At 70.5% G+C, this 56340-nt stretch carries 49 protein-coding genes, 1 tRNA gene and 3 pseudogenes (2 of these 53 cut by a window edge); 33 read left to right on the top strand and 20 right to left on the bottom strand.

The annotated features are described in order from the left end of the window. Nucleotides 1–3631 carry the 3' portion of a DUF5979 domain-containing protein gene (locus ACFP1Z_RS25765; RefSeq protein WP_390319870.1) on the top strand. 2555 nt of this gene lie to the left of the window's left edge, so 3631 of the gene's 6186 nt are visible here — the last part of the coding sequence; its start codon lies beyond the left edge, outside the window; the stop codon is at nt 3629–3631. Nucleotides 3632–3818: 187 nt separating this feature from the next. Next, complete coding sequence (locus ACFP1Z_RS25760; RefSeq protein WP_390319868.1) at nt 3819–4253, top strand: hypothetical protein; 435 nt, start codon at nt 3819–3821, stop codon at nt 4251–4253. A 70-nt stretch (nt 4254–4323) separates the two neighbouring features. Here ACFP1Z_RS25760 and ACFP1Z_RS25755 read toward each other — a convergent pair whose 3' ends face one another. Then, complete coding sequence (locus tag ACFP1Z_RS25755) at nt 4324–5157, bottom strand: NAD(P)H-dependent oxidoreductase (protein WP_390319867.1); 834 nt, start codon at nt 5155–5157, stop codon at nt 4324–4326. Nucleotides 5158–5254: 97 nt separating this feature from the next. Between ACFP1Z_RS25755 and ACFP1Z_RS25750 the strand changes: the two genes are divergently transcribed. Next, a complete protein-coding gene (locus tag ACFP1Z_RS25750) occupies nt 5255–6223 on the top strand; it encodes a helix-turn-helix domain-containing protein (protein ID WP_390319866.1) in 969 nt (322 codons plus the stop codon). On the opposite strand, the gene ACFP1Z_RS25745 is transcribed toward ACFP1Z_RS25750, so the two are convergent. Genes ACFP1Z_RS25745 through ACFP1Z_RS25735 form a run of 3 tightly spaced genes read right to left on the bottom strand, consistent with a single transcriptional unit; the run spans nt 6153 to nt 7112 of the window. Further along, a complete protein-coding gene (locus ACFP1Z_RS25745; protein WP_390319865.1) occupies nt 6153–6353 on the bottom strand; it encodes a DUF1737 domain-containing protein in 201 nt (66 codons plus the stop codon). The two genes, ACFP1Z_RS25750 and ACFP1Z_RS25745, sit on opposite strands and share 71 nt — an antisense overlap. Nucleotides 6354–6366: 13 nt before the next feature. Then, nucleotides 6367–6885: a DUF7848 domain-containing protein gene (locus tag ACFP1Z_RS25740; RefSeq protein WP_390319864.1), complete on the bottom strand. Its 519-nt coding sequence runs from the start codon at nt 6883–6885 to the stop codon at nt 6367–6369. Beyond that, the gene (locus tag ACFP1Z_RS25735; protein ID WP_390319863.1) at nt 6882–7112 is read right to left on the bottom strand and encodes a hypothetical protein; all 231 of its coding nucleotides are present in this window, start codon (nt 7110–7112) and stop codon (nt 6882–6884) included. Before ACFP1Z_RS25735 ends, ACFP1Z_RS25740 begins: the two co-directional genes overlap by 4 nt. 682 nt (nt 7113–7794) lie before the next feature. Between ACFP1Z_RS25735 and ACFP1Z_RS25730 the strand changes: the two genes are divergently transcribed. The 10 genes and pseudogenes from ACFP1Z_RS25730 (at nt 7795) to ACFP1Z_RS25685 (ending at nt 19030) form a co-directional block, all read left to right on the top strand. Then, nucleotides 7795–8553, top strand: coding sequence for a GntR family transcriptional regulator (locus ACFP1Z_RS25730; protein WP_390319861.1), 759 nt, complete (start codon nt 7795–7797; stop codon nt 8551–8553). A 641-nt stretch (nt 8554–9194) separates the two neighbouring features. Next, nucleotides 9195–9434: pseudogene (locus ACFP1Z_RS25725) on the top strand (DUF1156 domain-containing protein); the annotation flags it as partial. A gap of 672 nt (nt 9435–10106) precedes the next feature. After that, the gene (locus tag ACFP1Z_RS25720; protein WP_390319905.1) at nt 10107–11189 is read left to right on the top strand and encodes a hypothetical protein; all 1083 of its coding nucleotides are present in this window, start codon (nt 10107–10109) and stop codon (nt 11187–11189) included. Nucleotides 11190–11299: 110 nt separating this feature from the next. Further along, nucleotides 11300–12568, top strand: coding sequence for a hypothetical protein (locus ACFP1Z_RS25715; RefSeq protein ID WP_390319860.1), 1269 nt, complete (start codon nt 11300–11302; stop codon nt 12566–12568). Nucleotides 12569–12572: 4 nt separating this feature from the next. Next, nucleotides 12573–14540, top strand: a complete 1968-nt coding sequence (locus ACFP1Z_RS25710; RefSeq protein ID WP_390319858.1) for an SNF2-related protein — start codon at nt 12573–12575, stop codon at nt 14538–14540. Between the two features lie 143 nt (nt 14541–14683). Further along, nucleotides 14684–15484 (top strand): protein NO VEIN domain-containing protein, encoded by an 801-nt coding sequence (locus tag ACFP1Z_RS25705; RefSeq protein ID WP_390319856.1) that lies wholly within the window; start codon nt 14684–14686, stop codon nt 15482–15484. Nucleotides 15485–15529: 45 nt separating this feature from the next. Next, nucleotides 15530–16362: pseudogene (locus ACFP1Z_RS25700) on the top strand (IS5 family transposase). Nucleotides 16363–16450: 88 nt separating this feature from the next. Continuing rightward, nucleotides 16451–17152, top strand: a pseudogene (locus tag ACFP1Z_RS25695) (AAA family ATPase); the annotation flags it as partial. Beyond that, a complete protein-coding gene (locus tag ACFP1Z_RS25690; RefSeq protein WP_390319854.1) occupies nt 17149–17496 on the top strand; it encodes a helix-turn-helix domain-containing protein in 348 nt (115 codons plus the stop codon). The pseudogene ACFP1Z_RS25695 and the gene ACFP1Z_RS25690, both read left to right, overlap by 4 nt. A 16-nt stretch (nt 17497–17512) precedes the next feature. Then, nucleotides 17513–19030: a LacI family DNA-binding transcriptional regulator gene (locus tag ACFP1Z_RS25685; RefSeq protein WP_390319903.1), complete on the top strand. Its 1518-nt coding sequence runs from the start codon at nt 17513–17515 to the stop codon at nt 19028–19030. A gap of 118 nt (nt 19031–19148) precedes the next feature. Here ACFP1Z_RS25685 and ACFP1Z_RS25680 read toward each other — a convergent pair. From ACFP1Z_RS25680 to ACFP1Z_RS25670, 3 genes are all read right to left on the bottom strand, one after another. After that, nucleotides 19149–19222, bottom strand: a tRNA-Pro gene (locus tag ACFP1Z_RS25680). Nucleotides 19223–19265: 43 nt separating this feature from the next. Next, on the bottom strand, nt 19266–20024 hold the full coding sequence (locus tag ACFP1Z_RS25675; protein WP_390319852.1) for a Pr6Pr family membrane protein: 759 nt from the start codon (nt 20022–20024) through the stop codon (nt 19266–19268). A gap of 82 nt (nt 20025–20106) precedes the next feature. Further along, nucleotides 20107–21036: a metallophosphoesterase gene (locus ACFP1Z_RS25670; protein ID WP_390319851.1), complete on the bottom strand. Its 930-nt coding sequence runs from the start codon at nt 21034–21036 to the stop codon at nt 20107–20109. Nucleotides 21037–21199: 163 nt separating this feature from the next. Here ACFP1Z_RS25670 and ACFP1Z_RS25665 point away from each other — a divergent pair, with 163 nt between their 5' ends. Then, nucleotides 21200–21664, top strand: a complete 465-nt coding sequence (locus ACFP1Z_RS25665; protein WP_390319849.1) for a GatB/YqeY domain-containing protein — start codon at nt 21200–21202, stop codon at nt 21662–21664. Between the two features lie 103 nt (nt 21665–21767). On the opposite strand, the gene ACFP1Z_RS25660 is transcribed toward ACFP1Z_RS25665, so the two are convergent. Continuing rightward, nucleotides 21768–24029: a transglycosylase domain-containing protein gene (locus ACFP1Z_RS25660; RefSeq protein ID WP_390319848.1), complete on the bottom strand. Its 2262-nt coding sequence runs from the start codon at nt 24027–24029 to the stop codon at nt 21768–21770. Between the two features lie 384 nt (nt 24030–24413). Between ACFP1Z_RS25660 and ACFP1Z_RS25655 the strand changes: the two genes are divergently transcribed. Continuing rightward, nucleotides 24414–24749, top strand: a complete 336-nt coding sequence (locus tag ACFP1Z_RS25655) for a WhiB family transcriptional regulator (protein WP_390319846.1) — start codon at nt 24414–24416, stop codon at nt 24747–24749. Nucleotides 24750–24954: 205 nt separating this feature from the next. Here ACFP1Z_RS25655 and bagB read toward each other — a convergent pair whose 3' ends face one another. After that, nucleotides 24955–26463: an ATPase BagB gene (gene bagB / locus ACFP1Z_RS25650; RefSeq protein WP_390319844.1), complete on the bottom strand. Its 1509-nt coding sequence runs from the start codon at nt 26461–26463 to the stop codon at nt 24955–24957. 47 nt (nt 26464–26510) lie between these two features. Beyond that, nucleotides 26511–27500, bottom strand: a complete 990-nt coding sequence (gene bagA, locus ACFP1Z_RS25645; protein WP_390319843.1) for an ATPase BagA — start codon at nt 27498–27500, stop codon at nt 26511–26513. Between the two features lie 131 nt (nt 27501–27631). Between bagA and ACFP1Z_RS25640 the strand changes: the two genes are divergently transcribed. From ACFP1Z_RS25640 to ACFP1Z_RS25625, 4 genes are all read left to right on the top strand, one after another. Continuing rightward, on the top strand, nt 27632–27790 hold the full coding sequence (locus ACFP1Z_RS25640; protein ID WP_003991873.1) for a DUF4177 domain-containing protein: 159 nt from the start codon (nt 27632–27634) through the stop codon (nt 27788–27790). Continuing rightward, nucleotides 27787–28251, top strand: a complete 465-nt coding sequence (locus ACFP1Z_RS25635; protein ID WP_390319841.1) for a RidA family protein — start codon at nt 27787–27789, stop codon at nt 28249–28251. Before ACFP1Z_RS25640 ends, ACFP1Z_RS25635 begins: the two co-directional genes overlap by 4 nt. Before the next feature lie 133 nt (nt 28252–28384). Further along, nucleotides 28385–29263, top strand: coding sequence for an NUDIX hydrolase (locus ACFP1Z_RS25630; protein WP_390319839.1), 879 nt, complete (start codon nt 28385–28387; stop codon nt 29261–29263). Then, complete coding sequence (locus ACFP1Z_RS25625; protein ID WP_390319837.1) at nt 29260–30105, top strand: MBL fold metallo-hydrolase; 846 nt, start codon at nt 29260–29262, stop codon at nt 30103–30105. Before ACFP1Z_RS25630 ends, ACFP1Z_RS25625 begins: the two co-directional genes overlap by 4 nt. 92 nt (nt 30106–30197) lie before the next feature. Here ACFP1Z_RS25625 and ACFP1Z_RS25620 read toward each other — a convergent pair whose 3' ends face one another. Next, nucleotides 30198–30872 carry a Crp/Fnr family transcriptional regulator gene (locus tag ACFP1Z_RS25620; RefSeq protein WP_004939715.1) on the bottom strand — a complete coding sequence of 225 codons (675 nt, stop codon included), beginning with the start codon at nt 30870–30872 and terminating at the stop codon, nt 30198–30200. A gap of 972 nt (nt 30873–31844) precedes the next feature. On the opposite strand from ACFP1Z_RS25620, the gene nth reads away from it, so the two are divergent. From nth to ACFP1Z_RS25605, 3 genes are all read left to right on the top strand, one after another. After that, nucleotides 31845–32645, top strand: a complete 801-nt coding sequence (gene nth / locus ACFP1Z_RS25615) for an endonuclease III (RefSeq protein ID WP_390319836.1) — start codon at nt 31845–31847, stop codon at nt 32643–32645. 63 nt (nt 32646–32708) lie between these two features. Beyond that, nucleotides 32709–33392, top strand: a complete 684-nt coding sequence (locus tag ACFP1Z_RS25610; protein WP_390319834.1) for an NUDIX hydrolase — start codon at nt 32709–32711, stop codon at nt 33390–33392. Between the two features lie 165 nt (nt 33393–33557). Continuing rightward, entirely contained in the window at nt 33558–34757 is a 1200-nt protein-coding gene (locus tag ACFP1Z_RS25605) for a MarP family serine protease (RefSeq protein ID WP_390319832.1), read from the top strand. Nucleotides 34758–34819: 62 nt separating this feature from the next. Here ACFP1Z_RS25605 and ACFP1Z_RS25600 read toward each other — a convergent pair whose 3' ends face one another. The 7 genes from ACFP1Z_RS25600 to ACFP1Z_RS25570 all read right to left on the bottom strand — a co-directional run bounded on the left by ACFP1Z_RS25600 (nt 34820) and on the right by ACFP1Z_RS25570 (nt 44196). Further along, nucleotides 34820–35026, bottom strand: a complete 207-nt coding sequence (locus ACFP1Z_RS25600) for a hypothetical protein (RefSeq protein WP_390319830.1) — start codon at nt 35024–35026, stop codon at nt 34820–34822. A 150-nt stretch (nt 35027–35176) separates the two neighbouring features. Continuing rightward, complete coding sequence (locus ACFP1Z_RS25595; RefSeq protein WP_390319829.1) at nt 35177–36202, bottom strand: alpha/beta fold hydrolase; 1026 nt, start codon at nt 36200–36202, stop codon at nt 35177–35179. Beyond that, on the bottom strand, nt 36199–36666 hold the full coding sequence (locus tag ACFP1Z_RS25590) for a phage holin family protein (protein ID WP_390319827.1): 468 nt from the start codon (nt 36664–36666) through the stop codon (nt 36199–36201). The genes ACFP1Z_RS25595 and ACFP1Z_RS25590 overlap by 4 nt, the downstream gene beginning before the upstream one ends. Before the next feature lie 116 nt (nt 36667–36782). After that, nucleotides 36783–38180: a Na+/H+ antiporter NhaA gene (gene nhaA / locus ACFP1Z_RS25585; RefSeq protein ID WP_390319826.1), complete on the bottom strand. Its 1398-nt coding sequence runs from the start codon at nt 38178–38180 to the stop codon at nt 36783–36785. Nucleotides 38181–38392: 212 nt separating this feature from the next. Then, the gene (gene acs, locus ACFP1Z_RS25580; RefSeq protein ID WP_390319824.1) at nt 38393–40366 is read right to left on the bottom strand and encodes an acetate--CoA ligase; all 1974 of its coding nucleotides are present in this window, start codon (nt 40364–40366) and stop codon (nt 38393–38395) included. Between the two features lie 183 nt (nt 40367–40549). Continuing rightward, on the bottom strand, nt 40550–42832 hold the full coding sequence (locus ACFP1Z_RS25575) for a carbonic anhydrase (protein WP_390319822.1): 2283 nt from the start codon (nt 42830–42832) through the stop codon (nt 40550–40552). Between the two features lie 371 nt (nt 42833–43203). Beyond that, nucleotides 43204–44196 carry an ATP-binding protein gene (locus tag ACFP1Z_RS25570; protein ID WP_390319821.1) on the bottom strand — a complete coding sequence of 331 codons (993 nt, stop codon included), beginning with the start codon at nt 44194–44196 and terminating at the stop codon, nt 43204–43206. A gap of 101 nt (nt 44197–44297) precedes the next feature. On the opposite strand from ACFP1Z_RS25570, the gene ACFP1Z_RS25565 reads away from it, so the two are divergent. Then, nucleotides 44298–45119 (top strand): Fic family protein, encoded by an 822-nt coding sequence (locus tag ACFP1Z_RS25565; RefSeq protein WP_390319819.1) that lies wholly within the window; start codon nt 44298–44300, stop codon nt 45117–45119. A gap of 352 nt (nt 45120–45471) precedes the next feature. Here ACFP1Z_RS25565 and ACFP1Z_RS25560 read toward each other — a convergent pair whose 3' ends face one another. After that, entirely contained in the window at nt 45472–46314 is an 843-nt protein-coding gene (locus ACFP1Z_RS25560; protein ID WP_390319818.1) for an HAD family hydrolase, read from the bottom strand. Between the two features lie 452 nt (nt 46315–46766). Here ACFP1Z_RS25560 and ssd point away from each other — a divergent pair, with 452 nt between their 5' ends. The 7 genes from ssd to ACFP1Z_RS25525 all read left to right on the top strand — a co-directional run bounded on the left by ssd (nt 46767) and on the right by ACFP1Z_RS25525 (nt 52021). Further along, the gene (gene ssd, locus ACFP1Z_RS25555) at nt 46767–47897 is read left to right on the top strand and encodes a septum site-determining protein Ssd (RefSeq protein ID WP_390319817.1); all 1131 of its coding nucleotides are present in this window, start codon (nt 46767–46769) and stop codon (nt 47895–47897) included. Next, nucleotides 47894–49051, top strand: coding sequence for a TadA family conjugal transfer-associated ATPase (locus ACFP1Z_RS25550; RefSeq protein WP_390319815.1), 1158 nt, complete (start codon nt 47894–47896; stop codon nt 49049–49051). Before ssd ends, ACFP1Z_RS25550 begins: the two co-directional genes overlap by 4 nt. After that, nucleotides 49048–50043, top strand: coding sequence for a type II secretion system F family protein (locus ACFP1Z_RS25545; RefSeq protein WP_390319814.1), 996 nt, complete (start codon nt 49048–49050; stop codon nt 50041–50043). Before ACFP1Z_RS25550 ends, ACFP1Z_RS25545 begins: the two co-directional genes overlap by 4 nt. Next, nucleotides 50040–50846, top strand: a complete 807-nt coding sequence (locus ACFP1Z_RS25540) for a type II secretion system F family protein (RefSeq protein ID WP_390319813.1) — start codon at nt 50040–50042, stop codon at nt 50844–50846. Before ACFP1Z_RS25545 ends, ACFP1Z_RS25540 begins: the two co-directional genes overlap by 4 nt. 210 nt (nt 50847–51056) lie before the next feature. Beyond that, nucleotides 51057–51257 (top strand): DUF4244 domain-containing protein, encoded by a 201-nt coding sequence (locus tag ACFP1Z_RS25535; RefSeq protein WP_390319901.1) that lies wholly within the window; start codon nt 51057–51059, stop codon nt 51255–51257. Then, the gene (locus ACFP1Z_RS25530; protein ID WP_390319812.1) at nt 51244–51588 is read left to right on the top strand and encodes a TadE family type IV pilus minor pilin; all 345 of its coding nucleotides are present in this window, start codon (nt 51244–51246) and stop codon (nt 51586–51588) included. The genes ACFP1Z_RS25535 and ACFP1Z_RS25530 overlap by 14 nt, the downstream gene beginning before the upstream one ends. Nucleotides 51589–51613: 25 nt before the next feature. After that, nucleotides 51614–52021 (top strand): Rv3654c family TadE-like protein, encoded by a 408-nt coding sequence (locus tag ACFP1Z_RS25525; protein ID WP_390319810.1) that lies wholly within the window; start codon nt 51614–51616, stop codon nt 52019–52021. A gap of 177 nt (nt 52022–52198) precedes the next feature. On the opposite strand, the gene ACFP1Z_RS25520 is transcribed toward ACFP1Z_RS25525, so the two are convergent. Next, on the bottom strand, nt 52199–54655 hold the full coding sequence (locus ACFP1Z_RS25520; RefSeq protein ID WP_390319808.1) for a DEAD/DEAH box helicase: 2457 nt from the start codon (nt 54653–54655) through the stop codon (nt 52199–52201). Nucleotides 54656–54709: 54 nt separating this feature from the next. On the opposite strand from ACFP1Z_RS25520, the gene bldG reads away from it, so the two are divergent. The 3 genes from bldG to ACFP1Z_RS25505 form a co-directional block, all read left to right on the top strand. Next, complete coding sequence (bldG, locus tag ACFP1Z_RS25515) at nt 54710–55051, top strand: anti-sigma factor antagonist BldG (RefSeq protein WP_390319807.1); 342 nt, start codon at nt 54710–54712, stop codon at nt 55049–55051. Nucleotides 55052–55168: 117 nt separating this feature from the next. After that, nucleotides 55169–55615, top strand: a complete 447-nt coding sequence (locus ACFP1Z_RS25510) for an ATP-binding protein (RefSeq protein ID WP_390319805.1) — start codon at nt 55169–55171, stop codon at nt 55613–55615. 366 nt (nt 55616–55981) lie between these two features. Beyond that, nucleotides 55982–56340: the start of a sodium-translocating pyrophosphatase gene (locus ACFP1Z_RS25505; RefSeq protein WP_390319804.1), read on the top strand. 2029 nt of this gene lie beyond the right edge of the window; the window shows 359 of its 2388 coding nt (coding positions 1–359); its start codon is at nt 55982–55984; its stop codon lies off the right edge, out of view.

The raw sequence follows: 56340 nt of genomic DNA, 5'->3' as shown, positions 1-56340 counted from the left end.
GGGCGGCGGCCACGACCTCGTACCCGGCGAGGCCCCGCCGAGCACCGTCTGCCCCGCCACCGTCTGCTTCAAGGTCGCCGCCCGCGGCACCCCGCGCTCCGACCCCGACAAACAGATCCCCGGCCAGATCGAGAACACCGCGCAGGCCGCGGGCGAGTCCCCGCTGCAGGGCCCGGGCGAGCTGTTCGACATCGGCAGGAGCGAGGCGGCCCTGAAGGTGCAGAACGGCACCGCGCAGCTGGAGGTCGCCACCGCCCCCGACGCGCGCATCGGCCCGACGGAGGCCGCACCGTTCACCCTGACCGTGCGCAATACGGGCAACGGCCCCGTGCCGGGGCTCGTCGTCACCGACCCCGTGCCCGACCAGCTGCGCTTCGACCAGGGATACGTGGGCGACGGCGGACTGCCGTTCAAAGTGACGGCCAAGGTGCCGCCCGGCACGCCCGCGCCGCCCCCGCCCGTGTACGAGCCCGCGCGCGGGGACGACGGATCGGTGGCCAAGGCCGTGTGGCGCTGGCCGAGTTGGACCCTGTTGCCCGGAGCGGAGGTCAGGATCGCCTTCCAGGTGCGGCTGGCACCCGGCGTCCCGGCCGGTTCCGTGGCGCAGAACGCATCCGGCGCGGGCTCCGAGAGCCGCAACGACGTGAGCTGCCAGAGCCGTTCGGCAAGAGATGGCCAAGTCAGTGACGACAGCGAGAACTTCGGCCCCGGCCGCTACTGCACCTCCCGCGCCGAGGTCACCGCCCTGCCCGGCACCGGCTTCGAAGCCACCCAGTGGATCGCCGGGAACGACGCGCTGGGCTTCCACAACACCGCCACCCACCGCCACGAACCCCTGGACTCACCCGGCTGCCCCGTCCTCAAGCAGGACGGGCGCACGTACACCTCCTACCCCTGCACCGCTCTCGTGCAGCCCGGCGAGAAGTTCGACCATCTCGTCCGCGCCGTCAACACCGGTACCGACCCCGCCGTGCAACTGCGGCTGCTGAACGTGCTGCCCTACAAGGGCGATACGGGCGTCCTGCTCGGCAACCAGCAGCGCGGCACCGAGTGGGAACCCCGCCCCCGACTCGCCGGAGCTCCGCAACTGGCGGGACCCGGCACACTGGAGACCCGGTACGCCACCGTCACCAACCCCTGCTCCCCACTGCTCGACACCCCGCGCCGCGACTGCGGCCCCGCCGGATGGAACAGCGCCTACACCGAGGACGCCACCGGCGTCGCGATGACGGTCTCCTTCGGCACGCCCCTGCCGCCCGGAGGCCAGGTGTCGCTCCGGCTGCCCATGGCCGCCCCCGTGGACCTGGGCGTGCCCGGCGACCCGGCCGTCGCCTGGAGCTCCCTCGCGCACGCCGAGACCGTCGTGCGCGCCGGCAAGCCCTACGAACTGCCCGCCACCGAACCGCCCAAGGCGGGCGTCGGCATGCGCTTCGGCAACCTGCGCGTCGACAAGGTCGCCACCGACGCGCCGCCCGGCGTGAACCTCGGCCCCTATAAGGTCACTCACCGCTGCACCGTCACCCCCCAGGGCGGCACTGCGCAGATCGTCCGCGCGGGCACCTCCGACGCCACCCTGCACACCCCGGTCACCCTCACCGCCGTGCCCGCCGGAGCCACCTGTCTGGTGTGGGAGAGCGACGCGGCCGGCGCGCGCAGCAGCCACTTCGGCGAGGCGAACGCGCTGCGCGTCGTGATCACTCCGGCAGGGCCCGACGAGGAGGGCCAGCACGTCTCCATCACGGACACCTACCCCAGGGCCTCCCTGGTCGTCCGCAACCACATCACCGGGCCCGCCGCGCCCGAGGCCGCCAAGGGGCCGTTCGCCGTCCGCGTCGACTGCTCCGCGCAGGGGCAGTCGCTGCCCGGCTTTCCCAAGGACCTCACCTTCGAGCGCGCCTCCGAGCAGTCGCTGGACGGACTGCCGAACGGGGCCCGCTGCACGGCCGCCGAACCCCGTACGGGCGGAGCGAGCGCCGTCGCGGTGACCCCCACCGACTCCGCCGACCCGCACGCCGCGGTCATCGGCTCACTGCCCGGCAGAACCGCCGGGCTGACCGTCACCAACGACTTCGCCACCGGCGGCCTGCGCGTCGTCAAGAAGGTCCTGGGACCGGGCAGCCGCTACGCCGACCGCACGTTCCGCTTCCGGATCGCCTGTACGTTCAACGGGCGCCGCGACGCCGTCGTCCGTACGCTCGCCCTGCGCGCCCCGAACCTCACCGGCGAACTGCGCGACCTGCCCGCCGGGGCGGTCTGCACGGTCACCGAGACAGACCCCGGCGGCGCCGACCGCACCCCGCCGCCCGTCGGCCCCGTCACCGTCCGGCCCGGCCCTGCCGCGACCGTCAGCACGGACATCAGCAACGCGTTCTCCACCGGCCGCCTCACCCTGCGCAAGGCCGTCGACGGCGCCCCCGCCGATGCCCCCTACGTCCGCAACCTCGCCTTCGCGGTCTCCTGCGTCCGTGAGGCCGAGGGCCCTGATGGCACACCCGCCACCGCCTTCGTAGTCCGCGGGGACTACGCCCTTTCCGCCGCCAACACCCTCGAAATCCCCGCCCCGTTGCCCATCGGCACCCGCTGCTGGGCCGAACAGCGCGACACCGGCGGCGCCGCCTCCGCCACGACCGACCACGGCGACCTCGCCCACGCCGCCGTCGTCACCAAGGACACCCCCGACATCACCATCACCGCGAAGAACGGCTACCGCACCGGCACCCTGCGCCTCGGCAAGAAGATCAACGGCAACGGTGCCCGCTTCGCCGCCGGACGGAGCTACGCGCTGCTGCTGAACTGCACCCTGGAGACCGCGCCCGGCCGCACTCTCACCCTCGTCGACCGCCGCCGCTACACCTTCACCGGGACCGGCGAACACCCCGTCGACGACCTCGGCTTCCCCCTGCCGGCCGGCACCCGCTGCTGGGCCGTCGAGGCCGACACCGGCGGCGCCTCGGCCGCCACCGTCGACCACGGCGGCCCCGAACAGGCCGTGACGATCGAGGGAACGGACGACCGCACGGCCACCATCACCGCGACCAACACCTACACCCTGGGCAGGCTCACCGTCGCCAACAAGGTGACGGGCGAGGGCGACGGCGGCTATACCTTCACCGTCGACTGCGCCACGCCGCGCCCCGGCGGCGGCACCACCCCCGTCGGACTCTCCGCCGACGACAGCCGGTTCACGCTCGACGACGGCGAACGCCGCACGATCGACGCCCCGTTGGGATCCGTATGCGCGGTGCGCGAGATCGAACGGCCCAAGGGGGCGAGGACGGCGGTCGCGGACAGCGACCCGGGAACGGCGGGCAGCGCAGGCGTGGGCACGGGCCCCGACGGCCGGGGCGCGCCCGGCGCTCGCCTTCCGGGCGGCGTCGGCGGCGCGCGTACGGCGGACGACGCGCACGGTGCGGACGGCGCGCACGACGGCGTGGTGCGCATCGCCGCCAAGGCGGCCACGGTGACCGTCACCAACGCGTTCCGGGCGCCCGATCCCGTCGGCGGCCCGCAGGGGCACCCGCGTCGGCGCACGGGCGGTACCGACATGGATGTGTTCATGATGACGGGCGCGGGGCTGCTGGTGGCGGCGCTCGTGGCGGCGGGGGCGGCGGTGAGATTCCGCAGGTGGTAGGCGCGGCGGGGCGGGATCGGGCCTGTCGTGGGGAACTACGTCGTGGGGACTACGCGGAATGATGCCCCGGCCATCGATTCCGGAGTGGCCTTGACTGGAGACAACCCCGCAAAGGGGGCGAAACGCATCCAGCGTTCAGTGACCACACTCCGAAACGAACCCGCACCCGAGCGTGAGGTGAAGCGCTGTGAAGGCCATAGCCAGAACCCACCGCCTGAGGACCGCCACGATCACCGCCGCCGCCTGCACCGCGCTGCTGGCGGGCGGTGCCGCACCGGCGATCGCCGTGACCCCCGCGGCGACCGGGACCGTCGTGACGGCCGTCGGGCAGACGGTGAACGCCAAGACCGCCAAGGAGTCCATCACCGTCAAGGCGAGCGCCAAGTCCGTCAAGCACGGCGAGACGGTCACGCTCTCCGGCAAGGTCATGAACATCAAGGACGGCAGCAAGCTCACGGTCCAGCACAAGAAGGGCAACAAGTGGACCACGCTGCACGCCAGCACGACCGTCAAGCACGGCGCCTACTCGACCAAGGTCAAGCTCAACAACAAGGGCACCGAACACCTGCGGGTGGCCCACGGCAAGACCGTGTCGAAGGACGTGACGGTCAAGGTCACGTGAGGAGCCGTCGACCACGTCCCGGCCGACGGGGCGAGCCGGCCCGTACGGCCCGTCCCGTCACGCCCGGCCGTCACCGACCGGGACGGACGCGCGGTCGCACGTGCAGATCCAGCCCGCCGGTCCCCGGTGCCTCCACGCCCGGCAGCAGCCGCATGTCGCGTCCGTAGTCGCCGCCGACGAGCGAGCGGTACGGCACCGGCTCGTCCGTGAACAACCCGTCCAGCCGCCGCGCGAACTCCTCCCGGGCCGCCGCGAACCGCTCCTCCGGCAGGTCGTTGGAGCCGTACACCGCGAACGGCTCCAGCGGCGCCATCCCGGTGAACCAGAACAGGCCGTGCTGCAACGGGTGCAGGACGTCCGCCAGCCGCCCGTGGATGCCCCGTTCCGAGAACGCCGACTCCCGGGCGCCGAGCGTCACCGACACCAGCGCCCGCCGCCCCGCCAGGGCGCCCTCGCTGTACGGCGGCGGCACCGCCGGGCCGTAGCCGAACCCGGACGTGAACACCCGGTCGATCCAGCCCTTCAGAATGGCCGGCGCCGAGAACCACCACATCGGGAACTGCAGCACGACCGCGTCCGACCACCGCACCTTCTCCTGCTCCTGTGCGATGTCCGGCGCCAGTCTCCCCGCCAGAGTGGCCCGCTCCGAGGCGGACATCACCGTCAGCCGCCGGTCCGCAATGTGGTCCGGGAAGTCGTCGGCGTCCAGCGTCGCCTTCCACTTCATCGCGTACAGGTCGGACACCCGCACCTCGTGCCCTGCCGTGCGCAGGTGCTCGACCGCGAAGCTGGTGAGGGAGGCGTTGAGGGAACGGGGCTCGGGGTGGGCACTGACGACAAGGATCTTCTTCTGCGCGTGGTGCGTGCTCTGGACGTTCTGCAAGTTCTGCGTGCTCGCGGTCATGCCACCACGATCTCCGGGGCGAGCGGGCGCAGCCAGTACCCGGTACGGCCGGTGGACCGGCGGTCCTGGTACTGAGAGGGCCACCCATACTGGGTCCATGGAAGAGAACGAGCGCACTGCCGGCCGGATCGACGGAGTCGGGGACACCCGCCGGGCGCTCGGCGACTTCCTGCGCGCCCGCCGGGGACGCGTCGCGCCGGAACACGTCGGCATCGCCGCCGGAGCCCGCCGCCGGGTGCGCGGGCTGCGCCGCGAGGAACTGGCCCAACTGGCCGGAATCAGCGTGGACTACTACGTACGCCTCGAACAGGGCCGGGCCACCCAGCCGTCCCCCGAGGTCCTCGACGCCCTCGCCCGGGCACTCGGCCTCGACACGGCCGAACGCACCCACCTCGGCACCCTGGCCGGGACCCGACGCGGCGAGGCGCCCAGGACCCGGGTCAGCCCCGCCCTGCGCCGCATCCTGCGCTCCCTTACCGACTGCCCGGCCTTCGCCACCAACCACCGTCTCGACGTGCTCGCCTGGAACCCCCTGGCCGCCGAACTCCTCGGCGGCCTCGCCGACCCGCCCCGCCGCGACCGCAACCAGGCCAGATACCTCTTCCTCGACCCCGCCTCCCGCACTGTCTTCCCCGACTGGCAGACCCGCGCCACCGAATCCGTCGGCCAACTGCGCGTCTCCGCGGGCCGCTACCCCGACGACACGGAACTGACAGCCCTCATCAACGAACTCTCCGCGCACAGTGCCGAGTTCCGCCGCATCTGGTCCACCGGCGAAATCGTGATGTGCGCGGGAGGCCGCAAACCGATCCACCATCCGGCCACGGGCGTACTCACCCTGGACTACGAGACGTTGCACGTCCCGGCCGCACCCGGCGAGACGGGCGTGGTGCTGCACGTGCTCAGCGCCGACGAGGACAGCGAGGAGGCGGCGGCATTGGCCGGGCTGGGCGCGAACGAACCGGTATCCGGTCGTGGTCCGGTCGCGAGAATCGCTACTCCTGACGGTGCCGCGACAGCGTCCGCCAGACCAACGCCTGGGCGACGATCACGTTCTCACCGTTGAAGGTGACGGCGGGACCTCCGTGCAGTTCGTAGCCAAGACCGATCGCTTCGCTCACGCGTCGGCAGAACGTGGCGTCGTCAGGACCGGTGATGACTCGGTAGACAGGCAATCCGTTCGGCGGTGTGCTCATGCCGACAAGGATCTCAGCACGGGTGTGCGGGGCCCGCAGCGACCGTGAAGAACTGGTGAGTCAGCACCTCGAAACGCAGATGGTCGGTCTCCTGCGCGTGCCGCAGGAGCCACTCGTGCACTCTCTTCGGGCTTGACGTCATGGAGCACTGCTGCGCGCAGACGGTGCACTCGCCTGCGTACTGCGCGCTGACGGCACAGTCGGGCGACAGCAGCCAGTGAGAGCGCGTACCGGTAGCGGTGTGCGGGGTGATGTGCAGACGCGCACCCCGGCTGACGGCTACGCGAAGAACATCGCGCAGTGCGTTCACCAACGGCCTGACGAGGTAGTGCATTTCATCCGGCTCGGAACCGTCACGTGCGAGCAGTTCCTCGGTGTGCGCGAGAAGCCCGGAAGCCCGGTCGAGCTGGTCCTCCTCGGCACTGTCCGCCACCCGGTCGGACAAGCCGTCACTGTCTCGCGTGTTCAGGTAGCACGGAGCGCCGCCCGGACCGCTCCACGGGAGCAGCCGCGGGCTGTCTGCGTCGGTCATCGTGAGCCTCCGCCGGGTGGTTGGTGCAGACGCATGGCGAACAGCCGGGTACCGGTGCGCATGTGCAGGGATGCACCCGAGTCGGCACACAGGCGCTTCCCGCCGTCCGGGAGTTCGTGGACGTGGTCCACCGCGAACTGCTGGTCGCCGACCTCTATGAGGTCGCCATGGCGGACGGTGGCGGGGGAGACCTCGACGAGGGTGAGGGCGGCGTACGGGCTGGGCATCAGGTGCCCCTCACGACAGCCCAGTTGGGGTTGGCCGACCGGTGGCACGGGCAGCCGCATCGTTCGTAGGTGACGCCTGGCACCGGCCGAGAGATGGCGTGTTCTGCGGCAGTGCATTGCTTGTGCTCACCGGTGAGGCACGGGACGGACAGATGCGGGGTTGGTGGCGGCAGAGCCTGCTCCCGGGTAGGCGGGTTCGTACGACGGAGCGGGCGGAACATGCTGATCAGCTCCTCATGGTCGGGGGTCGCCCCCCAGAAGCGGTGTGATCCCCCCTGGGGACTGTTTGTTGACGGCGGCCCATACGACATGACCTCTTCTGCTGTCCCGGACGACTCCCCACCGGTCCGCAGCTGCGAGAGCTCGCAAGAGCTCTCGCAGCGGCCCGGGGAAGAGGGGCACTGGAACGTTGGCCTCGATGCGCACATGTGTCCCGTGATCGACCACCCACGGCGTGCATCCGGCACTCATGAGGTGGGCGGCGATGTGGTTGACGCGAGCGTGAGACGAGGGGCACAAACGCGTTCCTCCGTCGTTGTGCGGCACTGACTGCGGAGCGGCGCCCACGACGGTCCTGGGCGTTGGAGCCTCGCCTCGGGCAGCAGCGTAGCCCAGATTGAGAAGTTAGGCGTCTAGATTGGATAGGTCCCCCAGAAAGGTGTTACGGGCCTAGATTTGCCGCATGCGACAGCAGCCTCCGCCCTACCGCCGTTTCGCCGAGACGCTCCGGAAACGCATCGAGAGCGAGGAGTGGAAGCCCGGTGAGCGCCTGCCCTCCCGCGCCCGGCTGGCCGAGGAGTGCGGAGTGACCGACGCCGTCGTGCGCCGCGCGCAGGAGTGGCTCATTGCCGAAGGAGTCCTGACCGGACGCGCGGGATCAGGCACCTACGTGGCCGCCTGGCGCGACCGTGTGCGTGTGGTCCGTTCACCCGAACGAGAGCAGGCCGGTCAGGCGCCGTTCTACGCGGACATGGCGGCGCTGGGTAAGCGGGGGACGTCCGAGAGCCGGACGGACGGCATGGTGCCCGCGACGCCCGATATCGCCACGCGCCTCGGCATCGCGGAGGGCGACTACTGCGTACGTACCTCGTACGAATACTTGGCGGACGGGAAACCGGTTCAGCTCGTGACGAGTTGGGAGCCGTACAGCCTGACGGCCGGGTCCTTGGTCATCCTGCCCGAGACAGGACCGTTGGCCGGCGCCGGCGTGGTCCGTCGCATGGCGGAGATCGGCATCACGGTCGCGGAGGTAGAGGAGCGGCCGGAAGCCGGACACGCGCATGCCGAGGAGGCGAACCTCCTCGGCATCCAAACGGGCACCCTGGTCACGAGAGTTCGGCGCACGTACTACAGCGACGACGGTCGGGCGGTGGAGACCGCGGACATCGTCATGCCCGCCTCCCTGTGCGAGATCATCTACAGGTTCCCGGTCACGCGTTGACCGGGGCCGTCCAGGGAAGCGTCCGTCAACCGCCCTGGATCTGCTCCTGCGGCCCGGCCCGGAAGCTTTAGGTGGTTCATCCTCGGCGGAGGGCTGTGCCTCGCCTGGCCCCCAGGCGTCTCCCTTGCGGACGTCGCAGCCAGTGGGCGGCCGGCCTGGAGGTTCCCTGCCACGTGTTCGTCGGCCAGTGAGACTGGCTTGATGCGGGCGAGGGTGGCCGACCACGGGTCAGGCCAGTCGGCGGCCGGGCCGATTGCCCCGTAGCGCAACGGGCAGATCCACTGGTCGCGTCCGAATGCCCAGGGGCTTCCCCTGGGAAGCATCGGTGTTGAGGGCGCCGCAACCACGGATCAATCCCCTGGAACGGGCGGGAACCCATACACCACTTCCGTGGACGCGACCCGCGCCAGGCTGCGCAGACAGAGCCCGGCGACTTGCTCACTGTGCGTAACATAGTGGGTCGATTCGGTAGTCACGTCCGCCTCTCGTGGTGTCGCGCGCGCTCCGGACGGTCGGCACGACCGCTTTGCTCCCCTGGCAGATCTTTGAAGGGCTATCCTGCAAGAGGTTAGGACGCTGTGCGACTCGGAGCACCATGACGGCATCTGGAGTCTCCACCAGCTGGTAGTAGAAGATGGAGAATGATGACTCTGGATGTCGCCGCAGGTACGCAGCTCAGGTTCTCGGAGTACCTAACAGATCTTGCGAGCGTTCCCGAACCAGGTGCCTCCCTCATCGAGACCTGGTTCCCGGCCCGCGAACTCTCAGAGTTGATCGCGAAGGACCGGCGGGTGCGGGATCCTGCGTACGCTGCGCATCGTTGGTGGGCTCGTCGGCCGCCGGCTCTTCTGCGCGCACTCCTCCTTGCGACGGCCCTTCCTCCCAGCACGAGTGAGCAAGAGTTCTGGAGCAGGTACGCGTCCGAGGACCACCACCTAGCTGGTCTCACTGTCTATGATCCGTTCATGGGCGGAGGGTCGACGCTGGTAGAGGCCCAGAGGCTCGGGGCTTTCGTTATGGGGTCGGACGTCGACCCTATGTCTGTGCGCATCGTGCAATCGGAGCTCACGCCTGTTGACGGCAAGCAACTGCGAGCCTACGGAGACCAGCTTCTTCGTCACCTGCGCTCAAAGTTGTCCTGGCTCTACCCGTCGGAGCCTGATGTCCAGCCCCTTCATTACTTCTCGGTTGCCGAGGTACGATGCCCGTCGTGCAGCGAAACAGGTGCGCTATATCGCAATCTGGTCCTCGTCCGAGACCCGAAAAAGGTTGGTGCCGTAGTACGTGACCATGCGCTGACAGTTTTCTGCCCCATCTGTTGGACCCTTCATCACCTGGACTCAGCAGATCGAAAGGAGATCGTCTGCTGTGGCAAGCGGTCCCGAATTGGCTCTGGAACCTATAGGGCAGCCGCATATCACTGCCCGTCATGTGGCCAAACGTCGACCCACCGTGAGCTCAAGACCGGCGTAGCGCGACGGCGGATCGTTGCTGTGGAAGAGACTCAGGTAAACGGGCGTCGCAGGCTCCGTATGCCCGATGAAGCTGACGCTATGAGTGAGCTTGAAGCGGCGAGGCAATGGAAACTGCAGCGGAATATTCTTCCGCGCCCTCAGGGGGAGATCAGGGCGATCCGATCGGATGAGCGGCCGCGCAGTTTCGGAATCACCTCCTACGAGGAACTGTTCACTCCACGTCAGTTGCTTGTACTTGGGCATGCCTTCCAATGGATTCGCGAAAAGGTGCGTGAGGAGAGAATCCGGAGGGCGCTTGAACTTGCAATCTCTAACTCCCTCGCAACCAACAATAAGTTGTGCGGCTACGCTACGGACTACGGGCGGCTTTCTGCTCTCTTTTCAGTGCGTGGTTACTCAATTCCAGCGCTGATGGTAGAGCTGAATCCCCTGCACGACACTGCGGGGCGCGGGACCATTGCGGCATGTATAGAGCGTGTCGCCAAGTCGGACTCGAAGCAGGTGCGTCGCCACATCTGGGATTACCAAGCGAATCAGCCCGTCGCGAACACGTTCGCGTTCGAGCGCGCAGAGGGAGATAGTTGGGTCGGCCTTAAGAACGCCGCGTCTGCTTCCGGAATCGACTCAATAAAAAAGGTTGATGTAGCGGTATTTGATCCGCCATACTTTGACTTTATCGCCTACGATGAGCTGTCTGAATTCCATCGAGCATGGTTTGGAGAGTTGGAACTCGCGGGCGAACCTCTACTGCCAAAATCTGAAGACCCAGTACGGTCTTTCGGCTCCCAGCTGGGCAGATCCCTAAACGAGATGGTCAAGCGAGCACGAGGTAATAAGCCGTTCGCGTTTACTTATCATTCCTCGAATCCAGAAGCCTGGGAAGCCGTAGGGTTGTCCTTGGACTATGCACAGCTCGCAGTCACACAACTTTGGCCCGTGCGAAGTGACGGGCACATGGGGCATCACAGCAATCCGGGGAATTGCGAGTGGGACGTTGTTGTCGTCTGTAGGCCGCAGGCCGGAACAGCCAAGCTTCGGTTCGTGGATGACGTTGACTCGTGGATTTCACATATGAAGCCTCTACATGTTAACGAGGCGGACGTTCGAAATTTCCGCTTCGCGATTCAAATGGCGAAGTCACGCTTCGCTAAGGCTTTGTAGACGAGCGGGTACATACGACACCTGGGGGGCAAATGCGTAGTAACTCAGCTGAGCGGGCACACATCATTGCACGGGAGAAGTCTGCCACTAGCAACAAGGTGCGGCTCTGGGTGCAAGATGAGTGGCGCAGTTTCGATGTCTATCGCGTCCCTGTTGAGGGATTGCTGCTCAACGCGGATAATCGACGGTTCCGCGCCGAACGAATGTGGGCCGAAGAGCACCTCGGTCGCCCTCTTGACCCTGAGAATAATCCGACAGATGAGCTCTCGATCGAGTCTCTTCTGCTGGACGCGTCTCATAGGGTCGAAAGCGACCAAGTGGTTGGAAAGCCAACTGGTAGTGCAGAGTCCCTGAAGAACGATTGGCTCCGGCGGAAGCAAGAGTCACCGCTGTGGATTCGTCCCGATGGTACCGTTCGGAACGGTAACCGCCGCCTTTCTATGATTAAAAGGCTTCAGCGTGAAGGCGGGGCGACGGGACTGGGCTGGGTTGAAGCCATTATTCTGCCCGTCGGCGAGATTAACGAAGCAATACTGCTGGAGATGGAGCAGAGAGAGCAGCTCACCGAGAATTTCAAAGTTCGCTACAACGACATCGACTACCTGCTCGCACTGCGTGAGGCCGCGGAGAATCGCGAAATCGAATGGTTCGATCGAGATAGTGTCGAATCGGTGGCTGGGGCCCTTCAGACTATGGTCGAGAAGTCGAAGGGAGAGGTTCTGCGCGATCTTTATGCCGTAAAGTACATGGATATCTTTCTTGAGGACTCAGGACAAGTCGGTGAGTACCATAGGGTATTGAAGACGCTTGAGCGATTCCGGGATATTGGTCGCATGATGCTGCAGATTGAAGGTCAGTATCCCCTGGAGGAAGAGAAGATCCTTCAAACGCTTTTTGCTGCCGTCCGGTCCGGAAAGACGCATTTGGATATCCGTGAAATGCGGACAATGTTTAAGCAGGACAAACGTCGATTTGACCGGTTGGCGGAGACTGTAGCTGAAGCGGAATCTGGATGGGAGCTTTCGGCGGGACCGTCCCTTTCGAACCCGGGATCTTCCGTGCCGAGGAACCGAGACGCCGCTGACGACGAAATCGAAGAGGATTCCGATCAAGAAGGGCCTGGGCCGGAGGTCGTCGATTATCCAACGAGTCAAGTGGGTAGCGCAATCGATCTAGCCATCGACGGATTCGCGGCATCGCGACAAGACGATGTGGTACAAGTCTTGCACGAAGTGTGTAACCGCCTTGAGGTACTCGGGGATAAGGAGCGTCTAAGCGCTGCGCTCACGGGCGATGACGGAGCCATGGTCAAGAAAAGCCTGAAGCAGATAGTCGAGTGGGCGGACTGCAATAGGCACCTGACGACTACGGAGGCCTAACCACATGGAGCGCCTCGAAAAGGTCACCTTGCATTATGAGGATGGCGATCTACTCGTACTTAGCACGACGCTAACGGCTGATCGCAGAGCTCGCCTGTTCTTCCGAAGTGTTCTCGGAGCTAAATCGCTAGAAGAACAACGTGGTTACCGCTGTCCCCGGAGACGGCTAAGCCTCCCTGCTTTGACCCTTAGGGTTTATGATTGGCTTTCTGCCAACGGCTGGGAAGTGGCAGGTGCAGGTGATGTAAGTACCACAGTCAGCCTGGAGCTGGAACGCCGGCGCAGCTTCGTGCGAACTAAAAAGGCTGCTCTAAAACAAAAGATCGAGGGCTCCGAGTTTGACTTTTCACGGGTTGATGTGGCCTTGCAAAATTTTGGGTGGTCAGCCGATAGAACATTGCGGCCACATCAGCGAATCGGAGTAGCTCACGCACTGACAGCGATCAATGTCGGCAACTTTTCTGTCCCTGGTGCTGGAAAGACTACGACTACTCTTGCCGCCGCTGTAACGCACCTGCAAGCTGGGACAGTTGACGTTATTGTAGTGGTTGGTCCTCTGGCGTGCTTTGATCCCTGGGAGAAGGAAACTCGTGCTGCGATTGGGTCCTTGATCCGGACCCGCCGAGTGCGTGGTACCGCACGCCAGCGACAAGTCACTTATCAGCAGGTCAGGGCGAACGAGCTTCTACTGCTCAGTTATCCCACTGCGGCGGCTGACCAAATGTTGCTGCTGGATCTGTTCAACCATCATGACGTGATGCTAATCGTGGACGAGTCGCATCGCGTGAAGAGGTTTCGCGGGGGAGTCTGGGCTCCAGCACTGGTGGAGCTCTCCAAGAGGGCGAAAGTGCGCATAGTCCTTTCGGGAACACCCATGCCACAGTCAGGGAAAGACCTCTTTACCCAGCTTAGTATTTTGTGGCCCGATGGCCAGTTGACGGGTACGAGAGAAGCCTTTGCAAGCCGCGTTGAGAGCGATTTCGATGATATTGTCCGCGACGTCATGCCCTTCGTCTCGCGCACGCCTAAATCGGCGCTAGGACTCCCTCCCTACCGTATCCATCACCACCCTGTGGAGCTGTCGGGAATCCAAGCAGAGATCTATGAGCTGATCGAAAATCGTTTCCGGCAGAGGATTGCAGACGCAGTTACCTGGCAGGATAAAATTGAGAGCCTTCGACGGGGTCGCCCGATCCGTCTTTTGCAGGCTGCTGCGAATCCTTTGACCTTCTCTTCCAAGGACGCCTATTTCCGACTTCCGCAGATGGAGGATAGAGCGCCAACGCTCATGGAGCGTCTCGTTAGCTATGGCTTTTCAGACGAGATTCCGGCAAAGTCGGCGGCCGCAATTGAGTTGATTCGCTCGATAGTGAATAAGGGAGAAAAAGTTGTCTGCTGGAGTAACTTCGTCGTCAACCTGGATCACTTTCGAAGTCTTGTGACTCAGACTCTCGGAATTCCATGCTATCAGATCGACGGCCGGGTACCCGCAGGTCAAGATGCATTGCATTCTGGTTCAAATTCTACAATAGAGTCAGCTGAAGGCGACGATACTCGCGAATCTATAATTGAGAGGTTTCTGCGGGAAAGTGGGCCTGCGGTGTTGGTCACCAATCCCGCTTCGTGTTCAGAATCTATCTCTCTGCACTCGTCGTGTCACAACGCCATTTATCTCGATCGAACCTATGACTGTGCCATGTTCTTGCAGTCTATCGATCGAATTCATCGACTGGGTCTGCCGGCGGACGCAACGGTAAATGTTCACATCATCGATGCTTTGATCGATGGTCGGCAAACGGTAGATGCCCTGGTCGAGGCTTCCCTGGCCTCAAAGTCGCAGCGCATGCAAAAGCTGCTTGAGGGTGCAGAACTGCTTCCCATCGAGCTATCGGAGGACCCGTCGGTTGATGCGGAAGGCGATGAGGAGGATCTGGAAGCGCTTCTACGCTACTTGTTGGGCCAGGACATATAATGATTCAGGACCTCAGTAGCTGGATGACGGGTGTGAGAGTTGATCGGTTGCCGATAATTCTCACAGGAATCCGTAGGTACCCGCCCCCGGGAATCAGTGTCACAAAGGTGCACAGATATTTCTGGCGTCAGTGCGGTGGTCCGATGGCTGACATCCCTGTACTCGTTGATGTCTTGGTTCAGATTGGGCTCGTAGAAATCAACGAAGGTCGATTGCGGCCTACGAAGACCGGGGTTCGGGTTGCCACCCAGGACCATCAGGTGGGCGGAATACTCCTCGCGGAGACGTTGATCCGGTCGGGTATATTCTCGGGTCAAATTCGGCGTCTTTTTGAGGTAAGTGAGATAGATCCAACCGGATCTCTTGTGTGTTCCAGGGATCTTGCGGTGGGTGTTGCGCCTCAGCTGACTGGGATCCTTCGTCGTTTTAGCGCTGTTTCGTTCACAGATAAACTGCGGGTGCATGCCGGCCTTGTATCCGAGTTGGACGGTTTTTGGTCTCTGTTGCCGATGGCGGTGGGGCCTGAGCTTGATTTCAAGAAGGATATGGGGAATCGCGGAGAGCTCTACAGTTATCAGTACTGTCGCACGCAGGCCGCGGACGGTACCAAAGTGCGGTGGGTGGCGCGCGATGACGAGACTCTAGGATATGATATTGAAGATTTGAACTATAATCCTAAGCGGAGAATTGAGGTGAAGGCTAGCGGGGAAGAGAAGGTGCGCTTCTTCCTTAGCCGGAATGAATGGAATGTGGCTCGTGAACTTGGAGATGCTTACGAGGTGCATTTCTGGGGTGGTGTATCCCTTAAGGTTGAAGCTCAAGAGGAATTCGGTAAGTTGACGAGGCGAGGATATCCTTTGATATTTCGAGGGCTTAGCTCCTTGCTGGATTCCGGTGCTTTGTCTGCAGTTCCCACGCAATATCTTGTGATTGGCAACGGCTAACGCAATGAGGTAGGTCGGCGCTGATGGCCATGTCCGGAGCGGGAGTTGAGCGTTCGGCCCGGTGTTGGGGACATCGCCATGGACCGTGTCGGAGGGGCTGTGGGACCGCTTGGAGCCTCTGCTGCCGCAGCGTGAACGCCGCTTTCGCTCTCCGGGCCGTAAGCCGCTGCCGGGCCGGGATGTGCTGTGCGGGATCCTGCACGTGCTGTATACCGGCCTCCAGCGGGGCTACCTGCCCAGGGAACTGGGCTTCGGCTCGGGCATGACCTGCTGGCGTCGCTTGCGGGACTGGAACGAGGTCGGCGTCTGGCAGCGGGTGCACGAGGTCCTGCTGGCGGAGCTCAACGCGGCTTCACGGCTGGGCTGGTCCCGTTGCGTGGCCGGCTCCTCGCACATCAGAGCCCAAAAAGGGGGGAGCCACACGGGTCCCTCGCCGGTCGACCCGGGCCGGGCCAGCTCGAAGCACCACTTGATCATCGATGGGGACGGCACCCCGCTCGCGGTCCTGCTGACTGGCGGCAACCGTGGGCGACGTCGCCCAGATGCTGCCCCTGCTCGATGCGATCCCGCCGGTCCACGGCCGGGTGGGGCGTCCCGGCCGCAAGCCCGATTCGCTCTTCGCCGACCGTGGCTACGACCACGACATCTACCGCGACCAGGTCCGCGCTCGCGGCATCGTGCCTGCCATCGCCTGCCGTGGTATGCGGCACGGCACCGGCCGGGGTACCTACCGGTGGGAGATCGAACGCAGCTTTGCGTGGCTGCACGGCTTCCGACGTCTCCGGATCCGCTGGGAACGCAGGGCCGACATCCACGAAGCCTTCCGCAAACTCGCCTGCTGCATCATCACCCACCGTCAACTCGGCTCAGTGTGTTAGTCGTTGTAAGACTGAGCGAGCCCTGAGGGCCTGGGCTCCCGTGAGGTTGGTGTAGGGGTCTCTGCTCAGCTCGTAGGAGGACACCCCGCGCCGTCTGCAGACCCGCATGCGCAAGATCCTCGGCAAGGACCGGGCGCCCTCCACGCTCACGCTGGCGACCTCGTGTCCGTCGCTGCCGCAGGGCGGGGGAGAGGCCATCGCGCAGTGGATCGAGCGCACCCCCAGCGCGCGCATGGTCGTGATCGACGTGTTCGCCAAGATGCGCGGCCCGTCCGCCCCCGGCGCCTCTGCCTACGACGCGGACTACGCGGCCGTCGGGCACGCCAAGCGCATCGCGGACCACTACGGGATCGCGCTGGTCCTGGTCCACCACGTCCGCAAGGCAGGCTCGGACGACTTCCTCGCCGAGGTCTCCGGCACCAACGGTCTCGCCGGGGCGGCGGACGCCACGCTCGTCCTCAAGCGCTCCCGGGGCCAGGCCGACGGCGTCCTTCACGTCACCGGCCGCGACGTCGACGAAGCCGAGTACGCGCTCCGCTTCTTCCCCGAGGCCGGTGCCTGGCAGCTTCTCGAAGGCCCTGCCGCCGACCACACCATCGGCGACACCCGCGCCACCGTCCTGCGCCACGTCCGCGAACACCCCGGCGCCAAACCGAAGCAGATCGCCGAGGACACCGGCCTCGACCCGGCCCTCGTCCGCCAGACCTGCGCCCGAATGGCCAACGACGCCCAGCTGATCAGGAAGGCCGGGGGATACGTCGAGCCCGGTGACGAGGGGGGAGAGGCATGAGCAGTCACAGCCGTCACGGTGTCACTGATGTTGTCCTGCCGCGCCTCTTCCATCCGGTGGAAGTGGCCAAGGCCCTCGGCTGCTCCGAGTGGTGGGTCAAGGAGCAGGCTCGCCGTCGCCGTATCCCGTTCACAAGGGTCGGCGGGTCCTACCGCTTCACGGCCGAGCACTTCGCCGAGATCGTTCGTGCCTTTGAAGAGCTTCCTCTTCAGCCCATTCGGCACGTATCCGACCCTGATCCAGTGCGGCTGCACCAGGTGCGCGGTGCCGAACCGGTCGTGCGCTTGAAGGCCCGGCGTCCGCGCCGCGCCCTCAAGTTCCAGTCGCCGAATGTGGCTTGCTGAGGCCGGGGGAGAGTACGTGGGATTCGCGGAGAGGCGCGGAAACTACTGGCGCGCCCGGTACAAGATCGCGCCTGGCAGGCACAACACGGTGCTCGACGCCGGGGGCAAGGCAATGAGGTTTGCCACCAAGCGCGAGGCCAAGCGTGCTGCAGATGCGGCGGAGATCGAGTTCCGCCGTGGTGACTGGCGTGACCCTTCCTTGGGACAGGAGACCTTCGGCGAGTACGCCAGTCGCTGGTACGAGAACCAGGACTTGGCCGCATCGACGATGCAGAACTACAGGAGGCATATCGAAGAGCATCTACTCCCTGCCTTCGAAGAGAAGGCGCTCGCCGGCATCCTTCGCACAGACGTCGACGCTTGGGAGAAGCAAGAAAAGGCCGCTTACGCGGTGTCGAGCGTCAAGACCTGGCGCTCGACGCTGCACCTCATTCTGGCTGATGCCGTGGACGAAGGGCTCATCGTCTCCAACCCCGCTGTTAAGCGGCGTGGCCGGGGCAAGCGTGCCGGTCGCTCGCGGGGGCGTGGCCCCGAGAAGGTCGTGACGGATGCGCTTGGTGTAGTGCTGATTGCCGAGCGCATGGCCCTGCTCTCTGGCCGTGACGACGAGTTTGTTGCTGTGGTCCTCAAGGGCTTTACGGCCAAGCGGTGGGGGGAACTCGTCGGGCTTGAGACGGAGTTCGTCCGTCCTGGAGCCATCCGGATCGAGTGGCAGCTGTACGAACTCGACTCCGGCGAACTGGTCAGGTGCCCGCCCAAGGACGACAGCTACCGTACCGTCGACACCCCGGACTTTCTGACGGCGTTGGTCGTCAATCACATCGCCCGCACGAAGCCGACTCCTTGTCCATGCCATGGCAGGGTGTACGTCTTCCGGGGGCTGGGGGCGGCCCGCACCAGCAAGCACAACGGTGTGAAGCTCATTGACGTCGCGCGTCACGCCGGTGTTTCTACGGGCACTGTGTCGAACGTCCTCAATCACCCCGACCGCGTGACCTCCTCCACGCGCATGCGGGTGGAGGAGGCGGTTGAGGCCCTCGGCTTCGTACGGGGCGGCACTGTGTCGGAGCACGCGCCGCATTGGCGCCGGAACGGCTTCGCGACGTGGCTGTTCGCTCCGGCCGTCTCGGGTTGGTACCCGAAGAAGGCTCCGCAGGAGGCACGACCGGTACCACTGCTCGGCGAACCTTGGCCGGGCGTGCCGGTACGGGGGCGCAATGCCTCCGGGCGGGCGGACGCGTGCTGGGTTCCGGTCGCGAAGGGACTCACGCCTCACGGCCTCCGGCACACGCACCGGACGATCATGGAGGAGCTGGGTACGGAGAAGGTCCTCATGGACGAGCGTATGGGCCATATCGACGGGTCGGTCTCGGCGCGATACGCCCACGTGACTCCTGCCATGCGGAGGCGGCTCATGCTCGGGCTCACCGAACTGTGGGAGGCGGCACTCGACGCGCGGCTGGCGATGTGCCCGCGGTCGCCGGTGCGCGTGCTCGATGAGCTCTTGCAGGCACGCCTGCTGACACGAGGCTAGGCGCCGCTTGGGAGCCGGGTTCCGAAGTCGGCTCCCAAAAGGCTCCCAAGGAGGTCCAGAAACGAGTGAGAGCCTTGATCGACTCAGTCGATCAAGGCTCTCACCTTGTGTTTCTCTGTCGGGGTGGCGGGATTTGAACCCACGACCTCTTCGTCCCGAACGAAGCGCGCTGCCAAGCTGCGCTACACCCCGATGCTCCGAGCTCTACATTCCGTAGCCCCCGGTGCAACGAGCTCTACTTTAGCGGACGGGCGCCCGGACGTGAAATCCGGTTCGAGAGGGGGTGCGGGTCGGGGCGGAAGCGGTCGAGGAGGAAGAGGGCCAGGGCCAGGGACCAGAAGGCGAGGCCGAAGGTCACGGCGTTGGTGAGGACGCCGGTGTAGCCGTGGAGGTCGACGTCGAGGAAGGGGTAGGGGTAGCGGCCCTCGGTGCCGGGGGTGAGGAGGGCGCCTCGGGTCAGGGCGAAGGGGAGGTAGAGGAGGGGGTAGACCAGCCACTGGCCGGTGAGGGCGAGGGTGAAGCGGGCCGGGGCGGTCAGCAGGAGCCAGTCGAGGGCGGCGGCGATCGGGGTGACCGTGTGCAGGAGCTGGTTGGCGATCGACTCCAGCGTGGTGCGCTGGGCGGTCATCGAGAAGCCGCTCGCGTCGTTGTCGAGGACGAAGTGGAAGACCAGGCCCGTGATGCTGATGTAGAGCAGCGCGGCCCCGGTGAGCCGGGGGGAGAGCGGCGGGCGGGCGGTCCAGGCGCGGTACGCGGACCAGGCGAAGACGACGGCGACCAGGATGTTGGACTGGATCGTGAAGTAGCTGAAGAGGCGGCCGAGGTCGTGCGAGTCGATCGCGTCGAAGACGATGCCGGTGAGCGCGGCCAGGGCGACCAGCGCGCGGAAGGCGGCCGCAAAGGGGCGGCGGCCCATCGGGACCACGGCCGCCGCCGGGACGCGCGCGGCGCTCTTCGTGGTGGTGCGCAGGCGGGAGGAGGACGGGTCGATCATCCCCCCACCGTACGGGGGTGCGGAGGCGGTACGGGGAGGATGCCCCGTACCGGCCCGTATGTCCGGTCGGTGCTATGCGTCGCTATGCGTCCCGTTCCGTCAGCGTGATCAGCGTCGCCTCCGGCGGGCAGGCGAAGCGGACCGGGGTGTAGCGGTTCGTCCCGCAGCCCGCGGAGACGTGCAGGAAGGCGGTCCGGCCGCCGGCGCGGTGGGTGGACAGGCCCTTGACCCGCCCGGGGTCGATGTCGCAGTTGGTGACGAGCGCCCCGTAGAAGGGCACGCAGAGCTGGCCGCCGTGGGTGTGGCCGGCCAGGATCAGCGGGTAGCCGTCGGCGGTGAAGGCGTCCAGGACGCGCAGGTACGGGGCGTGGACGACGGCCATGGAGAAGTCGGCGCCCTGCTGCGGGCCGCCGGCCACCTCCGCGTACCGGTCGCGCTTGATGTGCGGGTCGTCGAGGCCGGTCAGGGCGATCTCATAGCCGTTGATCTTGAGGGTGGCGCGGGTGTTGGTGAGGTTGGCCCAGCCCGCCGCGTCGAAGCCGTCGCGCAGCTCCTCCCACGGGTTGTGGATCGCGCCGACGGCCGGGGCGTTGCCGTTGAGCCCGTGCCGGCCGCTGGCCCGCTCCAGCAGATAGCGGGCGGGGTTGCGCAGCTTCGGCCCGTAGTAGTCGTTGGAGCCGAAGACGTACGCGCCGGGGAACTCCAGCAGCGGGCCGAGCGCGTCCAGCGTCTCGGGCACGGCGCCGGGGTCGGAGAGGTTGTCACCGGTGTTGACGACGAAGTCGGGGCGCAGGCCGGCGAGCGACTGCAGCCAGCGCTGTTTCTTGCGCTGTCCGCCGACCATGTGGATGTCGGAGACCTGCACGATCCGCAGCGGCCGCATGCCGCGCGGCAGCACGGGCACGGTCACCCGCCGCAGCCGGAACGAGCGGACCTCGAAGCCCGCGGCGTAGGCGAGACCGGCCGCCCCGACGGCCGTGATTCCCAGGGGTACTCCGTATCGCGCGCGCATGCCCCCATGGTCGCAGACCCCGGCGACGGACCGGTCACGGCCTGTGGACAACCTTGCACAGAGGGGGAGTTGCCCGGTCGCAGGCCGTCCGCGTCGGGGCCCCGGCGGCCCTCCGGGCCGTTAATTCGCGGCGCTCCCGCCTCCCGAATGCGAAGATTGCGCCATGACCACGCTGAAGTCCAGGCTCCAGGACGACCTCACGAGCGCCATCAAGGCGCGTGACGAACTGCGCTCCTCCACCCTCCGCCTCACCCTGTCCGCCATCGGCTACGAGGAGACCTCGGGCAAGAGCGCCCGTGAGCTCTCCGACGACGAGGTCATGAAGGTGATCACGCGCGAGGCGAAGAAGCGCCGCGAGGCGGCGGACGCCTTCGACAAGGGCGGCCGGGCGGACCAGGCCGAGCGGGAGCGCGCGGAGGGCGAGGTGCTCGCCGCGTACCTGCCGAAGCAGCTGACCGACGAGGAGCTGGCCGCGCTCGTCGGCGAGGCCGTGGCCGAGGCGAAGGCGGCGGGTGCCGAGGGCCCGAAGGCCATGGGCGCCGTCATGAAGATCGTGAACCCGAAGGTCGCGGGCCGCGCCGAGGGCAGCCGGGTGGCCGCCGAGGTCAAGCGCCTGCTGGCGGGCTGAGCCGGCGCACGGGTACGTACGTACGCGCAGGGGCGCCCGGACCGTCGCGGTCCGGGCGCCCCTCCGTTCGTACGGCTCCGTTCGTGCGCCCCGTCCGTACGGCTCAGGCGCCGGGCGGAGTCTGCTTGCCGCCACCGGTGGCGCCGGTGCCACCGGGCTTGCCGCGCCCATGGCCGCCGCCGGTGGAACCGGAAGTTCCGGGCGCCGTCGGGTCGTTCCCCTGACTGCCCTGGTTCCCCGGGCCGCCCGCCCCGTTCTGGCCGTTCTTGCCGGTGCCGCCGTTCTTGCCGGACTTGTCAGGGGTGTCGTCCAGGCCCGCCACCGTGCCGAACGTCGGCGCCGGGCGGTCCTGCAGGGCGCCCTCCATGGCGTCGCGCCAGATGGGGCCCGGGGTGTCCGCTCCGTAGACCTTGTCGTGGTAGACGCCGCCGATGGTGATGCCCTCCATCTCGACGTCCTTGCTGCCGGCGCCGCCGACCCACACCGCGCCCGCCATGTTCGGGGTGTAGCCGACGAACCAGGCGGCCTTGCGGTTGTCGGTCGTACCGGTCTTGCCCGCGCTGTCGCGGCCGCTCAGTCCGGCCTGCTTGCCGGTGCCGTCCTCGACCACGCCCTTGAGGAGCGCGTTGACGGTGTCGGCGGTCTCCTCGGACATCGCCCGCGAGCACTGTGTCTTGGGCACCTGCAGGCTCTTGCCGTTCGGGCCGGTGGCGGAGGAGATCAGGACGGGCGTGCAGTACGTCCCGCGGTTGGCGAAGGCCGCGTACGCCGACGCCATGGCCAGCGGCGACATGCCCTCGGAACCGAGCGCGGTCGCCGGCACCTGCTTGAGCTTCTGGCCGGAAGCCGGCTTCAGGCCCAGCTTGTCGGCCATCTTCGTCATCGGGCAGGTGCCGATGTCACCGAGCAGCTGGATGAAGTAGGTGTTGACCGACTTCGCGGTCGCCTCCCGCATCCCGTACGGCCCGACCTCGCTGGTGTTCTCGTTGCTGACGGTGGAGCCCTCGCTGTTGTGCCAGGTGCCGGTGCAGGTGTCCACCGAGCTCGGGTAGGCGACGCGGTACGGCGAGGAGTACGAGCGGCTCACCGGGACGCCGTCCTCCAGCGCCGCCGCCGCGAGGACCGGCTTGAAGGTCGAACCCGTCTGGAAGCCGTACGTCGAGCCGCCCATGGAGTGGTCGGCGGAGAGGTTGATCTGCGTCTGGTTCTCACCGAAGCCGTACGGGCGCGACTGCCCCATGCCGAGCACCTTGCCGGTGCCGGGCTCGACGATCGAGACGGCCGTGGCCACCGGGTCCGTCTGGTAGACGTGCTCGGAGACGGACTTCTGCACGGACTTCTGCGTCTGCGGGTCGAGCGTCGTGCGGATCGTCAGGCCGCCCTGGTTCCAGCGCTTGGCGCGCTCCTCCTTCGTCTTGCCGAAGACGGGGTCCTGGAGGAAGACCTGCCGGACGTAGTCGCAGAAGAAGCCCGCGCCGTTGACGGCGGTGATGCAGCCGTTCTTCGGACGGCTCACCGTCAGCTTCAGCGGTTCGGCCTGGGCCGCGGCCGCCTCGGCGGGGGTGATGTGCTTGAGCTCGGCCATGCGCTGCAGCACGGTGTTGCGGCGCTTGGTGGCCTCCTTGGGCGCGATGACCGGGTCGTAGCGGCTGGGCGACTGGACGATGCCGGCCAGCAGCGCGGACTCGCTCAGGGTCAGGTCCTTGGCGTGCTTGCTGAAGTACCGCTGGGAGGCGGCCTCCACGCCGTACGACTGCTGCCCGAAGAAGGTGATGTTCAGGTAGTTGTCGAGGATGCGCTCCTTGCCGAGCTCCTTCTCGACCTGGATCGCGTACTTGAGCTCCTTGACCTTGCGGCCGAGGGTCTGCTGGGTGGCGACGGCGACCTTGTCGGGGTCGTCGCCGGCCTCCTCGATGAAGATGTTCTTCACGTACTGCTGGGTGAGGGTGGAGGCGCCCTCGGAGACGCCGCCGGAGCGCGCGTTCTTGTCGATCGCGCGCAGTACGCCCTTGAGGTCGACCGCCCCGTGCTCGTAGAAGCGCGCGTCCTCGATGGCGACGATCGCCTTCTGCATGTAGGGCGAGATCTCGTTCAGCGGCACCACCGTGCGGTCGCGCGAGTACACCTTCGCTATCTCGCCGCCCTGGGCGTCGAGGATGGTGGTGCGCTGGCTGAGCGGCGGTGTCTTCAGACTGGCGGGGATCTCGTCGAACTCCTCGACGGACGCCTTCGCCGCCAGGCCGGCCGCGCCGACCGCGGGCAGGGCCAGACCCGCCAGAACCGCTCCGGAGAGCACGCTGACACCGAGGAACTTCGCGGCCTGCCGGCTCCTGGTGGAACCCTCGCCCGAGCGCTTCATAGCCATGGGAAGAAGCCTACGTTCTCATTCGGCGGACAGACGCCCGTGTGTTCGCCTACGCTGTTTCACGCCAGTCACTGCGGTCTCAGTCGGTGTTCCCCACGCCCTCACTCTTGTGAGTGATGAGATGTGTCCTTATTGCCGTCTGTGTCAGGTGCCGCCCGCCAGAGCCGGGGTGAACTGCCCTGGTATGACGGGAAAGTCGGTGATGTCGCCAGCTCACTCTGTTGGGTGATCTGCCGCGTACGCATAGTCAGTTCGGGCCATCCAAGATTGGGCCCGAAGGGGGTGTTGCCCCCTGCCCGCCTTCCGTAACGTCCTCAACTGGCAACGGTGAATATGCCGCTGCCGCCGTGGGGGAGCCCCGATTCGGGAGAGGACGGCGCCAGCATGGGCTGGGTAACCGACTGGAGTGCGCAGGCCGCCTGCCGCACTACCGATCCGGATGAGCTATTCGTTCAAGGCGCTGCGCAGAACAGGGCCAAGGCGGTCTGCACCGGTTGCCCGGTGCGCACCGAGTGCCTGGCCGACGCGCTGGACAACCGCGTCGAGTTCGGCGTGTGGGGCGGGATGACGGAGCGCGAGCGCCGGGCGCTGCTGCGCCGCCGCCCCACGGTCACCTCCTGGCGCCGGCTCCTGGAGACCGCCCGTACCGAGTACGAGCGCGGGGCCGGACTCCTGCCGCTGGGCGACGAGGAGTACGACACCTACGCCGCTGCCGGATAGACCCCGGCGCGCCTCCCCGCGCGCTGCCGCTGCGGAACCGCAGCAGTACGTGCAGCAGTACGCATGGCAACAGCAGCCGCCCGTACCGGCCTTCGGCCCGTACGAGGCCATGCGGCCCTGCCCCTGCCACCGGCCGGCGACGCCGGGACCGCGATGCCGCCGTCTCCTGAGCGGGCCGACTCCCGGGCGCCGCCGGACTCCGCGGTCAGTCGGCCCTGCCGGTGTGCACGGCCGCCTCGGTACCGGCCTCGGTGGGCGCGCCCGCGCAGTGCTCCGCAGCCCGGGCCCCGGCGGGCGGCCGCGCGGCGATCCGCTCGCCGATCTCCCGCAGCCCCGCGAGATCGTGCACATCGCCGGGCAGGGCGGCCACTTCCGCCACCGCGACCTCCGGGTGCAGCGCGGTGAAGCGGTCGCGCGTGCGCCGCTCGCGGGCGAGCACGTGCATCCGCTCGGCGTGCAGCCGCAGCAGACCCGCGGCCAGCCGTGCCTCGGCCACGGCGGCCGACGGGGCGGTGGATTCCGACGGCGTGGTGGAGCGTGTGGATGTGGAGTGCGTGGGTGGTGCGGGGTCTGTGCCGAGGGCCGGCCGGGGGGAGCCGCTCTCGGGGGTGTCCGGGACGATGGGGGCGCCGGCGCCCGGAGTGTCAGCGTCGCCTGAGGCAGCCTGCCCGCTGTCGCGATCCACCATGCCGACGCCGTCATGATTTTCTGAGGTTTCTCCCCAGGAGCCGCCACCACCGCCCTCGGACACCGCGCTTCCCGCCCCGTCCGCGTCCTCCAGCAGCGCCTCCGCCGCCGCGAGCGCCCGGTCCGCGGGCAACTGCGCCGCCTCACTGCCGTGCACCCGGTTCAGTACGAGCCCGGCCAGCGGCATCCGCTCCTCGGCCAGCCGCTCGACGAAGTACGCCGCCTCGCGCAGTGCGTCCCGCTCCGGGGCCGCGACGACCAGGAAGGCCGTACCGGGCGCCTGCAACAGGCGATAGGTGGCGTCCGCGCGTGTACGGAAACCGCCGAACATCGTGTCCATGGCGGCCACGAAGGTCTGTACGTCCCGCAGGAGTTGGGCCCCCATGAGCTTGTTCAGCGGACCGCTCATCACCGACATGCCGACGCCCAGGAACTTCATGCCCGCCCGGCCGCCCAGTTTCGCGGGCGCCATCAGCACCTTGATGAACCTGCCGTCCAGGAACGACCCGAGGCGCCCCGGAGCGTCCAGGAAGTCCAGCGCGGAGCGGCTCGGCGGGGTGTCCACGATGATCAGGTCCCACTCGTCGCGGGCGCGCAGCTGGCCGAGCTTCTCCATGGCCATGTACTCCTGCGTGCCGGCGAAACCGGCCGACAGGGACTGGTAGAAGGGGTTCTCCAGGATCGCGCGGGCGCGCTCCTTGTCCGCGTGCGCCTCGACGATCTCGTCGAAGGTCCGCTTCATGTCCAGCATCATGGCGTGCAGTTCGCCGCCCCGGGTGCCGTCGATCCCGGGCACCGGGCGCGGCACGTTGTCCAGCTCGTCGATGCCCATGGACTGCGCGAGCCGACGGGCCGGGTCGATGGTCAGGACGACGACCTTCCGGCCGCGCTCCGCCGCCCGCAGCCCCAGCGCGGCCGCCGTCGTGGTCTTGCCGACACCGCCGGAGCCGCAGCACACCACGATCCGGGTGCGGGAGTCGTCCAGAACGGGGTCGATGTCGAGAGCGGCTGCCGTTTCCAGGCCCACAGGGTTCCCCTTACTGTCGTCCGCTGCGGCCACGCGTGCGTGCCCGCTCACTCGCACCCCTGCTTCCGCAGCGCGCGTGCCATGCGGTAGAGGCCGGCCAAGTCCACGCCGTCACCGAGCAGTTCGAGTTCGTACGTGGGCAGCCCCAGCGCCGATATCTCCGCGCGGCCCTGATGCTCCAGCGCGAGCCGCTCGGTGTGCTCGCGGGCCTGTGCCACCAGGGGGTCCACGAGCCGCTCGGCCAGGCCGGGCCGGCGCGCCCCGCCGAACCCGGTGCGCTCCAGGGCGTGCGCGAGCGACCGGGCGACGGCGGCCCGGCTGCCGTTCGCGGCGATGTCGACGTCCGCCGCGTCCAGCACCCGCGGACGGACCATGTTGACGACGACGCTGCCCACCGGCAGCCGCGCGCCCCGCAGTTCCGCGATACCGTCCACCGTCTCCTGGACGGGCATCTCCTCCAGCAGCGTCACCAAGTGCACCGCCGTCTCGGGCGACTTGAGCACCCGCATGACGGCCTGCGCCTGGTTGTGGATCGGGCCGATCCGGGCCAGCCCGGCCACCTCGTCGTTGACGTTGAGGAAGCGGGTGATGCGGCCCGTGGGCGGCGCGTCCATCACCACGTGGTCGTAGGCGAAGCGGCCCGTACGGTCCTTGCGGCGGACCGCCTCGCACGCCTTGCCCGTCAGCAGCACGTCCCGCAGACCCGGCGCGATCGTCGTCGCGAAGTCGATCGCGCCGATCTTGCGCAGCGCCCGGCCCGCGCTGCCGAGCTTGTAGAACATCTGGAGGTAGTCCAGCAGGGCCCGTTCGGCGTCGATGGCCAGCGCGAACACCTCGCCGCCACCGGGCGCGACAGCGATCTTGCGCTCCTCGTAGGGCAGCGGCTCCGTCTCGAAGAGCTGCGCGATGCCCTGTCTGCCCTCGACCTCCACCAGGAGGGTGCGTCTGCCCTCGGCGGCGAGGGCGAGTGCGAGGGCCGCGGCCACCGTGGTCTTGCCGGTTCCGCCCTTGCCGCTGACGACATGGAGCCTGCTCATGGTTCGGAGCCTAATTCCTCGGCAACGGCCGCGTGTCGTCAGGTGGCCAACCCCTCACCGCGCGGGCGGGTGCCCGGCCGCCGCGGCGGCCACGCACGGCGCTGTCGGCGCGAGGCATTACAGTCGGGCCCATGACCAAGTGGGAATACGCGACCGTGCCGCTCCTCGTGCACGCGACCAAGCAGATCCTGGACACCTGGGGCGAGGACGGCTGGGAGCTCGTCCAGGTCGTGCCGGGCCCGAACAACCCCGAGCAGCTCGTGGCCTACCTGAAGCGGGAAAAGCAGTGAGCGCTGTCGAGGACAGGCTCGCCGCGCGCGGCCTCGCGCTGCCGGAGGTCGTGCCGCCGCTGGCCGTCTACCAGCCCGCCGTGCGCAGCGGCGCGTACGTGTACACGGCCGGACAGCTGCCCATGGTCAAGGGCAGCGTCCCGGCGACCGGCAAGGTCGGCGCCGAGGTCAGCCCCGAGCAGGCCAAGGAGCTCGCCGAGGTCTGCGCGCTCAACGCGCTGGCCGCCGTGAAGTCGGTCGTCGGTGACCTCGACCGGATCGTCCGTGTGGTCAAGGTCGTCGGATTCGTCGCCTCCGCGCCGGACTTCACCGGCCAGCCGGGCGTCCTCAACGGGGCGAGCGAGCTGCTGGGCGACGTGCTCGGCGACAAGGGCGTGCACGCGCGCTCGGCCGTGGGCGTCGCGGTGCTGCCGCTGGACGCTCCCGTCGAGGTCGAGATGATCGTCGAGGTCCGGGACTGACCGTCCCGCCCGAGGGGGCCGGCGACGGGGGTCCGTCGGTACGGCCGCCGTACGTACGTCCCGGCCGCGGCCCGTTCGTCGGTCCCGGCCGCGGCCCCTCGAACATCCACGCGCGAGCACATAGCATCCGGCCATGTCGACTGTGAACGGCCAGTGGTTCCCGCCGGAGTGGGCGGAGCGGATGAGAGCGCTCGTGCATGGTGGTCTCACGCCTGTGGCCCCCCGCCGCGCCGCGACCGTGCTGCTGCTGCGCGACGGGCCCGGCGGACCCGCCGTCCACATGCTGCGCAGACGCGCCTCCATGGCCTTCGCCGGAGGCGCGTACGCGTATCCGGGCGGCTCCGTCGACCCACGGGACGCGCGCGACGTGCCCTGGGCGGGACCCTCGCCCGCCGCGTGGGCCGCCCGCCTGGGCACCGACCCCGACGCAGCGCGGGCCGTCGTCTGCGCCGCGGTCCGGGAGACCTTCGAGGAAGCGGGCGTCCTGCTGGCCGGCCCCGAGCCCGGCACCGTCGTCGCCGACACCACCGGTGAGGACTGGGAGGCCGACCGCGCCGCGCTCGTCGGCCACGAGCTGTCCTTCGCCGACCTCCTGCGCCGCCGCGGGCTCGTCCTGCGCAGCGACCTCCTGGGCGCCTGGGCGCGCTGGATCACCCCGGAGTTCGAACCGCGCCGCTACGACACCTGGTTCTTCGTCGCCGCGCTCCCGCGAGGGCAGCGCGCCGCCGGGGTCTCGGCCGAGGCCGACCGCGCCGAGTGGGTCCGTCCCGCCGACGCGGCCGCCGGCTACGACCGGGGCGAACTGCTGATGATGCCGCCGACCATCGCGACCCTGCGCGAACTCCTGCCGTACGACAGCGCGTCGGCCGCCCTGGCCGCCTCGGGTGACCGGGATCTCACCGCCGTCCTCGCCCAAGTCCGGCTCGTGGCGGACGAGATCGTGGTGAGCTGGCCGGGACACGACGAATTCACCAGGCGCATCGCCGCCGGAGCCCCGAAGGCCAGCTCATGACGCACTCAGCCGAACTGCCCGCAGAGCCCGGAGCGCCGCGCGACGGCGCCGTCGGCGGACCGGCGACCGAGCGCACCGTGTGCGTGCTCGCCCCCAACCCCTCCGCGATGACCCTCGACGGCACCAACACGTGGATCGTCTCCGAGCCTGGCTCCTCGCTCGCCGTCGTCGTCGACCCCGGCCCGCTCGACGAGGGCCATCTGCGGGCCGTCGCCGCGACGGCCGGGTCCGCGGGCAAGCGCGTCGCCCTGATCCTGCTCACGCACGGCCACCCCGACCACTGCGAGGGCGCCGCCCGCTTCGCCGAACTGACGGGCGCGCCCGTACGGGCGCTGGACCCGGCGCTGCGGCTGGGCGACGAAGGGCTCGCGGCGGGCGACGTCGTGACCACCGGCGGCCTGGAACTGCGGGTCGTCGCCGCGCCCGGCCACACGGCGGACTCGCTGTGCTTCCATCTCCCCGCCGACCGCGCGGTGTTGACCGGCGACACGGTCCTCGGGCGCGGCACCACGGTCGTCGCCCATCCCGAGGGCCGGCTCGGCGACTACCTCGACTCGCTGCGCCGGCTGCGCGCCCTGACCGTCGACGAGGGCGTGCGGACGGTCCTGCCCGGCCACGGGCCGGTGCTGGGCGACGCCCGGGGCGTCATCGAGTACTACCTCGCGCACCGGGCCAAGCGGCTGGCCCAGATCGAGACCGCCGTCGAGGCCGGATACCGCACCGCGCCGGAGGTCGTCGCACACGTCTACGCCGACGTCGACCGCGCCCTGTGGCCCGCCGCGGAACTCTCGGTGCGGGCACAGCTGGAGTACCTGGGGGAGCACGGGCTCATCGAGGAGTGAGCGGTCCCGTGGGCGGTACGGCTGTCATCTACGGGCGTACGAGCGCGAACGGCCCCCGCCATCCCGGCGGGGGCCGCTGCGTACGTCGGTGCTCAGCGCGAGCGCTTGGCGAGCCGCTCCACGTCCAGGAGGATCACCGCACGGGCCTCCAGGCGCAGCCAGCCGCGGCCCGCGAAGTCGGCCAGCGCCTTGTTGACGGTCTCGCGGGAGGCGCCGACCAGCTGGGCCAGCTCCTCCTGGGTGAGGTCGTGCACCACGTGGATGCCTTCCTCGGACTGCACGCCGAACCGGCGCGACAGGTCCAGCAGCGCCTTCGCGACGCGGCCGGGGACGTCGGAGAAGACCAGGTCCGACATCGAGTCGTTGGTGCGGCGCAGCCGGCGGGCGACGGCGCGCAGCAGGGCCGTGGCCACCTCGGGGCGGGCGTTCAGCCAGGGCTGCAGGTCGCCGTGGCCCAGGCCGAGCAGCTTGACCTCGGTCAGGGCGGTGGCGGTCGCGGTGCGCGGCCCCGGGTCGAAGAGCGACAGCTCACCGATCAGCTCGCCCGGGCCCAGGACGGCCAGCATGTTCTCGCGGCCGTCGGGGGACGTGCGGTGGAGCTTCACCTTGCCCTCGGTCACCACGTAGAGGCGGTCACCGGGGTCCCCTTCGTGGAACAGGGCGTCGCCCCTCGCGAGAGTGACCTCGCCCATGGAGGCGCGCAGCTCAGCGGCCTGCTCGTCATCGAGCGCCGCGAACAGCGGGGCGCGCCGCAGAACGTCGTCCACGAGTTCTCTCCTTGTCGACATGCACAGAGGACCGTGGTCCCCATGATGCCCGTCGGTAAAACTGTGTGATCAAACACAAGTGTCGCGCATCGTCGGCGGAAGCCCTACGGCAGGGGTCCGATCGGGCTGCGGTTTTCCCGCGCGGGGGCAGGATGTCAGTGCCGGGCTCTAGTCTGGCCGGGTGTCCAGTACGCCGGTGACAGCACAGGGCCGCGGGCCCCGGGGGTGCCCCGCCGAGGGCGGGCCGTCACCCTTCCGGGCAGGTGATTCCGCTGTGGGCGAACGCGCGTCCGTGCCGGTTGCGAAAGCCGCAAGCCGGGGCAAAGCGGATGAGTGGGTGCGGGCCGTGGTGCTGCCGGGTGCGCGGGGGCGCGGGGTGTGCGGGGCGGCGAGGATCGCGGGGGCGACGGGGTGGACCGAGGGGTGAGGACGACGAGAGTGACGAAGGCGGCGGGGTCCGCGCGAGGCGCCGGGGGCGCCGGGGGTGCCGCCCCGGCCGGGGCGGCCGGTGCCGCGAAGAAGACCGCTGCCGCGAAGAAGGCCGTGTCGGCGAAGAAGGCTGCCGCGAAGAAAGCCGTGCCGGCGAGGAAGAGCGCGGAGTCGGGCGGGTCCGCTCGGCGGGGCAAGGCTGCCGGAACGGGCGAGCCGGGCAAGGCGCGTAAGGCCGTCGAGGCGGCCGATGCGGCTGAAACCGTGACGAGCGGCCGCACTGCGGGCAGGCCCGCCGGGGCCGCCGCCTCAGCCAAGGGCAAGAAATCCGGAACTTCCGCGAAGGGCGGTAGCTCTGCGAAGACCGGCGCCTCCGTGAAGGCCGGCACCTCTGCAAAGACCGGTAGCGCCGCAAAGGCCAGCGCCTCCGTGAAGACTGGTACCTCCGCGAAGACCGGCAGTGCCGCAAAGGCCGGTACCTCCGCAAAGGCCGGCACCTCCGCAAAGACCGGAAGCGCCCGGAAAGCCGCCCCCGCGCGCGCCGTGAGCGCCCCGGGAGTCGCGGCCGCCGGCTTTGCCGGTGAATCGCGTGCCGCGCTTGTGCGGCGGGCCCGGCGGATCAACCGTGAGCTCGCCGAGGCGTATCCGTACGCCCATCCCGAGCTGGACTTCACCAATCCCTTCGAGCTCCTGGTCGCCACCGTCCTGTCCGCGCAGACCACGGACCTGCGGGTCAATCAGACGACGCCCGCGCTCTTCGCCGCGTACCCGACGCCGGAGGACATGGCCGCGGCCGACCCGGAGACGCTGGAGCAGCTGATCCGGCCCACGGGCTTCTTCCGCGCCAAGGCGAAGTCGCTGATCGGGCTGTCCGCCGCGCTGCGCGACCGGTACGGCGGCGAGGTGCCGGGCCGGCTGGAGGACCTGGTGACCCTGCCCGGCGTCGGCCGCAAGACCGCCAATGTCGTCCTCGGCAACGCCTTCGGCGTCCCCGGGGTCACTGTGGACACCCACTTCGGGCGGCTCGTCCGACGATGGAAGTGGACCGAGCAGACCGATCCGGAGAAGGTGGAGGCGGAGGTCTGCGCGCTCTTCCCGAAGAGCGAGTGGACGATGCTCTCGCACCGCATCATCTTCCACGGCCGCCGCATCTGCCACGCCCGCAAGCCGGCCTGCGGGGCCTGCCCGATCGCCCCGCTCTGCCCGTCCTACGGGGAGGGCGAGACGGACCCCGAGAAGGCCAGGAAGCTCCTGAAGTACGAGAAGGGCGGCCTGCCGGGCCAGCGGCTCAAGCCCCCGCCGGACTATCCGGGCCGCCCGGCGCCCCCGCTGGGAGGCGGGTGACCGGGCCACGGGCCGGCGGACCGCACCAGCAGCATGCACGCGCACCTGCACGAGGGGACACGCATGACGAGCACGTACGGCCGTGGGGCCGCCATCACAGCCGAGGGCCTGCCCGGGTGGCTGGAGCCGGTCGAGCGGGCCGCCCGGACGATCGAGCCGCGGCAGCTCAGCCGCTTCCTGCCGCCCGAGACGGGCGGTCGGCAGTCCGCCGTGCTCGTCCTGTTCGGCGAGGGCGCCAAGGGCCCGGAGCTGCTGCTGATGGAGCGGGCCGGGACGCTGCGCTCGCACGCCGGGCAGCCCTCGTTCCCCGGTGGCGCGCTCGACCCGGAGGACGGCGATCCGGACGGCGACGGGCTGCTGCGGGCCGCGCTGCGGGAGGCCCGGGAGGAGACCGGGCTCGACCCCGCGGGCGTGCAGATCTTCGGCGTGCTGCCCCGGCTGTACATCCCCGTGAGCGGCTTCGTCGTCACGTCCGTGCTCGGCTGGTGGCGCGAGCCCAGCCCCGTCGCCCCGGTCGACACGGGGGAGACGGCGCGGGTGTTCACGGTGCCGCTCGCCGAGCTCACCGATCCCGCGAACCGGGCGACGGCCGTGCACCCCAGCGGGCACACCGGCCCGGCCTTCCGGGTCGGGGGCGCGCTCGTATGGGGTTTCACCGCCGGTGTGATCGACCGGATCCTGCACTTCTCCGGCATGGAGCGGCCCTGGGACCGCGATCGGCGGGTCCCGCTGGACCTGCCGTCCTGACGGGCATGAGACGGTGGCCCCGGTCCCCTGAAGAACCCCGGTTCCGCACGGGACTTCGGCCGCGCCGAGGGCCGTGGACCCGGCGGCGTACCCGGCCCGTCGCGGGAGTCCGGTGCCGCGTGGCCCGGCCGACCCACTGACAACACCATTGCGAGGCATCCCCCGGTGAACGTGCTCGACATCGTGCTGCTGGCCGCCGCCGTGTGGTTCGCCGTCGTCGGCTACCGACAGGGCTTCGTCGTCGGGGTGCTCTCCGTGACCGGATTCGTCGGCGGCGGGCTGGCCGCCGTCCGGCTGCTGCCGCTGGTCTGGGACGGGGTGACCGACGGGGCGTCCCCCGGCACGGTGGCGACCGTCGCCGCGGTCGTCGTCATCATCGTGTGCGCCTCCGTCGGCCAGGCCGCCACCACCCACCTGGGCAACAAGCTCCGCCGGCACATCACCTGGTCCCCGGCGCGCGCGCTGGACGCCACCGGCGGCGCGCTCGTCAACGTCCTGGCGATGCTGCTGGTCGCCTGGCTGATCGGCGCCCTGCTCACGCAGGCGTCCCTGCCGACGTTCCGCGAGCAGGTGCGCAGCTCCCGGGTGCTGCTGGGGGTCGGACGGGTCCTGCCCGCGCAGGCGGGCACCTGGGTCGGGGACTTCCCGACCGTCCTCGCGCAGAACGGTTTCCCGCAGGTCTTCGCGCCGTTCTCCGCCGAGCCCATCACCCCCGTGCCCGCCCCCGACCCCGAACTCGCCGACAGCCCCGTCGCGCTGGCCGCGCAGCGCAGCATCGTCAAGGTCGTCGGCACGGCCACCGGCTGCGGCAAGGTCCTGGAGGGCACCGGCTTCGTCTTCGCCCGGCACCGGGTGATGACCAACGCCCACGTCGTCGGCGGGGTCGACGAGCCGACGGTGCAGATCGGCGGGCAGGGCCGGCAGTACGAGGCGAAGGTCGTGCTCTACGACTGGAAGCGCGACATCGCCGTGCTGGAGGCGCCGCAACTGGAGGCTCCCGTCCTGCGCTTCGCCGAGTCCGCCGCGCACACCGGCAAGGGCGCCATCGTCGCGGGCTTCCCCGAGAACGGCTCGTACGACGTGCGGGCCGCCCGCGTGCGCAGCCGCGTCCAGACCAACGGCCCCGACATCTACCACCGCGGCAGCGTCCGCCGCGATGTCTACTCCCTGTACACCACCGTCCGCCAGGGCAACTCCGGTGGTCCGCTGCTCACGCCGGACGGCGAGGTCTACGGGGTGGTCTTCGCCAAGTCGCTCGACGACGCGGACACCGGCTACGCCCTCACCGCCGACGAGGTCCTCCAGGACGCCGTCGACGGGCGTACGGCCACGGGCCGGGTCAGCAGCCAGGGCTGCGCGCTCTGAGCGGCCACAGGACCGTCACGGGGCCGCCAACGGGCCCGTACGCCCCGCGTGCCGCGCGGGGATCAGCGGCCGCGCGGGTGGCGCAGCCGCGCGGACACCCAGCGGGCGCGGCGGCGGATGATGCGCGGGATGCCGATCGGGTCCTGCCCGGCCGGCGGCCGGTGCTCCCCCCGCGCGGCCCTCTCGGACATCTCGCTCACAGCCAGCGCGGCATCGCTCTCGGCGGCCCGCTCCTTGGTCCCGTCACGGTAGTCGTGCGTCCAGCCCATACCGAGGTCTGTGCCCGGGGCCAAAGGTCGGTAATCGCCTGGGGGTCCGTCAATTGGCCTATGCGGCGGGCATGAACAGTTCGATGAACGGACGTTCGGCAGCGTTTTCCGGAGGGCCGCCCCGAACCGTCGGCGGCCCCTCCGGGGCGGCTAGCGGTCCGGCTCGGGGTCCTTGAGCCAGTTGACCAGTTCCGTCGAGAACGCCGCCGGGTCCTCCTCGTGCGGGAAGTGCCCGAGGCCGTCGAAGAGCCGCCAGCGGTAGGGCGCCTCCACGTACTCCCCGGAGCCCGCCGCACTGCGGGTGCGCATCACCGGATCGAGCGAACCGTGCAGGTGCAGCGTCGGCACCCGTACCGGACGCTTCATGCGCCGGTTGAACTGCAGACCGTCCGGCCGTGCCAGCGAGCGCACCATCCACCGGAACGGCTCGATCGAGCAGTGGGCCGTCGACGGGATGCACATGGCCCTGCGATAGGTCTCGACCGCCTCGTCGTCGGGCAGCCGGGGACCCGACCACTCCCGCATCAGCCGCCCCACCAGCGCGGCGTCGTCCGCGACCAGCGCGCGCTCCGGCAGCCACGGCCGCTGGAAACCCCAGACGTAGGAGCCCGCCGCGCTCTGCTTGGGGTCGGTGAGCATCGCCGAACGCCAGCGGCGCGGGTGCGGCATCGAGGAGACCGCGAGGCGGCGCACCAGTTTGGGCCGCATCACCGCGGCCGTCCACGCCAGATACCCGCCCAGCTCGTGGCCGACGAGCGCGGCGTCCGGCTCGCCGAGGGAGCGGATCACCCCGGTGATGTCCAGGGCCAGGTTCGCCGGGTCGTAGCCGCGCGGCGTACGGTCGCTGCCGCCCACCCCGCGCAGGTCCATCGCCACCGCCCGGAAGCCCGCCTCCGCGAGCGCGGGCAGCTGATGCCGCCAGGTCCACCAGAACTGCGGGAAACCGTGCAGCAGCAACACCAGCGGTCCCTCGCCCATCTCGGCGATGTGGAACCGCGCGCCGTTCGCCGCGACGTCCCGGTGCGTCCAGGGACCGTCGAGGCGGACGACCGAGGCGGGCGGCGCGAAGGAGCCGGAGGGCGCCGGGGAACCGTCCCCCTCCGGGGAACCGGCCCGCCCGGCCGGGGTCTTCGGATCGGGGAACTCGGGCGCTGCGGAAGTATCGGGCACCGTCATACGGTCGAGCGTGTCACAGATGCGTCGGCCGGGGCCGCCTCGACGGCGGAACGGGGGTGCGGCTTGACGGTGCTCAGCACGGCGGCCGTCTGCTTGGCCGAGGCGATGGACTTCTCCGGCTTGCTGATCTTCTTGAACTTGGCGACGGCCAGCAGCCCGAGCAGCGCCGCGAGCACCAGGAACGCGCCGCCGACGATCAGCAGCGACCAGGCGAGCCCGAGACCGAGATTGTGGATGCCGTACGCCGCCGCGAGACTGAGCACCGGCAGGGAGAACAGCGCCAGCGCACCGGCCGCGGCGATCGCGCCGCCGCCGAAGCCGACCCGCTTGACGTCCTGCCGCAGCTCGGCCTTGGCCAGGGCGATCTCGTCGTGCACCAGGGCGGACAGCTCCGTGGTGGCCGACGCCACCAGCTGGCCGAGGCTGCGGTCCGTACCGCTCGCACTGTCGTCGGCTGCGCTCATCGGCTGCTCCCTCATCGTCATCAGCTCTCTCGCCCACGGGCCGTGCGTCCCGCGAGTCCTGCGTGTCCTGCCGCGGATCCGCCGCGGGCCCCCGCCGGACGCGAGGACCCCTCAGATCATGCCGGACCATCCTCGCCGGTGGCGCGCCCGGCGGCGACTTCGGCCAGGCGACGGTGCTCGGCCGCCTTCGCCTCCAGCAGCGCGGCCATGCGCAGGTGGTACTCGGGGTTGCCCTGCTCGTAGATGTCGGGGATGCCGTCGTGGTCCTCGTCCCGGTCCTCCTCCTCGCACAGCCTGCGGTACTTGTTGTCGCGCAGCTTCAGCAGCACGCTCGCGACGACCGCGGCGGTCAGCGAGCCGACGAGGACGGCGGCCTTGGTCTCGTCGGTGAGCACGGTGTCGCCCTGGAAGGCGAGTTCGCCGATGAGCAGGGAGACGGTGAAGCCGATGCCCGCGAGCGTGGCGACGGCCAGGACGTCGGGCCACTTGAGGTCGGGATTGAGCTCGGCCCTGGTGAAGCGGGCCGTCAGCCAGGTGCCGCCGAAGACGCCCACGGCCTTGCCGACCACCAGGCCGAGGAAGACGCCGAGCGTCTCGGGCTTGTGGAAGATGTCCGACAGCGCGCCGCCGGATATCGCGACGCCCGCGGAGAACAGCGCGAACAGCGGCACGGCCAGTCCGGCCGAGACGGGCCGGACCAGGTGCTCGATGTGCTCACCGGGGGAGTGCGCCTCGCCCTCGCGGCGGGTGCAGCGCAGCATCAGCCCCATGGCGACTCCGGCGATCGTCGCGTGGACGCCGCTGTTGTACATCAGCGCCCAGTTGACGACCGCCAGGGGTATGTAGACGTACCAGCCGCGCACCCCCTTGCGCAGCAGCAGCCAGAAGACGGCCAGGCCCACCACGGCCAGACCCAGGGCGAGGAAGTTCAGCTTCGACGTGAAGAAGATCGCGATGATGAGGATCGCGAAGAGGTCGTCGACGACGGCGAGGGTCAGCAGGAACGCGCGCAGCGCGGACGGCAGCGAGGTGCCGATGACCGCGAGGACGGCCAGCGCGAAGGCGATGTCGGTGGCTGTGGGCACGGCCCAGCCCGCCGTCGAGCCTCCCCCGCTCGTCGCGACCGTGAAGTAGACGACCGCGGGCGTCACCATGCCCGCGATGGCCGCGACGACCGGGAGCAGGGCCGCCTTCGGGTCGCGCAGTTCGCCGGCGACCAGCTCCCGCTTGAGCTCGATGCCCGCGACGAAGAAGAAGACCGCCAGCAGGCCGTCGGCCGCCCAGTGCTGCACCGAGAGGTTCAGCCCGAGGGAGCCGGGGCCGAAGTGGAAGGAGCTGACCGCCTTGTAGCTGTCGCGCAGTGGGGTGTTCGCCCAGACCAGCGCGACGACGGCGGCCACGAGCAGGAGCACGCCGCCGACGGTCTCGGTACGCAGGGCGTCCGCGAGGTAGTTCCGTTCCGGCAGCGAGAGCCGGCCGAGGAAGACGGAACGGCGGTTCTTGGGCGCTGCCACGGCGGGGGACCTCCTGGGAACTGGGTACACGTGTGCTGTGTGCCGACCAGACTTCCCGGCGCGCCTCTGATTCTTGTCGCGATTTTTACGCCGCGGGTACTTACTTTAACCAGAAAGAGTGAAGGGCGCCCGGCGTGCCGCCGGGCGCCCTTCCTGTACGCGGGTACGGAGGAGGTCTCTCCGTCAGGTCGTTCCCCGCCTCGTTCCCCGCCTCAGTCCTCGCTGGGGGCCTGGGGGAGCTGGGCCTGGATGAGGTCCATGACCGAGGAGTCGGTGAGTGTGGTGACGTCTCCGAGGGTGCGGTTTTCGGCCACGTCCCGCAGGAGGCGGCGCATGATCTTGCCGGAGCGGGTCTTGGGCAGTTCGGCGACCGGGAGGATCCGCTTGGGCTTGGCGATCGGGCCGAGCTGCCTGGCGACGTGCGCCCGCAGCTCCTCGGCCAGGGCGGTCTCGTCGCCCTGCTCCGCCGCGTCGCCCCGCAGGATGACGAAGGCGCAGATCGCCTGGGTGGTCTGCGGGTCGGTGGCGCCGACGACGGCGGCCTCGGCGACCTTGGGGTGCGCGACGAGCGCGGACTCGACCTCGGTGGTGGAGATGTTGTGCCCGGAGACGAGCATGACGTCGTCGACGCGGCCCAGCAGCCAGATGTCCCCGTCGTCGTCCTTCTTCGCGCCGTCGCCCGCGAAGTACCGGTGCTCGAAACGGGACCAGTAGGTGTCGATGTAGCGCTGGTCGTCGCCCCAGATCGTGCGCAGCATCGAGGGCCAGGGCTCGGTGAGGACGAGGTAGCCGCCCGAGCCGTCGGGAACCTCGCGGGCCTCGTCGTCGACGACGGTGGCGGCGATGCCGGGCAGCGGGCGCTGGGCGGAGCCGGGCTTGGTGGTGGTGACGCCCGGCAGGGGGCTGATCATGATGCTGCCGGTCTCGGTCTGCCACCAGGTGTCGACGACCGGCGTGGTGCCGCCGCCGATGTGCTCGCGGTACCAGATCCAGGCCTCGGGGTTGATGGGCTCGCCGACGGAGCCGAGCAGGCGCAGGCTGGACAGGTCGTGCTTGGCGGGGATGTCGTCGCCCCACTTCATGGCGGCGCGGATCGCGGTGGGCGCGGTGTACAGGACGGTCACCCCGTACTTGTGGACGATCTCCCACCAGCGGCCCCGGTGCGGGGTGTCGGGGGTGCCCTCGTAGAGGACTTCGGTCGCGCCGTTGCTGAGGGGGCCGTAGACGATGTACGAGTGGCCGGTGACCCAGCCGACGTCGGCGGTGCACCAGAAGACGTCGCTCTCGGGCTTGAGGTCGAAGACGGCGTGGTGGGTGTAGGAGACCTGGGTGAGGTAGCCGCCGGTGGTGTGCAGGATGCCCTTGGGCTTCCCGGTGGTGCCCGAGGTGTAGAGGATGAACAGCGGGTGCTCGGCGTCGAAGGCCCGCGGGGTGTGCTGCTCGGGCTGGCGGCCGGTCAGCTCGTGCCACCACACGTCGCGGCCCTCGGTCCAGGCGGCGGGCTCCTGGCCGGTGCGGCGTACGACGACCACGCTGCGGACGTTCTCGGTGCCCGGGCGGGTGAGGGCCTCGTCGACCGCGGGCTTGAGCGCGGAGGGCTTGCCGCGCCGGTAGCCGCCGTCGGCGGTGATGACCACGCGGGCGTCGGCGTCCTGGATGCGGGTGGCGAGCGCGTCGGCGGAGAAGCCGCCGAAGACGACCGAGTGCGGGGCGCCGATCCGGGCGCAGGCCAGCATCGTGATGACGGCCTCGGGGATCATCGGCAGATAGACCGCCACCCGGTCACCGGCCTCGACCCCCAGCTCCGTCAGGGCGTTGGCGGCCTTGCACACCTCACGCTGCAGCTCGGCGTAGGTGATCGTGCGGGTGTCGCCGGGCTCGCCCTCGAAGTGGATCGCCACCCGGTCCCCGAGGCCGTTCTCGACGTGCCGGTCGACGCAGTTGTACGCGACGTTGAGCCGGCCGTCGGCGAACCACCGGGCGAACGGCGGCCTCGACCAGTCCAGCGTCTCGGTGGGCTCCTGCTCCCAGCTCAGCCGGCGGGCCTGCGCGGCCCAGAAGCCCAGCCGGTCAGCCTTCGCCTGCTCGTACGCCTCCGCGGTGACGTTGGCACTGGCGGCCAGGGCGGCAGGCGGTGCGAAGCGGCGCTCCTCCTTAAGAAGGTTGGCCAGGCTCTCGTTGCTCACGACATCTCCCTTTCCCGGGCTGCGCGTTGGGTGCGGGCCCTAGCTCACCAGCCCGGGGCGGGCCCTGACAAGGGTTGTCCGAAATAATTGGTTTAGACCTCCCTGGAGGGAGAGTTGTACGAGGTCGCGCGGGGTGGCGCGGCATGCGGAACGCGCCGGTCCGCGCCCGGTGCCCGGGGGCCGTCACACGCCGCCGAGGACCTCGGGCCGTACCGCCGCGAACGTGCGCGACGCCCGGTCCAGTACGTACGCCTGCGCCTCGGCGACGTGGAAGTACATCCCGTGCAGCCGCAGCGAGCCCTCGGCCACCCGGCGGGCGACGCAGGCGTGGGCCATCAGATGGTCGAGCTGCTGCACCACATTGACGAGCGCGAGCCGTTCGAGGTCGTCGGCGACGGGACGGTCGGCCAGGGCCACCTCCCCGCGGCCGAGCCGCCCGATCCGCTGCATCCGGGCCAGCGTGGGCCGGCCGTGCGCGAGCCAGCGCGCGAGCGGCGTCCCGGCGCGGTCCGGCTCCTGCCCGGCGGAGGACAGCAGGGCCTGCATCGCCCCGCACCCGGAGTGCCCGCACACCGTGATGCTGCCGACCCGCAGCACCTCCACCGCGTACTCCACGGCGGCCGCCACGGAGTCGCAGGCGGTGTCGGCGCCCGGCGGCGGCATCAGATTGCCGACATTGCGCACGGTGAACAGATCACCCGGACCGCTGGAGGTGATCATGCTGGTGACCAGCCGGGAGTCGGCGCAGGTCAGGAAGAGCTGGGTCGGCCGCTGGCCCTCGCGGGCGAGACGCGCGAGCTCGTCGCGCACCAGCGGGGCCGTGTCGCGCTGGAACGCCCCGACCCCGCCGAGGAGTTGCTGCGTCACCCCGTCGTGCGGCGCGGTGGGGCGGGTGCAGCGGTGGTCGCGCCACGGCGTCCACGGGCGGCAGACATGGCTGCTCGCGGGCTCGGCGACCGGCTGCCTGCGCGCCCCCCGGAGCGTCACCCAACCCCCTCGCGCGCGATGGGCGTTGGACCAGGACTGCAGGGTGTCGTACGCGGCGTGGTCCATGACCGCGCCGCCCAGCTCGACCACGGCGTTCGCCCCCTCCGGCACCTGCGCGAGCGCCCGGCTCAGCCGGGGGATGGCGAGATAGGTCAACTGCCCGCTGACGCGCACCGCATGGCGGCCGTCCGCCTCCTCGACGGTGATCCGCGTGTGCGCCAGCCGCCGCAGCGACAGGAACGCGGTGACCGCGACCCCGACCGCCACCCCCTGCAGGATGCCGAGCAGCACCACTGCCGCGAACGTGGCCGCGTACAGCGGGAACTCCCGGTGCCGGCGTACGTGCCTGATGCGGGCGAAGCACGCCATCCGCACGCCGGCCGTCATCACCAGCGCGGCCGGCGCGGCCAGCGGGATCCGCTCCAGGACGGCCGTGAACAGCGCCGTGCAGGCCAGCACCCACGCGCCGTGCGGCACACGGGACGCGCGGCCGCCCTCCGCCCTGCGGGCGCCGGCCACGGGCAGGCCGCCCAGCAGCCCGGACAGCACCTCCGCCGCCCCCTGCCCGGCGAGCTCCCGGTCCAGGCGGGCGGGCCGCCCCGGGACGTCGGGCCGGTCCGCCCGCAGCCGCTCCGCCGCCACCGCCGCCAGCAGCCACTCCAGGCTCGCCACGAGCGTGACCGTCAGCACCGCGGCCGCGATGCCGAGGACCGGGCCGTCCGGCAGCACGGGCAGTGCCCGCAACTCCCCGTGCGGCAGCGAGATCCGGGGAGCGGGAAGAGCCGTGCTCGCGGCCGTCGCCAACCCGACGGCCGCGAGCGGCGCCGGAACCGTACGGGCCCGCTGCCCCGCCCGGCCCGGCAGTCTCCGCCACCCGAGCAGCACGGTCACCGTGACCGCGCCGATCGCGACGGCGCCCGCGTGCGGATGGAGCAACTCGCCGGGCAGACCGGCGAGATGGTCCGGCACGGAGTCGCCCGGGCTGCCGCCCAGCACGACACGCACCTGGGCGAGCGCGATCGTGACACCGATCCCGGCGAGCATCCCGCGCACCACCGCCGGGCTGACGGCCAGCGCGCCGCGAGCCACCCGCCCGGCGCCCAGGGCGAGTTGGGCGAGGCCGGCGAGGGCGACGACCGTGCAGGCGGCCGCCCAGCCGTACCGCTGCACGAGCTCGGCGGTCACCAGCACGAGCCCGGTGGCGATGCCGCCGATCCGCGGGGGAGCGCCGCCCAGCAGCGCGGCGACGACGCCGCCGATGCCCGCCGCGACCAGCCCGGCCTGCAGCGGCGCTCCGGTGGCCAGCGCGACGCCCAGCGACAGGGGAACGGCCGCGAGGACGACGGCCGCTGAGGCGAGCAGATCCCGGCGCCCCGCGGCCGGAGCCGCCGCGTGCCGGTCCTGCTGCGGGGGGCTCTCGGGGGCGGCCGGCGGAGCCGGATCCGGTCGGTGGTGCGCGTGCGTCGGCTGAGCATGCATGGTCGTTCCCGTCTTCGTCGGGGCGGCGCGGCCGGGGAGAGGGGCGGCCGTGGTCACGGCGGGCAGCGGCGGGAGCGGCTGCGTGGAGGGAGGGATCTCAACTCGCGGTAAATGGAGCGTAATGGAGAGTAAAGGGGGCGGGGAAGAGCGAGTCGTCGAATAGGCGCACACCTCACTCCAGTGAGTGAATAAGCGTGTTTATTGGCCCTGTTGTCGTCGCCCGTCGTCGTGTTCGCCCCGGGCGCCTCGGGAATCGCTCCCGGAACACCGTGCGGAGGCCAGGGGGTTGGCGGGACCGGGCGATATCGGCGCGGGCGCGGCAAAGGGCGGCCGGGAGCCGTGCCCCTGCCGCCCGGGAAACGAGGGAGTGATCAGACGGGCTGCGGTGCGGCCGCCGCCCGCTCGTCGAGGACGAACGCCGGGTCCACCTGGGCCGCCAGGTCGGCGCCCGTCTTCGCGTTGCCCCAGCTCTCCGCGTTCTTGAGGTGGAAGTGCACCATCTGGCGTGTGTAGCGCCGCCAGTCGCGGCGGCTGTAGGTGTCGTCCACCGCCTCGCGCAGGGTGCGCAGGGCCGCGTGGTGGAACTCCTCCAGCAGGCCGAAGCGCGGCGGGCGCCCCTTCTCCATCGCGCGCACCCACTCGGAGTGGCCGAACGCGACGAGCAGGTCGTCACCGGCCTCCTCGCGCAGGAAGCCGAGATCGTCGTCCCCCCGCACCTTGTTGCCCACCACCTTCAGGCCGACGCCGAAGCCCCGCGCGTACTCCTTGTACTGGCGGTAGACCGAGACTCCCTTGCGGGTGGGCTCGGCGACCAGGAACGTCATGTCGAAGCGGGTGAACATGCCGGACGCGAAGGAGTCGCTGCCCGCCGTCATGTCGACCACGACGTACTCGCCCGGCCCGTCCACGAGGTGGTTCAGGAACAGTTCGACCGCGCCGACCTTCGAGTGGTAGCAGGCGACCCCGAGATCGGCGTCGGTGAAAGGACCCGTGACCATCAGCCGGGCCGAGTCGCCCTCGTCCAGGGCGACGGTCCTGGCGCACGCAGCGTAGACAGGATTGTCCTCGCACACCCGCAACAGCCGTGAACCCTCTCCGGGCGGCGTCGTCTTGATCATGGTGGCGGCGGAGCTGATACGGGGGTTGCTGCCGCGCAGACAGTCCTTGATCAAAGGGAGTTGGGCCCCCATCGCGGGCAGCGCGGCGGCCTCGTCCTCGGCCAGTCCCAGTGCCGTCCCGAGGTGCTGGTTGATATCGGCGTCCACGGCGACGACGGGTGCCCCGGCGGCGGCGAGATGGCGGACGAACAGGGAGGACAGCGTGGTCTTGCCGCTGCCGCCCTTCCCTACGAAAGCGATCTTCATGTTCGCGAAGCGTAGGGTGACGGCTGCGCGGGATGAGAGCCGAGCGTGAAGAAAACCACTCCTTCGAGGGGTGTGAAGCCGAAGTGCGTACTGTCTTACCCATGAGTACGAGTGCCGATCCGCTTGCCGCCCTGGCCACGCTCCCCGGCGTCGCCGACTCCGTCGACTCCGTGCGCAAGGCGGTGGACCGGATCTACGGACACCGGGTGATGCGCCGCCGCAGCAACGAGATCACCTCCGAGGCCGCGCTGCGCGGCGCACGGGCTTCCGCCGCGCTGTACGGCGCCGACTGGGCTCTGGAAGAGGTGCGCCGGCGCTCGGACTTCAGTGGCGAGGGCGAGCCGCGCACCGTGGGAGCGGCCCTGCGGCTGACCGCCGAGGCCGGACAGCTGCTGAGCGTCTGGCGGCAGTCGCCGCTGCGGGTGCTGGCCCGGCTGCACCTGGTGGCGGCGGGCGGCGAGCGGCCCGACGAGGCGGTGGGGCGGCCGCGGCTCGCGGGTGAGACGGCCGAGGAGCCGCTCACCTCGGCACCCCTGCCGGACGCCGCCGAGGTGGCGGGGCGGCTGGAGGGGCTGGCCGGTCTGCTGATCGCGGGCAGCGAGGCACCCGCCCTGGTGACGGCCGCCGTGGTGCACGGCGAACTCCTCGCGCTGCGCCCCTTCGGCTCGCACAACGGACTGATCGCCCGGGCCGCAGAGCGGATCGTGCTGGTCGGCAGCGGGCTGGACCCGAAGTCGGTCTGCCCGGCGGAGGTGGGGCACGCCGAACTGGGCCCGGCGGCCTGCGCGGAGGCGCTCGACGGCTATGTCTCCGGGACCGCGGAGGGCGTCGCCGCGTGGATCGCGCACTGCGGGCGCGCGGTCGAACTCGGCGTACGGGAGAGCACCGCCGTGTGCGAGGCGCTGCAACGAGGGGCCGCCTGAGGCGGAACGCCCGCAGGAGGCGGGGAAATCGTGGGGAACTGCGGGGGAGACGGTCCCGGCAGAGTTGCGGCGGCACCGGTCAAGTCCAGTACCGCCGCTGGCACGTTCGCCGAGTTACCATGCGTGCACGAAATGCGCCCATCAGGTCGGGGTCTCTGCCCGTCCTGGTGCGGCTGGCCCGTAATCGACGGGTCGGCGTCGCGTGGGTGCCCGACGTTCATGCGCGGTCCGTGGGGCCGTGGTGCGTAGAGGGCGTCCTCCCGGATGTCCCTGGTCTCGCGGGCCGTTGACTCCTTTCTACTCCGGCGACCCCCGAAGCGGAAGTCTGTCCCACAGTTCTTTACTTTTAGCTTCAAAATTGGGCATTGTGGACGATTGATTCGCGGCGGCGGGCCGTGAACCAGATGAGCCCCGCGGTCACGGCGGCGGCCCCGACGGCGGCCACGACAAGAGCCGGGCGCGAGGGCAGCGACAAGGACGGCAGGCGCTGTTTGAGCCGCACCGGGCGGTTGAACGAGAGCACGGGCCAGCCCCGCGCGGCGGCCTCGCGGCGCAGCGCGCGGTCGGGATTGACCGCGTGCGGACGGCCGACCGATGCGAGCATGGGTATATCGGTGGCCGAGTCGCTGTAGGCGTAACAGCGGGAGAGGTCATAGCCCTCCGACGCGGCCAGCTCCTTGATGGCCTCGGCCTTCGTCGGGCCGTAGGCGTAGTACTCGATCTCGCCGGTGAAGACGCCGTCCTCGACGACCATGCGGGTGGCGACCACCCGGTCCGCGCCGAGGAGTTCGCCGATGGGCTCGACGACCTCGGCGCCCGAGGTGCTCACGATCACCACGTCGCGCCCGGCGGCGTGGTGCGCCTCGATGAGGGAGGCCGCCTCGTCGTAAATGATCGGGTCGATGAGCTCGTGCAGGGTCTCGGCGACGATCTCGCGGACCTGCCGTACGTTCCACCCCCGGCACAGATTGGAGAGATACTCCCGCATCCGCTCCATCTGTTCGTGATCGGCGCCGCCGGCCAGGAAGACGAACTGCGTGTACGCGGTGCGCAGCGCGGCGCGCCTGTTGATCAGACCGCCCTGGTAGAAGGACTTGCCGAAGGTGAGCGTGCTGGACTTCGCAATGACCGTCTTGTCCAGATCAAAGAACGCGGCTGTCCGGGGCAACGAGTGGTTTTCCACGGTGCCGAGCATAGGGGCCCTCCATTCGGCGTAAGCTGAGGCGTGTGGGTTTGCCTGAGAAGGCTCTCGGGTACACCATGGAAGTCACGGATCGTTCGCGACCGTGTCTAACCCGGCCCGACTCCTCCCCCCCCGAGTCGGCCGTGGGGACGACCCCCGCTCTCCCCCCCGGCGGGGGTCGTCGCATGTCCGGACGCGTTTTACGGACTCCCGCGCCGCCCGCCCCCGCTCGTGCGAGGTCTCGTGCGGTGGCGCTCCACTCCTTCATACCCGTCACGCTGCGTAATCGCCAGGGTGCTCTCCGGAAGTCACCGGTATAGGTGACCGGGATATTCACAACCACTGGGTCGTCCCCAGTTTTTCATCAAGATCCACATGATTTTCCGGTTCCGTGCACGGTGATTCCCGGCGTCGTTCCGCGGTGTTCGCGGATGCGAGAGTGCGCCGTGGGACGGGGAGGGACCATGACGGGAACCGGCACATCCGATGGGCTGCCGCCCGCCGGGAGCAGGCGGCGCGGCCCGCTGATCGTCTCGGAGGACGAGGAGCTGCTCGACGACCTGCTGCGCCTGTGCGCGGCGGCCGGAGCCGTGCCCGAGGTGACGGCAGGGCCCCCGCCACGGGGACGCCGGGGGCGGGGCGCGCCGCTGGTCCTCGTCGGCGACGACCGCGCACGGCACTGGGACGGCGCCGCCGGGACGACCGCGGAAAGCGCGGAGCACGCGGAGAACATGGTGCTCGTCGGCAGGGATCCCGGCGACGCGGGCATCTGGCGGCGGGCCGTGCGCCTCGGTGCCCGCAGCGTGGCCCTGCTGCCCGACGACGAGGGCCGCCTCGTCGACCGCATCGCCGACGCCGTGGAGGACGCGGGCGGCCCGGCCCTGACCGTAGGCGTGATCGGCGGATGCGGAGGAGCGGGCGCGAGCACGCTGTCCTGCGCTCTCGCGGTGACCGCCGCCCGGACGGGCAGGCGCACCGTGCTCATCGACGGCGACCCGCTGGGCGGCGGCCTGGACGTCCTGCTCGGCGGCGAGTGCGCACGGGGGCTGCGCTGGCCCGCCTTCGCGGACTCCCGCGGCCGGCTCGCGGCCCAGGCGTTCGAGGAAGCCCTGCCGGAACTGCACGCGCTGCGGCTGCTGAGCTGGGACCGCGGCGGATGCCCGGCCGTACCGCCCGACGCGGTGCGGGCCGTGCTGGCGGCCGCGCGCCGGGGCGGCGGCGTGGTCGTCGTCGACCTGCCGCGCCGCCCGGACGAAGCGGCCGTGGAGGCCCTCGGACAGCTGGATCTGGGGCTGTTGGTGGTCCCCGCCGAGCTGCGTGCCGTCGCCGCGGCGCACCGGGTCGCCACGGCGGTCGGCACGGTGCTCGCGGACCTGCGGGCGGTGGTGCGCGGCCCGTGCGGGCCCGGGCTCGACGGCGAGGAGATCGCCCGGCTGCTGGGCCTGCCGCTCGCCGGTGAACTGCCGCCGGACGCACGCCTGTCGGCAGCGCTCGCCGCGGGCCGGCCGCCCGGCACGGACCACGGCCCGCTCGCCGCATTCTGCGCGGAGTTCTGGGCACAGGCGGCACCCGAGGAGGCGGTGGTGCCGGTATGAGCGCCGAACTGCTCGACGCGGTACGGCTCAGGCTCGCGGAGAGCGGCGCGGACCCCACGCCCGCCCGGGTCGCGGAGGCGCTGCGCACCGAGGGCCGCCTGCTCGGTGACGCCGAAGTGCTTGGCGTAGTAGCCAGGTTGAGGTCCGAGCTGGTCGGCACCGGACCGTTGCAGCGGCTGCTCGCCGAGCCCGAGGTCACCGATGTGCTCGTGACCGCGCCCGACGAGGTGTGGGTGGACCGCGGCTCGGGACTGGAGCGCACGGAGGTGACCTTCCCCGACGCCGCCGCGGTGCGCAGACTGGCGCAGCGGCTCGCCGCGATCGCCGGACGCCGGCTCGACGACGCCCGGCCCTGGGTGGACGCGCGGCTGCCCGACGGGACGCGGCTGCACGCGGTCCTGCCCCCGGTGGCTGTCGGTTCCACGTGCCTGTCGCTCCGGGTGGTGCGGCCGCGCGCCTTCACCCTCGACGATCTCGAAGCCGCGGGAACGGTGCCGCCGGGCGGAGCACGGCTGTTGCGGGCGATCGTGGACGCCCGGCTGTCCTTCCTCGTGAGCGGCGGGACCGGCTCCGGTAAGACCACGCTGCTGGCGACGATGCTGGGCCTCGTCGCCCGGGACGAACGCATCGTCCTGGCCGAGGACTCGGCGGAGCTGCGCCCCGATCACCCGCATGTGGTCCGGCTGGAGAGCCGCCCCGCGAACCAGGAGGGCAAAGGAGTCGTCACCCTGCGGGATCTGGTACGGCAGGCGTTGCGGATGCGTCCGGACCGGCTGGTGGTGGGCGAGGTCCGCGGTCCCGAGGTCACCGACCTGCTCGCGGCCCTCAACACCGGGCACGAGGGCGGCTGCGGCACGGTGCACGCCAATGCGGCGGCGGATGTCCCGGCCCGGCTGGAGGCGCTCGGCTCGACGGCCGGGCTCGACCGGGCCGCGCTGCACAGCCAGTTGGCGGCGGGTCTCTCGGTGGTGATCCACCTCATGCGCGACCGGGCGGGGCGGCGCCGTGTCGCCGAAGTGCACGTCCTCGACCGCGACGGCACCGGATTCGTCACGACCGTACCGGCGGCCGTCCGGTGCGCCGAGGGCTTCGGCGAGGCCCGTGGCTGGGCGCGGCTGGCGGAGCTGTGCGAGCGCGGCGGGGGTGTGCTGTGACCACGGGGGCCCTGACGGTGCCGCAGACGGCCTTCGGGTGCGCGGCGGCCCTGGGCGCGGCTGCTGTGATGTGGTCGCTGCACGGCCCGGACCGCGAACTGCGCCGCGCGAGACTGCTGTTCGCGGGCGGCGGAGCGGCCGGCGGCGGCGTGCGGCCGCCCGGGTGGGCCGTCGAACAGTACGCCCGGCTGTGCCGACTGGCCCGGGAGAGAAGCGAGTTGGCCTGTCTGCCGATCGGAGGGCTTGTGGCCCTGCTGGGCGGATCCGTGCTGCCGCTGCTCGCGGCGGCCGTGGCCGTGCCGCTCGTCCGGCGGTGGCTCGCAGCCCGGCGGGAGCAGCGTGAGCGCGAGGCGCGGGAGGCGGCGGTGATCGATCTGTGCGGCACCGTCGCGGGCGACCTGCGGGCCGGCAGACAGCCCGGTGAGGCGCTGGCCGAGGCGCCGGTGGGGGAGTTGGGGCCGCACTGGGCGGCGGTCGCGGCGGCCGCGAGGTTCGGCGGCGACGTGCCCCAGGCCCTGCGGGGCGTGGGCCGGCTGCCCGGGGGTGAGGGGCTGTGCGGCATGGCCGCGTGCTGGCAGGTCGCGGTGGACGGCGGAGCCGGGCTGGCGGCGGGCCTGGAGCGGGTCGCGGCCGCCCTGAGCGCCGAGCGGGACCAACGGGAGGAGCTGAGAGCCCAGTTGGCGGGAACGCGGTCGACGGCGTTGATGCTCGCCGCCCTGCCCGTCCTGGCGCTCCTGATGGGCGCGGCGCTCGGCGCGGCACCGCTGCGCGTGCTGCTGCACACCCCGGCGGGGCTCGGCTGTCTGGCGCTCGGCGGAGCCCTGGAGGGCGCGGGGGTCGCGTGGACGCGCCGCATCGTGCGGGTCGCCGAAGGCACGGACCGCAGCGCGGAAGGGGCGAGGCGGAACGCCGGAGAGCCGGTCCCGGGCCCGGGAGGGCCGGGGCGGCGCGCCACAGCGGTCCGGCACACGGGGAAGGCGGGGACGTTGTGATCGAAGGTTTTGTCCACAGCCTGTGGGTGATGCTGCTGCTGGGCCTGGCACCCCTGTTCGTGATGATGCTCGCGAGCGAGGAGCGCCGGGAGCGGGCGACGCGGCGGCGCCTGCGGTCGATGTTCGCAGCGGAGGCGGCCGCGGGGCCACCGAGGGGGGTCGCGCTGCGCCGGTTCTGGGAGGAACGCGGCCCCTCTGCGCGGGAAGTGCTCTCCGCCGTGGCGGTGTTGGGCGCCGGTGCGGTCCTCGTCGGCGGGGTCGTGGGGGTGCTGGTCGGAGCCGTCGCGGCCTACGGCGTGCGGTGGTGGCTGCGCCGGGCGAGGAACAGCGCCGGTGCTGCCCCGGACGAGCCGGCCCGGGCCGTGGAGCGGCAACTGCCGCTCGCCGCCGATCTGATGGCCGCGTGCCTCGCTGCGGGCGCCGGGCCGGGAGAGGCGGCGGAGGTGGTCGGCGGCTCGCTCGGCGGACCCGTGGGGGAGCGGCTCGCCCGGGCCGCCGCGGAGGTACGGCTCGGAGGGGACCCGGCGGCCGCCTGGAACCGGCTCGGCCGGCTGACCGGGGCCCGGGGGCTCGCGCGCTGCCTGGCGCGGGCCCAGGCGACGGGGGTGCCCGCGGTGGAGCCCGTGTCCTTGCTCGCCGGGCGGCTGCGCGCCGAGCGGGGCAGGTCCGCGGGCATACGGGCCCGGCGCGCGGGCGTCCTGGCGACGGTCCCGCTGGGGGTGTGCTTCCTGCCCGCCTTCCTGGCGCTCGGCGTGGTGCCGGTGGTCATCGGACTGGCGAAGGTCCTGATGGCAGGCGGTTGAAAGCCGGGCGAGGGCGGGCCCGGCCGGAGGCACCGGGGCAGCAGTGGGCGATGGCGATCGTAAGGACGGCGGCTGTCGCCGCGCAGGACGACGGCGGCGCGCAGGGCGGCGCCGGGAGAACCGGGGAAACCGGACGAAGCAACGAGAACGGGGGACGTGGCAATGAACACGGCGATGGACACGGCGATGGACGTGGCGATGGACCGGGCGATGACGGTGGCGCGGTGGTGGTCGCTGCGATGGCGGCGGGTGCGGGCCGGGGGCGATGCGGGGATGTCCACGGCGGAGTACGCCGTGGGCACCCTGGCGGCCTGTGCCCTGGCCGCCGTGCTGTACAAGGTGGTCACGAGCGGGGCGGTCAGCGCGGCTCTGCAGGAGGTCATCGGGAAGGCGCTCCATGCGCCGTTCTGACCGGGGCTATGTGACGGCCGAGGCCGCGCTGGTGCTGCCGGCGCTGGTGCTGTTCGGCATGGCGCTGCTGTGGGGCCTGATGGCCGCGTCCGCGCAGATCCGCTGTGTGGACGCGGCACGGGCCGGAGCGAGGGCCGCCGCACGTCAGGATCCGCCGCCCGCGGCGGTCGCGGCGGCCGGGGCGGCTGCCCCGCCGGGGGCGCGGATCGCGGTGACGCGGGAGGGAGATCTGGTGCGGGTGCGGGTCGAGGCCCGCACGGCCGGGCCGGGACCCCTGGCCCTGCGGGTACGGGGAGAGGCGGTGGCCCTTGCGGAGGAGACGGTCGGATGACCGCGGGTCGGCGACGGTGTGGACGGTGATCGCCACGGCGGCGTTCTGCGCGGTGTTCGCGGGGCTGCTGGCCATGACCGCGGCGATCATGGCCCGGCACCGCGCCGGGGGCGCGGCGGATCTCGCGGTGCTCGCCGCCGCCGACCACGCGCTGCAGGGCGAGGAGACCGCGTGCGGCCTCGCCCGGCGCGTGGCCGGGGCCCAGGGGGCCGTGGTGGTGCGCTGCGCCGTCGCCGGGGAGACCGCCGACGTCGCGGCCGAGGCACGGGCCGGTCCCTACACGGTCCGGGCGCGCTCCCGCGCGGGGCCCGCCGAGGGGCCGGGTGCGGTTCCGGGTGCGGTTCCGGATGCCGGGGCGGGCGGTCCGTCCGGCGCGGCGGGCGGACCGACGGGTGCCGCGGGTGGTGCGGCGGGCGGCCTCCAACGACGGTAGCGCGGGCCGAGCGGCCCGCCGGTGCGATGCCGGGTCACCTGTGGCGCGGCGTCGGATCACCTGGCCTGGCTGCGGGTCGGCGGGCTGCTGCCCCGCCTCGGCGGCCCGCCCGCAACAGCCTCACGCGCGAGGGCGGTTCCCCGTCGGGCCGTCCTACGGCTCTTCCTACGGCTCTTTCTACGGCTCTTCCGGCGGCTCGTCAGGGGCGTTCGTCAGCAGGCGGGTCAGCAGCCGGACGGCGGCGTGCTTGTCGAGTGGGTCGTTGCCGTTGCCGCACTTGGGGGACTGGACGCACGACGGGCAGCCCGAGGCGCACTCGCAGGAGGCGATGGCCTCGCGGGTGGCCGTGAGCCAGCGGGCGGCGGTGTGGAAGGCGCGTTCGGCGAAGCCCGCGCCGCCGGGGTGGCCGTCGTAGACGAAGACGGTGGGCAGGAGCGTGTCGGGGTGGAGGGGGACGGAGACGCCGCCGATGTCCCAGCGGTCGCAGGTGGCGAAGAGCGGCAGCATGCCGATCGAGGCGTGCTCGGCGGCGTGCAGGGCCCCGCCCAGGGCCTCGGGCGGGATCCGGGCGTCGTCGAGGGCGTCCTCGGTGACGGTCCACCACACGGCGCGGGTGCGCAGGGTGCGGGGCGGCAGGTCCAGTTTCGTCTCGCCGAGGACCTCGCCCGTGATGAGCTTGCGGCGCAGGAAGGAGACGACCTGGTTGGTGACCTCGACCGAGCCGAAGCACAGCCGCGCGTCCCCCCAGGGGACCTCGGCGTCGGTGTGCAGGACGGAGACGGCCGTGGTGTCGCGGGCCGTCGTCGAGTACGGCGGGTCGGCCTGTTCCACCAGGGCGACGGACTCGCCCAGGTCGAGCCGGCGCACGAGATAGGTGCGGCCCTGGTGGAGGTGGACGGCTCCCTCGTGGACGGTGGAGTGCGCGGCGGAGGCGTCCACGGTGCCCAGCAGCCGCCCCGTGCCCTCCTCGACGACCTGGACCGGCCGGCCGCCCTCGCCGCGGATGTCGGTGAGGTCGGCCGCCCGCTCCCGGCGGGTCCAGTGCCAGGCGGTGCCCCGGCGGCGCAGCAGTCTGCGGTCCTCAAGCCGGGCGAGCACGCCCGGGGTCGCGGGCCCGAACAGGGACAGATCGGCCTCGGTGAGCGGGAGTTCGGCGGCCGCGGCGCACAGATGGGGGGCGAGGACGTAGGGGTTGTCGGGGTCGAGGACGGTGGACTCCACGGGCTGCCGGAAGAGGGCCTCGGGGTGGTGGACGAGATAGGTGTCCAGCGGGTCGTCCCGGGCGACGAGGACCGCGAGGGCGCCTCGGCCCGTACGGCCCGCGCGCCCGGCCTGCTGCCACAGCGAGGCCCGGGTGCCGGGGTAGCCGGAGAGGAGGACGGCGTCGAGGCCGGCGACGTCGACGCCGAGTTCGAGGGCGGAGGTGGCGGACAGGCCCAGCAGTTCGCCGGAGTGCAGGGCGCCTTCGAGGGCACGGCGTTCCTCGGGCAGGTAGCCGCCCCGGTAGGCGGCGACGCGCGGCGGCAGGGAGCGGTCGACGGCGGCCAGGCGTTCCTGGGCGATGAGGGAGACGAGTTCGGCGCCGCGCCGGGAGCGGGTGAACGCCACGGTGCGCACGCCCTGGACGACGAGGTCGGTGAGGAGCTCGGCGGTCTCGGCGGTGGCCGTGCGGCGCACGGGGGCGCCGCGTTCGCCGTGGAGTTCGGTGAGCGGGGGTTCCCAGAGGGCGAAGACCAGCTCGCCGCGGGGCGAGGCGTCCTCGGTGATCTCCACGACGGGCAGCCCGGTCAGCCGGGTCGCGGCGGTGGCCGGGTCGGAGGCGGTGGCGGAGGCGAGCAGGAAGACGGGGTCCGAGCCGTAGCGGGCGCACACGCGCCGCAGCCGGCGGAGCACCTGGGCGACGTGCGAGCCGAAGACGCCGCGGTAGGTGTGGCACTCGTCGACCACGACATAGCGCAGGGCGCGCAGGAAGGAGGACCACTTGGGGTGCGCGGGCAGCACGGAGCGGTGGAGCATGTCCGGGTTGGTGAGCGCGTAGTTGGCGTACTGGCGCACCCACTCGCGCTCCTCGGCAGGGGTGTCCCCGTCGTAGAGGGCGGCCCGGACGCCCTTGCCCAGGGGGGCGGCGAGCTCCCGCACGGCGCGGTGCTGGTCGGCGGCGAGCGCCTTGGTGGGCGCGAGGTACAGGGCGGTCGCGCCGCGGCCGTTGGGTGCCTCGGAGCCGTCCAGCAGCGTGCTGAGGACCGGCGCCAGATAGGCCAGGGACTTGCCGGAGGCGGTGCCGGTGGCCACCACGACCGACTCGCCGCGCAGCGCGTGCCCGGCCGCGCGGGCCTGGTGGGCCCAGGGCCGCTCGATCCCGGCCGCCCGGATCGCCTCGGTCACCTCGGGCCGGATCTTCTCAGGCCAGGGGGCATGACGTCCCGGGCGCGGGGGCAAGTGCTCCGTATGAGTGATGCGTGCAGCCCGGCGGTCCCCGGCGGTCAGTCGGTCGAGGACTGCCCGGGGAGCGGGATGTACGCCCGCCTCCGGCGGGAGTTGATCGTTGGCCATCGGCACCGAGTGTGTCACTGGCGTGACGGACAATGGCGCCAAGGCGTCGTGCACGCCTGCCGGTAAGTGATTGAATGCCATCGCGGCTGCCGATCCATGGGGGGCGACCGCTCGATGCAAGGTGCTGGAGGATCCGTGGACCTGTCCCTGTCGACCGAGACCGTGGGCGACCGTACGGTTGTCAAGGTCGGTGGCGAGATTGATGTGTACACCGCGCCCAAGCTGCGGGAGCAGCTGGTCGAGCTCGTCAACGACGGCAGTTATCACCTCGTCGTGGACATGGAGGGCGTCGACTTCCTCGACTCCACCGGGCTCGGCGTGCTGGTCGGCGGCCTGAAGCGGGTGCGTGCCCACGAGGGCTCGCTGCGCCTGGTGTGCAACCAGGAGCGCATTCTGAAGATTTTCCGGATCACGGGCCTGACCAAGGTGTTCCCGATCCACACCTCGGTCCAGGAGGCCGTGACGGCGACCGACTGACGGCCGCGCTGGAAGACGCTCACGCGGGGGCGGCCGGTCGGTGATCCGGCCCCTCGCGAGTCAGCCCTTTTCCGGCAGAGTGGGGAAAGGGGCACGGGTACGACCGAGGGGGATGGCATGGCCACCGTCGAACTGCTCTTCAGCGCCCTTCCCGAGCACGTCCGTACCGCCCGCCTGGTGGCGGCCGCGGTGGCGCGCCGGGCGGGGGTCGACGAGGCCGTGCTCGACGAGGTCAGGCTCGCGGTCGGCGAGGCCTGTTCGCGCGCCGTGGGGCTGCATGTCGCCCATGGAGTGGCCGCCCCCGTGCGCGTGGTGCTGATCGAGGACGAGAAGAAGTTCTCCATCGAGGTCGCCGACGACGCGCCCCGCCCGGCCGCCGCGACCGTCCCCTCCGCCAACGGCTCCGGCCGGCCCGCGCCCGAGGAGCCCGCTGCCGACGGCGAGGACGACATGGGGCTGGCCGTGATCAGCGGTCTGGTCGACGATGTCGAGGTGACCGCGGGCGAGTCGGGCGGGCTGATCCGGATGAGCTGGCCGACGACGCCGGCGCCGGTGCTGCCGTAGCCGCGCGTCCGCCGGGCGCCGGAGGAGCCCTCGGCGCCCTGCCGTAACTGTTCTGCGTTTCCCGGCCCCTTGCGCTCCTGCCGCGTCCTCAGCGGGAATTCGTCCGCCGGGTGGCGGGTGAAATCCCTTCCCGATCTCCAGCTGGAGATCCGCTCCTTGCGGATCTTCTCAACGGCGAATGATCCGGTGCCGCCGCCGTCGGCCGGCCGGTCCCGTCGGCCGGGTCCCGTCGTCGGCGCCACCTGTCGGGTTGTCGCGGCGCTCCCTACAATCCGTCCAGCTTGAGCTCAGGACGCCTGAGCGTGGCGGCTGCTCCGCGGTCGCGGGTCGGTCGCGCGCCCATGTGCCAAACGTCAGGGAGGACGAATGGCGGGGCCCCTTACCCCTCAACAGGTGGACTTCACGCACCAGCTGGCAGCCGAGCTGACCGAGGGCAACCGTGTCATGGTGGCGGTGATCGCGGCCGTCTCCCTCGCGGCGCTCGTGGTCGCGGTGGTGCTCCTCCGGCAGGTTCTCAGGGCCGGTGAGGGCACCGAGGCGATGAGAAGGATCGCCGCGGCCGTGCAGGAAGGCGCGAACGCCTATCTGGCACGGCAGTTGCGCACGCTCGGCGTCTTCGCCGTGGTCGTGTTCTTTCTGCTCATGCTGCTGCCGGCGGACAACTGGTCGCAGCGCATGGGCCGTTCCGGGTTCTTCCTCGTCGGCGCGCTGTTCTCGGCGGCCAC

This window comes from Streptomyces gamaensis, from assembly GCF_042656465.1.
Classification (GTDB): domain Bacteria; phylum Actinomycetota; class Actinomycetes; order Streptomycetales; family Streptomycetaceae; genus Streptomyces; species Streptomyces gamaensis.
Note: the sequence above shows the minus strand (reverse complement) of the source record. Positions and strands in the feature narration are given on the sequence as shown.

Coding starts and splice junctions, on each gene's coding strand:
- ACFP1Z_RS25665 (WP_390319849.1), top strand. CDS start 21,200: ATGACCACGCTGAAGTCCAGGCTCCAGGACGACCTCACGAGCGCCATC.
- ACFP1Z_RS25550 (WP_390319815.1), top strand. CDS start 47,894: ATGAGCGCCGAACTGCTCGACGCGGTACGGCTCAGGCTCGCGGAGAGC.
- ACFP1Z_RS25755 (WP_390319867.1), bottom strand. CDS start 5,157: ATGACCGCGAGCACGCAGAACTTGCAGAACGTCCAGAGCACGCACCAC.
- ACFP1Z_RS25560 (WP_390319818.1), bottom strand. CDS start 46,314: ATGCTCGGCACCGTGGAAAACCACTCGTTGCCCCGGACAGCCGCGTTC.
- ACFP1Z_RS25520 (WP_390319808.1), bottom strand. CDS start 54,655: ATGGCATTCAATCACTTACCGGCAGGCGTGCACGACGCCTTGGCGCCA.
- ACFP1Z_RS25610 (WP_390319834.1), top strand. CDS start 32,709: ATGACGAGCACGTACGGCCGTGGGGCCGCCATCACAGCCGAGGGCCTG.
- ACFP1Z_RS25510 (WP_390319805.1), top strand. CDS start 55,169: ATGGCCACCGTCGAACTGCTCTTCAGCGCCCTTCCCGAGCACGTCCGT.
- ACFP1Z_RS25595 (WP_390319829.1), bottom strand. CDS start 36,202: ATGACGGTGCCCGATACTTCCGCAGCGCCCGAGTTCCCCGATCCGAAG.
- ACFP1Z_RS25640 (WP_003991873.1), top strand. CDS start 27,632: ATGACCAAGTGGGAATACGCGACCGTGCCGCTCCTCGTGCACGCGACC.
- ACFP1Z_RS25630 (WP_390319839.1), top strand. CDS start 28,385: ATGTCGACTGTGAACGGCCAGTGGTTCCCGCCGGAGTGGGCGGAGCGG.
- ACFP1Z_RS25575 (WP_390319822.1), bottom strand. CDS start 42,832: ATGCATGCTCAGCCGACGCACGCGCACCACCGACCGGATCCGGCTCCG.
- ACFP1Z_RS25570 (WP_390319821.1), bottom strand. CDS start 44,196: ATGAAGATCGCTTTCGTAGGGAAGGGCGGCAGCGGCAAGACCACGCTG.
- bagA (WP_390319843.1), bottom strand. CDS start 27,500: ATGAGCAGGCTCCATGTCGTCAGCGGCAAGGGCGGAACCGGCAAGACC.
- ACFP1Z_RS25655 (WP_390319846.1), top strand. CDS start 24,414: ATGGGCTGGGTAACCGACTGGAGTGCGCAGGCCGCCTGCCGCACTACC.
- ACFP1Z_RS25670 (WP_390319851.1), bottom strand. CDS start 21,036: ATGCGCGCGCGATACGGAGTACCCCTGGGAATCACGGCCGTCGGGGCG.
- ACFP1Z_RS25690 (WP_390319854.1), top strand. CDS start 17,149: ATGAGCAGTCACAGCCGTCACGGTGTCACTGATGTTGTCCTGCCGCGC.
- ACFP1Z_RS25735 (WP_390319863.1), bottom strand. CDS start 7,112: ATGCCCAGCCCGTACGCCGCCCTCACCCTCGTCGAGGTCTCCCCCGCC.
- ACFP1Z_RS25675 (WP_390319852.1), bottom strand. CDS start 20,024: ATGATCGACCCGTCCTCCTCCCGCCTGCGCACCACCACGAAGAGCGCC.
- ACFP1Z_RS25600 (WP_390319830.1), bottom strand. CDS start 35,026: ATGGGCTGGACGCACGACTACCGTGACGGGACCAAGGAGCGGGCCGCC.
- ACFP1Z_RS25705 (WP_390319856.1), top strand. CDS start 14,684: ATGGCTGACATCCCTGTACTCGTTGATGTCTTGGTTCAGATTGGGCTC.
- ACFP1Z_RS25750 (WP_390319866.1), top strand. CDS start 5,255: ATGGAAGAGAACGAGCGCACTGCCGGCCGGATCGACGGAGTCGGGGAC.
- ACFP1Z_RS25730 (WP_390319861.1), top strand. CDS start 7,795: ATGCGACAGCAGCCTCCGCCCTACCGCCGTTTCGCCGAGACGCTCCGG.
- ACFP1Z_RS25740 (WP_390319864.1), bottom strand. CDS start 6,885: ATGACCGACGCAGACAGCCCGCGGCTGCTCCCGTGGAGCGGTCCGGGC.
- ACFP1Z_RS25535 (WP_390319901.1), top strand. CDS start 51,057: ATGACGGTGGCGCGGTGGTGGTCGCTGCGATGGCGGCGGGTGCGGGCC.
- ACFP1Z_RS25710 (WP_390319858.1), top strand. CDS start 12,573: ATGGAGCGCCTCGAAAAGGTCACCTTGCATTATGAGGATGGCGATCTA.
- ACFP1Z_RS25625 (WP_390319837.1), top strand. CDS start 29,260: ATGACGCACTCAGCCGAACTGCCCGCAGAGCCCGGAGCGCCGCGCGAC.
- ssd (WP_390319817.1), top strand. CDS start 46,767: ATGACGGGAACCGGCACATCCGATGGGCTGCCGCCCGCCGGGAGCAGG.
- ACFP1Z_RS25565 (WP_390319819.1), top strand. CDS start 44,298: ATGAGTACGAGTGCCGATCCGCTTGCCGCCCTGGCCACGCTCCCCGGC.
- ACFP1Z_RS25660 (WP_390319848.1), bottom strand. CDS start 24,029: ATGGCTATGAAGCGCTCGGGCGAGGGTTCCACCAGGAGCCGGCAGGCC.
- ACFP1Z_RS25590 (WP_390319827.1), bottom strand. CDS start 36,666: ATGAGCGCAGCCGACGACAGTGCGAGCGGTACGGACCGCAGCCTCGGC.
- ACFP1Z_RS25530 (WP_390319812.1), top strand. CDS start 51,244: ATGCGCCGTTCTGACCGGGGCTATGTGACGGCCGAGGCCGCGCTGGTG.
- ACFP1Z_RS25720 (WP_390319905.1), top strand. CDS start 10,107: ATGAGTGAGCTTGAAGCGGCGAGGCAATGGAAACTGCAGCGGAATATT.
- ACFP1Z_RS25745 (WP_390319865.1), bottom strand. CDS start 6,353: ATGAGCACACCGCCGAACGGATTGCCTGTCTACCGAGTCATCACCGGT.